This is a genomic window from Ectothiorhodospira shaposhnikovii (genome assembly GCF_047222355.1).
GTDB lineage: Bacteria > Pseudomonadota > Gammaproteobacteria > Ectothiorhodospirales > Ectothiorhodospiraceae > Ectothiorhodospira.
Map to the genome: position 1 here is coordinate 1,781,497 of NZ_CP178333.1, position 57,339 is coordinate 1,838,835.

At 60.7% G+C, this 57,339-nt stretch carries 53 protein-coding genes and 2 pseudogenes (2 of these 55 cut by a window edge); 15 read left to right on the plus strand and 40 right to left on the minus strand.

The genetic code is table 11. From position 1 onward, the window contains the following. On the plus strand, window positions 1-709 hold the 3' portion of the coding sequence (ppk2, locus tag ACLF6L_RS08145; RefSeq protein ID WP_412851380.1) for a polyphosphate kinase 2. The gene continues 521 nt to the left of window position 1, outside the view; 709 of the gene's 1,230 nt are visible here — the last part of the coding sequence; its start codon lies off the left edge, out of view; the stop codon is at window positions 707-709. Between the two features lie 271 nt (window positions 710-980). Further along, window positions 981-3,230: a S8 family serine peptidase gene (locus ACLF6L_RS08150; protein ID WP_412851381.1), complete on the plus strand. Its 2,250-nt coding sequence runs from the start codon at window positions 981-983 to the stop codon at window positions 3,228-3,230. 68 nt (window positions 3,231-3,298) lie between these two features. On the opposite strand, the gene ACLF6L_RS08155 is transcribed toward ACLF6L_RS08150, so the two are convergent. Beyond that, entirely contained in the window at window positions 3,299-4,858 is a 1,560-nt protein-coding gene (locus tag ACLF6L_RS08155) for an ATP-binding protein (RefSeq protein WP_412851382.1), read from the minus strand. A 196-nt stretch (window positions 4,859-5,054) separates the two neighbouring features. On the opposite strand from ACLF6L_RS08155, the gene ACLF6L_RS08160 reads away from it, so the two are divergent. Further along, window positions 5,055-5,282: a hypothetical protein gene (locus tag ACLF6L_RS08160; RefSeq protein ID WP_412851383.1), complete on the plus strand. Its 228-nt coding sequence runs from the start codon at window positions 5,055-5,057 to the stop codon at window positions 5,280-5,282. 266 nt (window positions 5,283-5,548) lie between these two features. Here the strand turns inward: ACLF6L_RS08160 and ACLF6L_RS08165 are convergent, their stop codons facing one another. Beyond that, window positions 5,549-6,496 (minus strand): Rpn family recombination-promoting nuclease/putative transposase, encoded by a 948-nt coding sequence (locus ACLF6L_RS08165; protein WP_412851384.1) that lies wholly within the window; start codon window positions 6,494-6,496, stop codon window positions 5,549-5,551. A 340-nt stretch (window positions 6,497-6,836) separates the two neighbouring features. Between ACLF6L_RS08165 and ACLF6L_RS08170 the strand changes: the two genes are divergently transcribed. Then, window positions 6,837-7,124 carry a DUF4351 domain-containing protein gene (locus ACLF6L_RS08170; protein ID WP_412851385.1) on the plus strand — a complete coding sequence of 96 codons (288 nt, stop codon included), beginning with the start codon at window positions 6,837-6,839 and terminating at the stop codon, window positions 7,122-7,124. A 47-nt stretch (window positions 7,125-7,171) separates the two neighbouring features. On the opposite strand, the gene ACLF6L_RS08175 is transcribed toward ACLF6L_RS08170, so the two are convergent. The 14 genes from ACLF6L_RS08175 to ACLF6L_RS08240 form a co-directional block, all read right to left on the minus strand. Beyond that, window positions 7,172-8,026 (minus strand): Rpn family recombination-promoting nuclease/putative transposase, encoded by an 855-nt coding sequence (locus ACLF6L_RS08175; RefSeq protein WP_412851386.1) that lies wholly within the window; start codon window positions 8,024-8,026, stop codon window positions 7,172-7,174. A 110-nt stretch (window positions 8,027-8,136) separates the two neighbouring features. Beyond that, window positions 8,137-8,991, minus strand: coding sequence for an Rpn family recombination-promoting nuclease/putative transposase (locus tag ACLF6L_RS08180; RefSeq protein WP_412851387.1), 855 nt, complete (start codon window positions 8,989-8,991; stop codon window positions 8,137-8,139). Window positions 8,992-9,101: 110 nt separating this feature from the next. Then, window positions 9,102-9,956, minus strand: coding sequence for an Rpn family recombination-promoting nuclease/putative transposase (locus tag ACLF6L_RS08185; protein WP_412851387.1), 855 nt, complete (start codon window positions 9,954-9,956; stop codon window positions 9,102-9,104). Window positions 9,957-10,067: 111 nt separating this feature from the next. Next, window positions 10,068-10,517 carry a VanZ family protein gene (locus ACLF6L_RS08190; RefSeq protein ID WP_412851388.1) on the minus strand — a complete coding sequence of 150 codons (450 nt, stop codon included), beginning with the start codon at window positions 10,515-10,517 and terminating at the stop codon, window positions 10,068-10,070. A 52-nt stretch (window positions 10,518-10,569) separates the two neighbouring features. Next, a complete protein-coding gene (locus tag ACLF6L_RS08195) occupies window positions 10,570-11,352 on the minus strand; it encodes a YdcF family protein (RefSeq protein WP_412851389.1) in 783 nt (260 codons plus the stop codon). Between the two features lie 14 nt (window positions 11,353-11,366). Further along, window positions 11,367-12,509, minus strand: a complete 1,143-nt coding sequence (locus ACLF6L_RS08200; protein ID WP_412851390.1) for a glycosyltransferase family 4 protein — start codon at window positions 12,507-12,509, stop codon at window positions 11,367-11,369. 101 nt (window positions 12,510-12,610) lie between these two features. Next, the gene (gene fcl, locus ACLF6L_RS08205; RefSeq protein WP_412851391.1) at window positions 12,611-13,579 is read right to left on the minus strand and encodes a GDP-L-fucose synthase; all 969 of its coding nucleotides are present in this window, start codon (window positions 13,577-13,579) and stop codon (window positions 12,611-12,613) included. Between the two features lie 4 nt (window positions 13,580-13,583). Continuing rightward, window positions 13,584-14,735: a GDP-mannose 4,6-dehydratase gene (gene gmd / locus ACLF6L_RS08210; RefSeq protein ID WP_412851392.1), complete on the minus strand. Its 1,152-nt coding sequence runs from the start codon at window positions 14,733-14,735 to the stop codon at window positions 13,584-13,586. A gap of 41 nt (window positions 14,736-14,776) precedes the next feature. Beyond that, window positions 14,777-15,673 carry a glycosyltransferase family 2 protein gene (locus tag ACLF6L_RS08215; protein ID WP_412851393.1) on the minus strand — a complete coding sequence of 299 codons (897 nt, stop codon included), beginning with the start codon at window positions 15,671-15,673 and terminating at the stop codon, window positions 14,777-14,779. Between the two features lie 60 nt (window positions 15,674-15,733). Continuing rightward, window positions 15,734-16,312, minus strand: coding sequence for a class I SAM-dependent methyltransferase (locus ACLF6L_RS08220; RefSeq protein ID WP_412851394.1), 579 nt, complete (start codon window positions 16,310-16,312; stop codon window positions 15,734-15,736). Next, the gene (locus tag ACLF6L_RS08225; RefSeq protein ID WP_412851395.1) at window positions 16,305-16,907 is read right to left on the minus strand and encodes a putative colanic acid biosynthesis acetyltransferase; all 603 of its coding nucleotides are present in this window, start codon (window positions 16,905-16,907) and stop codon (window positions 16,305-16,307) included. Before ACLF6L_RS08225 ends, ACLF6L_RS08220 begins: the two co-directional genes overlap by 8 nt. 48 nt (window positions 16,908-16,955) lie before the next feature. Beyond that, entirely contained in the window at window positions 16,956-17,711 is a 756-nt protein-coding gene (locus tag ACLF6L_RS08230; RefSeq protein ID WP_412851396.1) for a class I SAM-dependent methyltransferase, read from the minus strand. Between the two features lie 28 nt (window positions 17,712-17,739). Then, window positions 17,740-18,909, minus strand: a complete 1,170-nt coding sequence (locus ACLF6L_RS08235) for a glycosyltransferase (protein WP_412851397.1) — start codon at window positions 18,907-18,909, stop codon at window positions 17,740-17,742. Further along, the gene (locus ACLF6L_RS08240) at window positions 18,906-20,093 is read right to left on the minus strand and encodes a glycosyltransferase family 4 protein (RefSeq protein WP_412851398.1); all 1,188 of its coding nucleotides are present in this window, start codon (window positions 20,091-20,093) and stop codon (window positions 18,906-18,908) included. Before ACLF6L_RS08240 ends, ACLF6L_RS08235 begins: the two co-directional genes overlap by 4 nt. A 129-nt stretch (window positions 20,094-20,222) precedes the next feature. Here ACLF6L_RS08240 and tnpC (ACLF6L_RS08245) point away from each other — a divergent pair, with 129 nt between their 5' ends. Next, the gene (gene tnpC, locus ACLF6L_RS08245; protein ID WP_412851399.1) at window positions 20,223-21,593 is read left to right on the plus strand and encodes an IS66 family transposase; all 1,371 of its coding nucleotides are present in this window, start codon (window positions 20,223-20,225) and stop codon (window positions 21,591-21,593) included. Between the two features lie 47 nt (window positions 21,594-21,640). On the opposite strand, the gene ACLF6L_RS08250 is transcribed toward tnpC (ACLF6L_RS08245), so the two are convergent. The 21 genes and pseudogenes from ACLF6L_RS08250 to ACLF6L_RS08350 all read right to left on the minus strand — a co-directional run bounded on the left by ACLF6L_RS08250 (window position 21,641) and on the right by ACLF6L_RS08350 (window position 41,424). Beyond that, window positions 21,641-22,738 carry a glycosyltransferase gene (locus ACLF6L_RS08250; RefSeq protein ID WP_412851400.1) on the minus strand — a complete coding sequence of 366 codons (1,098 nt, stop codon included), beginning with the start codon at window positions 22,736-22,738 and terminating at the stop codon, window positions 21,641-21,643. Window positions 22,739-22,770: 32 nt separating this feature from the next. Beyond that, the gene (locus ACLF6L_RS08255; protein WP_412851401.1) at window positions 22,771-24,063 is read right to left on the minus strand and encodes a hypothetical protein; all 1,293 of its coding nucleotides are present in this window, start codon (window positions 24,061-24,063) and stop codon (window positions 22,771-22,773) included. A 205-nt stretch (window positions 24,064-24,268) separates the two neighbouring features. Next, window positions 24,269-24,976 carry a glycosyltransferase family 4 protein gene (locus tag ACLF6L_RS08260; RefSeq protein WP_412851402.1) on the minus strand — a complete coding sequence of 236 codons (708 nt, stop codon included), beginning with the start codon at window positions 24,974-24,976 and terminating at the stop codon, window positions 24,269-24,271. 530 nt (window positions 24,977-25,506) lie between these two features. Further along, window positions 25,507-27,246, minus strand: a complete 1,740-nt coding sequence (locus ACLF6L_RS08265; protein ID WP_412851403.1) for an asparagine synthase-related protein — start codon at window positions 27,244-27,246, stop codon at window positions 25,507-25,509. A 70-nt stretch (window positions 27,247-27,316) separates the two neighbouring features. Beyond that, a complete protein-coding gene (locus ACLF6L_RS08270) occupies window positions 27,317-28,678 on the minus strand; it encodes an oligosaccharide flippase family protein (RefSeq protein WP_412851404.1) in 1,362 nt (453 codons plus the stop codon). Window positions 28,679-29,116: 438 nt separating this feature from the next. After that, window positions 29,117-29,659, minus strand: coding sequence for a hypothetical protein (locus ACLF6L_RS08275; protein ID WP_412851405.1), 543 nt, complete (start codon window positions 29,657-29,659; stop codon window positions 29,117-29,119). Window positions 29,660-29,662: 3 nt separating this feature from the next. Beyond that, window positions 29,663-30,052 (minus strand): helix-turn-helix domain-containing protein, encoded by a 390-nt coding sequence (locus ACLF6L_RS08280; protein WP_238618187.1) that lies wholly within the window; start codon window positions 30,050-30,052, stop codon window positions 29,663-29,665. Then, a complete protein-coding gene (locus ACLF6L_RS08285; protein WP_238618188.1) occupies window positions 30,049-30,459 on the minus strand; it encodes a hypothetical protein in 411 nt (136 codons plus the stop codon). The genes ACLF6L_RS08280 and ACLF6L_RS08285 overlap by 4 nt, the downstream gene beginning before the upstream one ends. A gap of 474 nt (window positions 30,460-30,933) precedes the next feature. Beyond that, window positions 30,934-31,137 (minus strand): hypothetical protein, encoded by a 204-nt coding sequence (locus ACLF6L_RS08290; RefSeq protein ID WP_412851406.1) that lies wholly within the window; start codon window positions 31,135-31,137, stop codon window positions 30,934-30,936. Continuing rightward, complete coding sequence (gene tnpC / locus ACLF6L_RS08295; protein WP_412851407.1) at window positions 31,121-32,761, minus strand: IS66 family transposase; 1,641 nt, start codon at window positions 32,759-32,761, stop codon at window positions 31,121-31,123. Before tnpC (ACLF6L_RS08295) ends, ACLF6L_RS08290 begins: the two co-directional genes overlap by 17 nt. Window positions 32,762-32,820: 59 nt before the next feature. Continuing rightward, window positions 32,821-33,183: an IS66 family insertion sequence element accessory protein TnpB gene (gene tnpB / locus ACLF6L_RS08300; RefSeq protein WP_090209625.1), complete on the minus strand. Its 363-nt coding sequence runs from the start codon at window positions 33,181-33,183 to the stop codon at window positions 32,821-32,823. Next, on the minus strand, window positions 33,180-33,560 hold the full coding sequence (gene tnpA / locus ACLF6L_RS08305; protein ID WP_412851408.1) for an IS66 family insertion sequence element accessory protein TnpA: 381 nt from the start codon (window positions 33,558-33,560) through the stop codon (window positions 33,180-33,182). The genes tnpB and tnpA overlap by 4 nt, the downstream gene beginning before the upstream one ends. A gap of 90 nt (window positions 33,561-33,650) precedes the next feature. Continuing rightward, a pseudogene (locus ACLF6L_RS08310) lies at window positions 33,651-33,845 on the minus strand (MarR family EPS-associated transcriptional regulator); the annotation flags it as partial. 225 nt (window positions 33,846-34,070) lie between these two features. Further along, window positions 34,071-34,196, minus strand: coding sequence for a hypothetical protein (locus ACLF6L_RS08315; RefSeq protein WP_412851409.1), 126 nt, complete (start codon window positions 34,194-34,196; stop codon window positions 34,071-34,073). A gap of 38 nt (window positions 34,197-34,234) precedes the next feature. After that, the gene (locus ACLF6L_RS08320) at window positions 34,235-34,852 is read right to left on the minus strand and encodes a retron system putative HNH endonuclease (RefSeq protein ID WP_412851410.1); all 618 of its coding nucleotides are present in this window, start codon (window positions 34,850-34,852) and stop codon (window positions 34,235-34,237) included. 119 nt (window positions 34,853-34,971) lie between these two features. Further along, window positions 34,972-36,273 (minus strand): AAA family ATPase, encoded by a 1,302-nt coding sequence (locus ACLF6L_RS08325; RefSeq protein ID WP_412851411.1) that lies wholly within the window; start codon window positions 36,271-36,273, stop codon window positions 34,972-34,974. After that, a complete protein-coding gene (locus tag ACLF6L_RS08330) occupies window positions 36,245-36,610 on the minus strand; it encodes a DUF4160 domain-containing protein (protein ID WP_412851412.1) in 366 nt (121 codons plus the stop codon). The genes ACLF6L_RS08325 and ACLF6L_RS08330 overlap by 29 nt, the downstream gene beginning before the upstream one ends. A 37-nt stretch (window positions 36,611-36,647) precedes the next feature. Continuing rightward, window positions 36,648-37,253 carry a transcription termination/antitermination protein NusG gene (gene nusG, locus ACLF6L_RS08335; RefSeq protein ID WP_412851413.1) on the minus strand — a complete coding sequence of 202 codons (606 nt, stop codon included), beginning with the start codon at window positions 37,251-37,253 and terminating at the stop codon, window positions 36,648-36,650. Beyond that, entirely contained in the window at window positions 37,253-38,860 is a 1,608-nt protein-coding gene (locus ACLF6L_RS08340) for an MraY family glycosyltransferase (protein ID WP_412851414.1), read from the minus strand. The genes nusG and ACLF6L_RS08340 overlap by 1 nt, the downstream gene beginning before the upstream one ends. A 93-nt stretch (window positions 38,861-38,953) precedes the next feature. After that, window positions 38,954-41,197, minus strand: a complete 2,244-nt coding sequence (locus ACLF6L_RS08345; RefSeq protein WP_412851415.1) for a polysaccharide biosynthesis tyrosine autokinase — start codon at window positions 41,195-41,197, stop codon at window positions 38,954-38,956. Beyond that, entirely contained in the window at window positions 41,197-41,424 is a 228-nt protein-coding gene (locus ACLF6L_RS08350) for a hypothetical protein (RefSeq protein WP_412851416.1), read from the minus strand. Before ACLF6L_RS08350 ends, ACLF6L_RS08345 begins: the two co-directional genes overlap by 1 nt. On the opposite strand from ACLF6L_RS08350, the gene ACLF6L_RS08355 reads away from it, so the two are divergent. Both ACLF6L_RS08355 and ACLF6L_RS08360 read left to right on the plus strand, forming a co-directional pair. Beyond that, complete coding sequence (locus ACLF6L_RS08355) at window positions 41,401-42,540, plus strand: lipocalin family protein (RefSeq protein WP_412851417.1); 1,140 nt, start codon at window positions 41,401-41,403, stop codon at window positions 42,538-42,540. The genes ACLF6L_RS08350 and ACLF6L_RS08355 overlap by 24 nt on opposite strands. A gap of 100 nt (window positions 42,541-42,640) precedes the next feature. Next, complete coding sequence (locus ACLF6L_RS08360) at window positions 42,641-43,078, plus strand: low molecular weight protein-tyrosine-phosphatase (RefSeq protein WP_412851418.1); 438 nt, start codon at window positions 42,641-42,643, stop codon at window positions 43,076-43,078. Between the two features lie 16 nt (window positions 43,079-43,094). Here the strand turns inward: ACLF6L_RS08360 and rfaH are convergent, their stop codons facing one another. Then, entirely contained in the window at window positions 43,095-43,601 is a 507-nt protein-coding gene (rfaH, locus tag ACLF6L_RS08365) for a transcription/translation regulatory transformer protein RfaH (protein WP_412851419.1), read from the minus strand. 246 nt (window positions 43,602-43,847) lie between these two features. Here rfaH and ACLF6L_RS08370 point away from each other — a divergent pair, with 246 nt between their 5' ends. The 4 genes and pseudogenes from ACLF6L_RS08370 (at window position 43,848) to ACLF6L_RS08385 (ending at window position 49,480) form a co-directional block, all read left to right on the plus strand. Next, window positions 43,848-44,981, plus strand: a complete 1,134-nt coding sequence (locus ACLF6L_RS08370) for a polysaccharide biosynthesis/export family protein (RefSeq protein WP_412851420.1) — start codon at window positions 43,848-43,850, stop codon at window positions 44,979-44,981. A gap of 19 nt (window positions 44,982-45,000) precedes the next feature. After that, window positions 45,001-47,292, plus strand: coding sequence for a polysaccharide biosynthesis tyrosine autokinase (locus ACLF6L_RS08375; RefSeq protein WP_412851421.1), 2,292 nt, complete (start codon window positions 45,001-45,003; stop codon window positions 47,290-47,292). An 89-nt stretch (window positions 47,293-47,381) separates the two neighbouring features. Further along, entirely contained in the window at window positions 47,382-48,191 is an 810-nt protein-coding gene (locus tag ACLF6L_RS08380) for a hypothetical protein (RefSeq protein ID WP_412851422.1), read from the plus strand. Window positions 48,192-48,239: 48 nt separating this feature from the next. Then, window positions 48,240-49,480: pseudogene (locus ACLF6L_RS08385) on the plus strand (IS3 family transposase). Between the two features lie 387 nt (window positions 49,481-49,867). On the opposite strand, the gene ACLF6L_RS08390 reads toward ACLF6L_RS08385, so the two are convergent. Further along, a complete protein-coding gene (locus ACLF6L_RS08390; protein WP_412851423.1) occupies window positions 49,868-50,704 on the minus strand; it encodes a reverse transcriptase domain-containing protein in 837 nt (278 codons plus the stop codon). Between the two features lie 1,939 nt (window positions 50,705-52,643). Here ACLF6L_RS08390 and ACLF6L_RS08395 point away from each other — a divergent pair. The 4 genes from ACLF6L_RS08395 (at window position 52,644) to pdxH (ending at window position 56,577) form a co-directional block, all read left to right on the plus strand. Then, the gene (locus ACLF6L_RS08395) at window positions 52,644-53,018 is read left to right on the plus strand and encodes a hypothetical protein (protein WP_412851424.1); all 375 of its coding nucleotides are present in this window, start codon (window positions 52,644-52,646) and stop codon (window positions 53,016-53,018) included. A 110-nt stretch (window positions 53,019-53,128) separates the two neighbouring features. Continuing rightward, window positions 53,129-53,551: a winged helix-turn-helix domain-containing protein gene (locus tag ACLF6L_RS08400; RefSeq protein WP_412851425.1), complete on the plus strand. Its 423-nt coding sequence runs from the start codon at window positions 53,129-53,131 to the stop codon at window positions 53,549-53,551. Between the two features lie 903 nt (window positions 53,552-54,454). Beyond that, on the plus strand, window positions 54,455-55,942 hold the full coding sequence (locus ACLF6L_RS08405) for a phytoene desaturase family protein (protein WP_238617998.1): 1,488 nt from the start codon (window positions 54,455-54,457) through the stop codon (window positions 55,940-55,942). Next, entirely contained in the window at window positions 55,939-56,577 is a 639-nt protein-coding gene (pdxH, locus tag ACLF6L_RS08410; protein ID WP_412851426.1) for a pyridoxamine 5'-phosphate oxidase, read from the plus strand. The genes ACLF6L_RS08405 and pdxH overlap by 4 nt, the downstream gene beginning before the upstream one ends. 3 nt (window positions 56,578-56,580) lie before the next feature. Here pdxH and ACLF6L_RS08415 read toward each other — a convergent pair whose 3' ends face one another. Then, window positions 56,581-57,339 carry the 3' portion of a DUF2201 family putative metallopeptidase gene (locus tag ACLF6L_RS08415; RefSeq protein ID WP_412851427.1) on the minus strand. It continues 591 nt past the right edge of the window, so 759 of the gene's 1,350 nt are visible here — the last part of the coding sequence; the start codon falls outside the window, past its right edge; it ends in the stop codon at window positions 56,581-56,583.

The window sequence follows — 57,339 nt, forward strand, 5'->3', positions numbered from 1 at the left end:
CAGTCGCGTGATCATCCTGTTTGAAGGCCGCGATGCCGCCGGCAAGGGCGGCACCATCAAACGCTTCATGGAGCACCTCAATCCCCGCGGTGCCCGCGTGGTGGCCCTGGAAAAGCCCACTGACATCGAGGCCGGTCAGTGGTACTTCCAGCGCTACATCCAGCACCTGCCCACCCGGGGCGAGATCGTCCTGTTCGACCGTTCCTGGTACAACCGGGCCGGAGTGGAGCGAGTGATGGGCTTTTGCAGCGACGAGGAATACAACGAATTCATCCGCCAGGTACCGGAATTCGAGCGCAATCTGGTGCGCTCGGGCATCCACCTGATCAAGTTCTGGTTCTCGGTCAGCCGGGAAGAACAGCGCCGGCGGTTCAAGGAACGGGAAGTCCATCCCCTGAAGCAATGGAAGCTCAGCCCCGTGGACCGCGCCTCCCTGGACAAGTGGGATGACTACACCCGGGCCAAGGAAGCCATGTTCTTCTACACCGACACGGCGGAATCCCCCTGGATCGTGGTCAAGTCCGACTGCAAGAAGCGGGCGCGGCTCAACGCCATGCGTCATGTCCTGCACCATCTCCCCTATCAAAACAAGGACGTCAAGCGCCTGGGCCTGGTCGACCCCCTCATCGTCGGCCGCGCCAGCATCAGCGACGACATCGAAGACCGAGACACCATCGACATGGTGAAAAGGATCTGGCAAGGCGCCTGACCCGCAATACCCCACCCCTCATCCCCAGCCCTTCTCCCCCTCGGGGGAGAAGGGCGCGTCTGTCGCTGACTTGGTTCTTTCAGCCTAAAACCCGACCATTCCGATCAGCGGAACAATTCCCCTCCCGAATGGAAAACACACCATTTCGGATTTGATTTAACTTGACTCCTGCCTGACGCGCAAAAAACCGATACCCGGTCACGCCGTCAGGCCGGACAGGCACGTCCGTCCCAAGCCACTCGCAACCCGCGACACCGCTCAAGGCACGGTCATGACCCTCGTCCGCCCTCGCCCCATCCATCGGGATGCCGTCCGCATCACACTCATCGCCTTGCTGATACCGCCACTGCTAACGGCCTGCGGTGGTGGCGGCGGCAAAAACGTCCGCCCCGACCCGAACCAGGGCAGCGGCAGCCCCACACCGGTACAGCAGAACGACAGCGCCCCACCCGCCACCCGACTCAACGAAGGAGAAGTCCTCGTCGCCGTCGCCGACACCGGCCTGCGTCACACTCACCAGGAACTCACCGATCGGATCCTCCATCGCTACGATGCCGTACAGAACCACACAGGACACAACGGCTCGGACACCACCACCGCCGACCAGGATCAGTCCCGGGTACTTCCCATCAACCCCCACGGCACCGCTGTCGCCGGCATCATCGCCGGGCATCGCACCGGCAACGCCCCGATGGCCCGACTCATGGACATCCGGATCTCGAACACCGAGGACGGCAACACCACCCGCAACATCATCCTCCACGGCCTGGAACATGCCGCCACCCGGCAGGCAGGCGTCTTCAACCTCAGTTACAACGCCAACCTCACCCATGTGCCCAACCGGGAAAATGCCATCCGCCAGGCCGCGGACAACGACGTGATCCTGGTGGAAAGCGCCGGCAACAGCAGTACTTCGGTCCAACCCCTGCAGGCCGGCTCCGCGATCTACCACCAGTACCTCATCGTCGGCGCCCTCAATGCCGCCCGCAACGATCGCGCCGACTTCAGCAATCACCCCGGAGACCATGCCGCAACCCAGGCACGCTACCTGCTGGCCCCCGGCGAACGCATCCGTACCGCCCACAGCAGCACCGACCAGGCCTATACCCAGTTCACCGGCACCTCGGCCGCCGCCCCGGCCGTGTCCGCGGCCGCCGCCACCCTGCGCGCCCACTGGCCGCATCTGGATGCCGCCACCCTCACCCAGCACCTGCTGGACACGGCCGACCGGCACTTCAGCCCCCTCTACGGTGACCCCCGCTGCGGCACCAGCGGCACCGTGGACTGCGGTTTCTATCACTATGGACAGGGTCGCCTGGACCTGGACACCGCCCTGGCCCCCAAGGGAGAGCTACAGCTTGCCATGGGCACCCGGGTGGACGCCGCCGAAGGCCGCTCAACTCCTGGCCAGACCCACCTGCAACTGCCGGCCGCCTTCGGCGACGCCCGCCTGCCGCCCCGGGCACTGTCGCAAGTGGCCGGGTTCGACGCCCTGGGTCGCGACTACCTGATGGATCTCTCTCCCGGTCTGCGCACACCCGTCGACCCCTATCGCACACTGCACCGACGCCTCCAGCAGAGCATTGGCTCTGCAGAGCGTACCCTGGTCCGACACCACACCCACGACGGTAGCCTGCATGCCCGAGCCGACTACGATGCCGACGGTCTGCCGGTCAACATGCAACTGACCTGGAACGGACCTCACGGCGGAATCACCGGCTACCAGTTCACCGCCGGCAACCCGACCCCCGGCCACCCGGCCGAACACATGCCCCTGCTGGCCTACAGCGGCGGTACCTACTGGCTTGTTGAAGACGAGACCCTCACCGGCCTGAGCGGCCATTACCGCCTGAGCGAGCGCATCACCCTGAGTGCCGACTACGGCTGGTCCGGCGACGCAACCCAGCTCAACCCTCACGGCGCCCTGCAGCGTCTGGACACCCGTCTGGCCCTGCAACTGCACAACCGCCTCACCTGGCATCTGGGCAGCGCCCGGGTCACCGAACAGGATCGTCTCATGGGCAGCACCGGCAGCGGCGCCCTGCACACCCGTGGCACCCACGTCACCCACTTCCTCTACAGCCGCATCGAAGCCGATTTCACCCCACAACTGAGTCTGTTCGCCGAATTCGAGCAGGGCCGGGGGGACCGCAGCCACCCACATGGCCTGATACACCGTCTGGAAGGCATGACCCTGCGCCAGGCGGCGGTGGGTCTGACACTGCGTCGGGAAGATACCCAATGGGTGCTGATGTACCACGAACCGCTACGGGTACATCAGGCCCGAGCCCACCTGCGCATCCCCGGTGGGCGCACCATGGACGGTCGGATCCTGTTTGACGACCTCACTGCGGATCTCACCCCCGACGGCCGTCAGCGCAACCTGGAACTGGGCCTACGCCATCCTCTTAGCGCCCACAGCACCCTCCAGGCCCACCTCGTCCACATCCGCGAACCCGGCCACCGCACCGACGCCCCCTCCGACACCCTGGGAGCAATCAGCTACCAGCGCAGATATTGAAACTGCGCCACGAGTGCCCACTCCCACAGTGCTTCCGGGTGATGGGGTTGCTGCATCGTGCCGTTCCCTCATCCCCGGCCCACCTCAAACGCCACGATCTGTCGCTTTTCCCGGGAAAACTCCACGCCGATCAGGTGAATGGGTTTGCCGGAGGCGCGGTACTTGTCGGCATAGCCCTTGGCCTTGATCTGCTCCAGGGCCTTGCCCTCGGGGAGTTGCTCCACTACCTTGAATTCGAACAGGTAGATGTGGCCGCCGAAGTCGACGGTCATGTCCACCTTGCCGTGGTGGCTGGCGTCTTCCACCGTGACCTGGACCCCAAGCGCGGCGAAGTGGCTGTAGAAGACGCTGGCGTAGTGGCCTTCGTACCGGGCAATCGGGTTGTTGCGGTACCAATCGTGAGGCAGGCCGGCATAAAGGGCCTTGAGGTGAGTCTCCAGGCCCGCCAGGTCGTGCTGCTGCAAGTGCTTGAACAGGGTGCGGCGTTCACGTGGGCCGTTCTCGACGCCCAATGATGGGAGTAGCGCATGGTTCAGGCTGGTTTCCACCTCGTGGTTGGGAAAGCCCAGGGTGTACTGGCGGTAACCCAGCATGGGCTCCTTGATCTGCTTGATCGTCAGGTAGCCGGCCTGAAAGAGCAGCGCGTCGGTACTGATGTCGTCAACGTCAAACTGGCTGAGCAGCTCGTACTCCGTTTCCCACTGGTCCAGCGATGGCGTGAAGACCCCGCGCTGCTTGAGCAGATTGACCAGGAAGGTCGGCGTGGCGCTCTCGAACCAGTAGGGGCCGAACTCGCGTTTCTGGAGCAGTAGCAGCACATCGAAGGGGTTGTAGACCGATGCGACCTCGGGGCCGCCCCAGCGGTAGCCGTTGTACCACTGGCGGATGGCCTCGCGGTCCAGGCCGGGCAGTTCCGGGGAGAATACCGTGTCGATGTCCTCATCGGTATAGCCGCAAATCGTGCTGTAGGGCGCGTCCAGAGTGATGTCGTTGAGGTTGTTCAGCCCCGAGAACAGGCTGACCTTGCTGAACTTGGAGACCCCGGTGATCAGCACCAGATGCAGATGGGGATCGGCGTCCTTGAGCACGCTGTAGAGGTTCTTGAGGCCCTCGCGCAGCTCCCGGGCACGCTCCGGTTCCAGGATGTTGTCCAGGATGGGCTTGTCGTATTCATCGATCAGCACCACTGCCCGTCGACCATGGTGCTGGTGGGTCTGGTGGATAAGCTCGCGAAAGCGGCCGGCAATGGAGGTGTTGCGCAGGGAAACGCCCAACGCCTCGGCCTGGGCATTGAGCAGTTCATGGATGTGGATGTCCAGAGCCTCGCGGCTGGTCAGCACGCCATCGCCAAAACTCAGGCGAATCGCCGGGTGGGTCTGCTGCCAGTCCCAGCGGTCGTGGATGTAGAGTCCGTCGAACAGCGCCTGGTGACCTTCAAACAGGCAGCGCAGGGTGTCCAGCAGCAGGCTTTTACCGAAGCGGCGGGGGCGGGAGAGGAAGTAGTAGCCGCCGATCTTCGCCATGGACTCGATCAGGGGGGTCTTGTCGACGTAGTAGTAGTGGCCCTTGCGCAGTTTTTCAAAGGACTGGATGCCGATGGGGAGTGTGAGGCGCTGATGGTTGGCCATGCCTGGCCCTCCGGGAATAAGTTTTATGCCGGTGGCAGTTTATCATCGCCCAAGAGAGCCAGAGCCCCTCTCCCGCTGGGGGGGGGAAGAAGGGAGTCAACGTGGGCTGTCCCGGCCTGACCGCCGACTTCACGCACTGCCTCCATCCCTCTCTGATCGGCTACCCTATGGGCCCACCCACCCCGATACCCAGAGCATGGGCAACACCCTCCCCGGACCCCACGACACCCTGTTCATGGCCCTGCTCGAAGATCCCGAACGGGCCGGTGCCCTGCTGCGCGAGAGCCTTCCCAAGGCCCTCACCGACAAGATGGCCGGTGATCCCCGGCAGATATTGATTTACATCGTCCGGGTCCACACAATGAATTCAAGCAAGGGGTGGCCCTCAAGGGCGTTCAGCAAGGCGAGGCTCAGACCTTACTGAGGCTCATTGAGCGCAAATTTGGCCCCCAGGCCAGGATGCACTGCCAACAGCGTGTCCAGCAGGCTGATGAGACTCAATTACTCCAGTGGATCGACAACATCCTCACCGCTGAAAGCCTCGAAGACATCTTCCAGAACGATTCCTCCCTGCAGTAACCTGTGCTGCTGCTTAAGCCCTTCTCCCCGGCGGGGAGAGGGGAGCAGGCTTGGAGAAAAGGGGTCCGTCCCCTTTTTGGTCGCGGGCGGGGTCCAGCCCACGCCCGATGATCAGTGGGATTGATCCGACTGCAGCGCCTTCACTTCGGCCAGGGACAGGCCCGTCGATTGGGCAACCTGCTCGTCGGTGAGCACGCCCAGCTTGAGCAGGTTGATGGCCGTTTCACGAGCATTCTCCTGCCGACCCTCCTGCCGGCCCTCCAGCCTCCCCTTCTGCCTTTCCTTCTCAGCCCAAGTCTCAAGATTCTCAGCAAGCATCGCCTTGTCCTCCACCAAACTGTTGATCCGGTCCAGCTCTATATCTGCCTCCAGGCGCTTGAGGTGACGCTTCAGCCAACGGGTGATCACCTTGTCCAGACGCGCCTTCTCGGGATGGGCCTGGATGCTCGCCACCAGACGGTCCACCGCCATCTGCAGAGCCTGCAGATCCTTCGACGCATTCTCCACGCCAAAGACACCGCTTAAGGGCGTATCGCGCTGAGCCAACTCCTCGTCGCTAAACCGGGATTCATCCACCAGATAATAGCGCAGGTGCGGCTGATAGACCCGCAGGAATCCCGGCGGTTCCGGCCTGACCATCTGGTAGATGTCTTCCCGGGCAGTCCACCGTTTTGAGCCGTTGTAGAGCACCACCGGAAAGATCGGCGGCATACCCTTTCTTGCCGTGGTCACCTTGGTCTTGATCAGATGATCGTAGAAACAGGCCACATAATGCAGCATCCGGATCGGCAGGCGGTGGTCCACCGTGGACTGAAACTCCAACAACAAATACACGAACACCTGCTGCCTGATGCCATCCCAGGTCACCTCCACCGACCAGACCTTGTCCTCGAATTTTTCGTTGAACAGCGGCGTGATGTAGTTCCCGCTGTGGTCCTTGAGGGTGGAAAAATCCATCATCGCCGACACCTCCGGCGGTGCAAAACCCTCAATGAGCTGCTGAACAAGCTCAGGATAGCTGAACAGCTCCTTGTAACCGCTATCGTGGTGGTTGGCCATTACCGATCCTGGATGAGGAGAAGGGAGCCAGTAGTGTGCCATATTGCAGCGCAGTGGCCAGTCCCCTTGGAAACCGGCCTACCGGCGATGCGCTGCCTCCATCTTTCTATGATCGGCTACCCTATAGACCTACCCACCCCGACACCCAGGCCATGGGCAACACCCTCCCCAACCCCCACGACACCCTGTTCAAGGCCCTGCTCGAAGATCCCGAACGGGCCGGTGCCCTGCTGCGCGAGAGCCTTCCCAAGATCCTCACCGACAAGATGGCCGGTGATCCCCGGCAGATATTGATTTACATCGTCCGGGTCCACACAATGAATTCAAGCAAGGGGTGGCCATGGCCAAACCCCATCTCGTGGAGGCACTCACCATGTCGCTGGCTCAGGAATGGATGGATCGCGGCGAAGCCAAGGGGCTCCAGAAAGGCATTCAGCAAGGCCTTCAACAGGGCGAGGCTCAGATCCTGCTGCGTCAGATCGAGCGCAAATTTGGCCCCCAGGCCAGGATGCACTGCCAACAGCGCGTCCAGCAGGCTGATGAGGCTCAATTACTCCAGTGGATCGACAACATCCTCACCGCTGAACACCTCGAAGACATCTTCCAGGACGATTCCTCCCTGCAGTAACCTGCTCCACGGACCTGGCCCACAAAAAGGGGACAGACCCCTTTTGCTCAGTGCAGCGCCTTCACTTCTGCCAGGGACAGGCCCGTCGATTGGGCGATCTGCTCGTCGGTGAGCACGCCCAGCTTGAGCAGGTTGATGGCCGTCAAGCGCTGCCCCTTCTGCAGGCCAATCTCTTCACCCTCCTGCCGACCCTCCCGCCGAGCTTCATTCAGCAGCGACACCTCATCACGCAGCGCACGCTCCCGCACAAATGCCAGCCGCTGCGCTTCCTCGTCGGCACTCAGTTCCCGGATGCGGCTCATGGCCCGCTTGACCGGCTCGTGGGCAACCTTGGCCATGATCAATTCCTCCCGCCAATGCTTGAAAAAGGTGATCCAGTCATGCAACGGACCTTCCGGTACGCCAAGACGATCCGCCTTGTTCAGTTCGATCAGGTTCATCTGCAGGATGTTCCCCAGCGACACCTCCGGCTGGCGCTCATCCCGCATCTCGAACCGCCATACCGCCTGCTGGCGCTCAGCCTCGCCGGCCGTGAACAGGTCGAAGTCCAGCAGATGAATCCCCACCGAGGCACGCAACTCCTGATAGTCCTCCCCCGCGTTCAACTGGGTGCCCAGGGTGCGGGCCAGGTAGAACAGCCCCCGCTTGTGCCACGCACCATAGCGGCGAACCTGTATCTCCACATTGTAGCAGTGGCCCTGACCATCGCGAGCCAGCACATCCAGGATGATGTACTTGCCGGTGAGCTCACTGGGGTCGATGCTGGGATTGAGCACCTGAACGCTGGCAATGTTCGGAAGATCCGGGCGCAGATCATTGATCAGATCCACTAGCAGGTCCGGGGCCTCGGCGAACAGCCGCTTGAACACATAATCGTTGGTGGGGTCGAGGAGATCATTCATGGGGGTTGGGATGTTGGGTTTGGCCGGTAGTGTGCCATATCCCACCTCGTCACGATCCGGGGGTTGGTTATCCCTGGCTGCTGCACAAAAAGGGGTCTGTCCCCTTTTGCTCAGTGCAGCGCCTTTACTTCTGCCAGGGACAGGCCCGTCGATTGGGCGATCTGCTCGTCGGTGAGCACGCCCAGCTTGAGCAGGTTGATGGCCGTTTCACGGGCATTTTCATGTCGGCCGTCCTGCCGACCCTTCTGCTCACCCTCCCGCCGGGCTTCATTCAGCAGCGACACCTCATCACGCAGCGCACGCTCCCGCACAAATGCCAGCCGCTGCGCTTCCTCGTCGGCACTCAGTTCCCGGATGCGGCTCATGGCCCGCTTGACCGGCTCGTGGGCAACCTTGGCCATGATCAATTCCTCCCGCCAATGCTTGAAAAAGGTGATCCAGTCATGCAACGGACCTTCCGGTACGCCAAGACGATCCGCCTTGTTCAGTTCGATCAGGTTCATCTGCAGGATGTTCCCCAGCGACACCTCTGGCTGGCGCTCATCCCGCATCTCGAACCGCCATACCGCCTGCTGGCGCTCAGCCTCGCCGGCCGTGAACAGGTCAAAGTCCAGCAGATGAATCCCCACCGAGGCACGCAACTCCTGATAGTCCTCCCCCGCGTTCAACTGGGTGCCCAGGGTGCGGGCCAGGTAGAACAGCCCCCGCTTGTGCCACGCACCATAGCGGCGAACCTGTATCTCCACATTGTAGCAGTGCCCCTGACCATCGCGAGCCAGCACATCCAGGATGATGTACTTGCCGGTGAGTTCACTGGGCTCGATGCTGGGATTGAGCACCTGCACGCTGGCAATGTTCGGAAGATCCGGGCGCAGATCATTGATCAGATCCACTAGCAGGTCCGGGGCCTCGGCGAACAGCCGCTTGAACACATAATCGTTGGTGGGGTCGAGGAGATCATTCATGGGGGTTGGGATGTTGGGTTTGGCCGGTAGTGTGCCATATCCCACCTCGTCACGATCCGGGGGTTGGTTATCCCTGGCTGCTGCACAAAAAGGGGTCTGTCCCCTTTTGCTCAGTGCAGCGCCTTTACTTCTGCCAGGGACAGGCCCGTCGATTGGGCGATCTGCTCGTCGGTGAGCACGCCCAGCTTGAGCAGGTTGATGGCCGTTTCACGGGCATTTTCATGTCGGCCGTCCTGCCGACCCTTCTGCTCACCCTCCCGCCGGGCTTCATTCAGCAGCGACACCTCATCACGCAGCGCACGCTCCCGCACAAATGCCAGCCGCTGCGCTTCCTCGTCGGCACTCAGTTCCCGGATGCGGCTCATGGCCCGCTTGACCGGCTCGTGGGCAACCTTGGCCATGATCAATTCCTCCCGCCAATGCTTGAAAAAGGTGATCCAGTCATGCAACGGACCTTCCGGTACGCCAAGACGATCCGCCTTGTTCAGTTCGATCAGGTTCATCTGCAGGATGTTCCCCAGCGACACCTCTGGCTGGCGCTCATCCCGCATCTCGAACCGCCATACCGCCTGCTGGCGCTCAGCCTCGCCGGCCGTGAACAGGTCAAAGTCCAGCAGATGAATCCCCACCGAGGCACGCAACTCCTGATAGTCCTCCCCCGCGTTCAACTGGGTGCCCAGGGTGCGGGCCAGGTAGAACAGCCCCCGCTTGTGCCACGCACCATAGCGGCGAACCTGTATCTCCACATTGTAGCAGTGCCCCTGACCATCGCGAGCCAGCACATCCAGGATGATGTACTTGCCGGTGAGTTCACTGGGCTCGATGCTGGGATTGAGCACCTGCACGCTGGCAATGTTCGGAAGATCCGGGCGCAGATCATTGATCAGATCCACTAGCAGGTCCGGGGCCTCGGCGAACAGCCGCTTGAACACATAATCGTTGGTGGGGTCGAGGAGATCATTCATGGGGGTTGGGATGTTGGGTTTGGCCGGTAGTGTGCCATATCCCACCTCGTCACGATCCGGGGGTTGGTTATCCCTGGCTGCTGGAACCAGAAAAGGGGTCTGTCCCCATTTTTACGACCTGCGCGGCGTGAACCACAACAGCACGAACCCGATCCCCACCCCCAGCAGATTGATGCCCACATCCGTCAACGACGCATAACGCCCGTCCACCAGCAACTGCAAACCCTCAGTCCCGAACGACAGCGTCACCAACAGACCCAACAACACCCCCACCCCCAGATCCGCCCGCCACCAGCACAGCCAGGCCGACACCAGCGCGAACAGGATCAGGTGGGCCCATGCACTGGTCTGCTGGGTGACCAGATCCGGCTCCTGGGACCAGGGCCACCAACTGGACACCACCCCTGCCCACTCACGGATCACCTCCGGCGGCAGGGTCATTCCCGCCAACAGCAACGCCATCGCCGTCAGAAAACCCAAACGCCAGAACCACGGCATCGGCCGGGCCAGATACCAGGTAGCCAGCAGCACACTCGTACAGATCACCCACACCAAAAGCATCACCTGATTATCCACCACCAACCTTCAGACAAGGGGACCAAAAAAGGGGTCTCTACCCTTTCCACTCCGCCCAGCCGCGCCACCGATACACCCACAAGCCCAAATACTCCTTCAATGCCCGGGTGCTGTCCGCCAGGGCCTGGGCGTCCGGGAGCCAGCGCAGGGGATCTGCGGGCACGGGCTCCACCTCGAAATCCGTGGGTGCCGGCCAAGCCTCCACGCCGGCGGCGCGGAACGTGGCCAGGGCGCGCTCCATGTGCAAGGCCGATGTGACCAGCAACACCCGCTCCAGGCCCCTGTCCTCCAGCAACTGCGCCGTGTACACCGCATTCCCGCGCGTGGTGGCACTGTCGGTTTCCAGCAACACCGCCGACGCCGGCACGCCCAGGTCCACCAGAAACTCCCGCATGGCGTGGGCCTCCACCCGCTCACGCTCCCGCCATGGCACCGAACCACCGGACACGATCACCCACGGCGCCCGATCCGCATGATACAACCGGGCACCATGCCACACCCGGTCCGCCGCCGGGCCCAGGTTGGGATAAGGCCACTGGGGCGGACCCACGTTGATGCCCCCGCCCAGCACCACCACCGCGTCCGCCTCCGGCAACGCGTGTGCCGGCACATACTCGAACCGCGACTCCAGCGACGCCCGCAGCGCGTCTGATGCCACCGGCATGGACCACAACCACACCCAGGCCAACCCCAGACACAACACCCCTGCCCCGGTGCGTCGCCAGCGGATCAGCCACAGCAGCAGCGCCAGCAGGGCCAACAAAAACAAAAGGCCCAGCGGATAAGCCAGCTGGGCCAGGAGTTTGTCCAAGTACAACATTGTCTTACCTCCACTCACAACACCCCCACCCACGCCTCCACCGCCAACCGCCGGTCAAACCGCGACTCCAACACAGCCCGCGCATTGCGCCCCCAGGCGGCGCACAAATCAGCATCATCCGCCAACCGCGCGATCCACGCCGCCAACCCAGCACCATCCCCGGTGGCCACCGCCTCACCGCACCCGGCCTCACGCAGCACACGCGGGATCTCCCCCTCCACATCCCCCACAAACAACGTGGGCCGACCCGCCGCTGCAATGCCATAAAACTTGCTCGGCACGATCAACCCCTCCAATGCCGGGTTCAGCGACACCAGATGCACATCCGCCACCCCCAGGCTCTCACTCAAACGCTCCCGCGGCTGATACGGCTCAAATCGCACATTTTCCAACCCCCGCGCTCGGGCCGCCTCCTCCACCGCCTCGCGCTGCGCGCCACCGCCGATGAACAGAAACACCACCGACTCACGCCCACCCAGCCGCTCGGCCGCATCCAGAAACGTATCAAACTCATGGGCACGGCCCAGATTGCCCGAATAGCCCACCACAAACCGGTCCGCCAACCCCCACGCCTCACGCAACGGATTCTCCCCCCGGGCCAGCGGCACAATGGCCTCACCATCCGCCCAGTTGGGAATCACCGCCACCCGGGACGCCTCCACCCCCGCCGCCCGCACCCGGGCCGCCATGTGCTCACCCAGCACCACATTGGTGTCCGCCGCCCGCAAACCGGCATTGCGCCAGGCCGTGAGCAGCCGCAACACCGGCCCCCGCGCCACCCGCACCCCCAAGGCCGACGCCACCTCCGGGAACAGATCCTGCAGCCAGTTCACCAACCGCGCCCCACGCAAACGGGCCACCGGCGCCGCCATCACCGACACCATCGGCGGATCCGTCTTCGCCACCACCACCGCATCCCGCCCCGCCCGGCGCCATAGCCGCCACGCCGCCGTCACATAAAAACTCACATAATCCACCGCCCGACCCGGCAAACTGCGCCGACCAAACCGGCTCGACCACACCCGAAACACCGACACCCCGGCCACCTGCTCAAAAGGCGCCAGCGCCGCGTCGGGATCGTCATAGCGCAGACGACTGGTGATCACCTCCACCGCCATCCCCCTGGCCGCCAGATCCTGCGCCAGATCAGAAAGCATCTGACTGGTCGCGGAATGGTCCGGCCAAAAAAACCGATTCACAAAAATCACCCGACGTCCCGTCATGCCCCCTCCCCTGCCATCACCACCCACACCCTCGCTCAGTCACGCACCTGGGCCAGGTGCTCCACATACCAGCCATAGGCATGCCGCAACCCCTCCTCCAGCCCGATCCGCGCCGTCCACCCCAGCGCCGCCAGCCGCGACACATCCAGCAACTTGCGCGGCGCGCCATCCGGCTTGCTGCTGTCGAACACCAGCCGCCCCGCAAACCCCGTCACCCGGGCCACCGTCTCGGCCAGCTCGCGAATGCTGCAATCCACCCCGGTGCCCACATTGATATGCGACAACATCGGCTGAGTGTGGGCCGCATAGGTTTCCCCCGGCAGACCCATCACATGCACACAGGCCGCCGCCATGTCATCCACATGCAGGAACTCCCGCCGGGGCGTACCGCTGCCCCAGATCACCACCTCATCATCCCCACTCTGCACCGCCTGGTGAAAACGCCGCAGCAGCGCCGGGATCACATGACTGTTCTCCGGATGAAAGTTATCGCCGGGGCCATACAGATTGGTGGGCATCACACTTCGGTAATCGCGGCCATACTGGCGGTTGTAACTCTCGCACAGCTTGATCCCGGCGATCTTCGCCACCGCATAAGGCTCATTGGTGGGCTCCAGCGCCCCGGTGAGCAGCGCCTCTTCCCGCATCGGCTGCTCCGCCAGGCGGGGATAAATGCACGACGATCCCAGAAACAGCAGCTTCTGCACCCCATGCCGGTGGGCGGCCTGGATCAGGTTCGCCTCGATCATCAGATTCTGATAGATGAACTCCGCCGGATAGGTGTTGTTGGCATGAATGCCCCCCACCCTGGCCGCCGCCACATACACCTCATCCACCGCATGACGGGCAAAAAAGGCCTGCACCGCCGCCTGATCCAGCAGATCCAGCTCGTCCCGGGAAGCAGTGAGAATATTCCCATGCCCCAGGGCCTGGAGCCGGCGCACAAGGGCCGACCCCACCATCCCCCGATGACCGGCCACGAAAATGGTTGCATCACGCGCCATCGCATCAGTTCTCCACCGCCACCGGCACATCGTGCCCATTGGCTTTCAGGAAGGCATGACGCCGGGCCGCCTTCAGATCCTCGGCCACCATCTCGGCGCACATCTCCTGCACCGTGATCTCCGGCACCCAGCCCAGCTTCTCCCGCGCCCGGGAAGGATCACCCAGCAAGGTCTCCACCTCGGTGGGACGAAAATACCGGGGATCCACCCGCACCAGTACATCCCCCACCCGGACCGCCGGCGCATCCTCCCCCTGCACCGAATCCACCACCGCGTGCTCATCCACCCCACGGCCCTCAAAGCGCAGACCAATGCCCAGCTCCTGCGCCGACCAGCGAATGAAATCCCGCACCGAATACTGCACCCCGGTGGCAATCACGAAATCCTCCGGGGCCTCCTGCTGCAGCATCATCCACTGCATGCGCACGTAGTCCCGGGCATGGCCCCAGTCCCGCAGGGCATCCAGATTGCCCATATACAGGCACGGCTCCAGCCCCTGGGCAATATTGGCCAGCCCGCGGGTGATCTTGCGCGTGACAAAGGTCTCGCCGCGACGGGGGGACTCATGGTTGAACAGGATGCCGTTGCAGGCATACATGCCGTAGGCCTCGCGATAGTTCACCACAATCCAGTAGGCATACAACTTGGCCACCGCATAGGGGCTGCGCGGATAGAACGGCGTGGTCTCCTTCTGTGGCACCTCCTGCACCAGGCCGTACAGCTCCGAGGTGGAAGCCTGATAAAACCGGGTTTTCTTCTCCAGCCCCAGAAACCGGATGGCCTCCAGCAGCCGCAACGTGCCCAGGGCATCCACATCCGCCGTGTACTCCGGAGACTCAAAGCTCACCGCCACATGGCTCTGGGCCGCCAGGTTATACACCTCATCCGGCTGCACCTCCTGGAGAATGCGGGTGAGATTCGATGAATCGGTCATATCCCCATAGTGCAGCACGAAGTTCTGCCGCTCCACATGGGGATCCTGATAGATATGGTCCACCCGCTGGGTATTGAACAAGGACGCACGCCGCTTGATACCGTGAACCTCATAGCCCTTCTCCAGCAGAAACTCCGCCAGATAGGAACCATCCTGACCGGTCACGCCGGTGATCAATGCCCTTTTTGCCACAACACGCTCCTGAATAAAAAGGGGCGCCATTCATGCTCCAAAGAACATGAATGGCGCCCCGGTTCGATGCATCACACCTTCACACCCAGCACTTCGACAATCGCGGTACGAACATCCACACCATGATCACCCATATACCGCTTCACCTCAGCCACCTTCGCATCCACCAGATACCGATACCAGAACCCCTGCAGCACATGAAAACTCGCCCCGGCCCGGCCATCCAGAAAACCCAGCCTCAACACATAGCGATACACAAAATAAGCCAACGCCCTCGCCCCACCCGGCAATCGGGCATACACCGACTCCTTCAACCACCGCTTCATGCCCGCCTGGGACCGACTGCCCAACGATGCCACTGAATCATGGGGCATAAAACCATACTCCAGGTTCAGCAGATCCACCGCCTCCCGGCAGGCATAACGATTATGCTTGTCCGTCCACCAAGTCAGCGAATTGAGATTGTCGTCAATCAACTCACCCTTGAAATCGACCGTCGGCCCTGCCACCTTGATATGCTCATCCATCCAACGGTTTTCGCACTCCCCCCGTCCGTAGCGAAACAACCGCAACACCCGGATGGGAAACACCCCGCCATATTGAATCATACGACCCTGAAAGGTCATGCGCCGACCGCATACCACACCATCGATATCGTCACCCAGTGAAGGCAGATGCTCACGAATTTCTGCCGCAAGCTCAGGGGTGAGGTATTCATCCGCGTCGATACGCAACACCCAGTCCGTATCGGGCTCCAATTGCGTCAATGCCCAATTGAACTGATTGGCATAGTTCACCCAGGACTTTTGTATCACCCGCGCACCCTGTGCCTCCGCCATGGCCAATGTTTCATCCGTGGAAAAGCAGTCGGCTACCATCACCTCATCTACTACACCACGCAGACTATCCAGACAGCGTGGGAGATGACGGGATTCATTGAGGGTAAGTATGATGGCGACGAGTTTCATAGATGGTTCAGGGCTTCTTCGCTATTGCAATCATTGATTTGGCCAGTGCCGGAACACGCCCTACCCGCTCAAATTGAATATCCTCAAAACCGGCTTCCATGAGAAGATGTCGAAGCGTTGGAATCGACCAGAATTTAATGTGCCCATGATCCCAGAGCGCAGTGAAATGCGCGTCCATCTTTCCGCTGAGTGCCAGCGCGAGGTTCTTCCAGTACCCATGATAGGGAGTGGATAGAATGGCCGTGCCCCCCCCGCCAGCAGATCGAACACGGTGCGCGCATAATCACGTGGCGCGTAGACATGCTCAACCACCTCCAGGCTCAGCACCACCGGGAACTGGCCGTACTGGCCCACGAGGTCGTCATACGCCGAACCCGTCGCAAGCTTCAGCTCCGGATAGGCCGCCTGCGCCTGCGCAATGCCCTCAGTGGACGGATCGACCCCGGTGACATCCCAGCCCAATTGAGTCAGCGCATTCGCCACACTGCCGTTACCGCAACCCAGTTCAAAGAGGCGGCGTTCGGTGGGCGGCATGTCAAGCGAACCCAGCAACCGCCGCACGGCCGGAAGCAGGATATCGTGGGACGTGTTTAGGCCCGAGTCCGTATAGCGGTAACCGCTAATCTCTGTATCATTCATCGACCGCGCTCTCTCTGCCCATTGCTTTGCCCCCCGCATTGGCGCCCTGCATGACTCTCGCCTTGATGACCCTGGCTGGATTTCCGCCCACGACTTGCCAAGGCCCCACATCCTTCACAACCACCGCCGCAGCACCTACGATGGCGCCCTCGCCCACTTTCCGACCAGGCCCGACGAAGGCATCCGCGCATACCCACGCCTGCGGTCCAATTTCGATTGGCAGGCGCAACAGTGGTAGCGTCGGATCGCGGTGATCGTGGGTTCCGGCGCAGAGATGAGCACGATGCGAGATGGTAGCGCGATCACCGATTGTCACCGGGCCAAGGTTGTACACGAGCGCCCATTCGCCAATGCTGGCCTCTTCGCCCAAAGTCAGGTTCCAGGGGAGGTAGATACGTGCACTGGGGTAGACATGAGCACCCGCCCCAATCTGCGCTCCGAACAGCCTCAGCAGCATGCGCCGCCAGCCGAAGAGCGGGCGCGGACTGAAATGGAACAGCGGCATGGCCAAGGCCCAAAGGATCCGCCCCACATACTCGCGCCGCGAATAGGGCCGCGCCGATCGGCAGGCATCAATATCAAGCACCTCACGCACTGGGAATAATCCCACGCGGAGCAAACCAATGGAGCAGGGTCAGATCGCTCATTCTGCGGACGCCATCGGCTTTCGGGCAAACACGAACAAGCACGTTCGCAATGGGGACGGCGTAAGCGAATGCACCACCCTGCCAAACGCATATGCCAGGGATGAGAAGCCCAGATAGGACGGCTCGGCTTCGTAACCGTAGGCGATGCCTTCGAGCCCCGCCTTGCGCAGCGCTCGCCGCAGCGCCCACACGGTGTTCACCCGGTAGCGCGTCGGAAAGACATCGAAGGCTTCCCGATCTTCCTGAACGCGCCTCAGCACCTGTACATGACGCCGGTTCGGAATGAGGCTCGCGAACAGGCCAACATAGCCAATCCGGTTGCTGGTACGCGCGCAGAAAACGCCGCCAGGCTTCAACACCCGAAACACCTCCGAAAAATATTCGGTTGGCTGGTCGATATGTTCCAAGACGAAGTCCGACACAATGAGGTCGACGCTGGAATCGGCAAGTGGCCACTCGCCAGAATCTAGAAGGTGGAACTCATCAAGCCCTGGATTGGATGCCGCATCGGGATCGACATCGAACCCGATGACACGCGCACACCGCCCGCGAAGGCTCCTAAGCTCTCGGCGCCAAGGTACCGCGTCATCTTGTAGCCCAGATCCGCGACCACAACCGACATCCAGCACCACACTTTCTGGTGTCATCAACGCCTGAACACGACTGTAGAAGGCCACTGTGCCATCGACATCACTGAAACCACCGAAGCGTGCCTCGGGGTAATGGCGGTGTAGCAATTGATCGCCTTTCATGATCTTCCCTTCAGGTTTCTGGTAGAGCTCAATCCAGAACTACACATGACGGCTGATCCCCTCGACCCAGAACCCACCGATACATATCGCACATTTCCGAAGCCACGACCGACCATGTAAACCGCTCCTCGACCAATTGCCGACCCCGCTCGCCCATCTGCTTCCGCGCCTCATCGCTCAGCCCGAACAACATCGTTAACCCGCCACGGATGGACTCACTATCCGGATCCACCGGCACAGCCGCACCGGCAACGAAGCCCTCGGGGAGGTTGCACTGCGGTGTCATGATCACAGGAAGACGGTAGGCCCAGGCTTCCAGCACGGCCATGGGCAACCCCTCGCTGAATGAAGAAAGCACAAACGCATCGGCCCGCCTCAGGCTGGCATCCTTCTGCTCGCCGAACTGTGGCCCGACGAACCGCACCGTATTGATAATACCCAGCGATGCCACCAACCCCTCCAGCTCGGCGCGGTGATCGTTCTGGTCCCATCCGGCAATCACCAATATCCATGGTGCAGCGCCAAGCCGGTTCTGCAGCGCCCAAGCTTTCAGGAGGTTGGGCAAACCCTTTTTGGGATGCAGACGCCCCAGGAAAAGCAGCACCCTTGCGCCATCCGGCAAATCCGCTGCCCACTCAGGGCAAGCTGGCTCACTGGGCAGTTCGGGAAGATCCACCCCGTTGGGGATCACTGCAATCGGATTCTTGAGTCCGTAATTGCGAAATGCCACCGCTTCTGCATCGCAGAGTGCGTGCAGGCAGGCGGCATCCCGGAGATGCCGGTTTTCATACAGCGCACCGGCCAACTGCTTCTTCCACCTGGAATTCCGGACCGCCCATGGGTCCAGCATGCCATGGGGCGAAACAACCCAGGGTTTACGGGCAGACCTACCCCAGCCCCGCGCGGCCACGGACGGGTACATCCAGAGGCCATGGGTGTGAACGAGATCCAGTTGCCCGTTTAACAGGTGTTTCGAGAGACCCGGCATATACCCAAAGGCGGCGGGACCAGACCTTTCCAGCAGATGGAGCGGTATCTGCCCCCAGTGCGTTCGGTCCTCCTCGGAGTGAAGGTCACGCCCCGCGAACACCTCCATGTGGCAACCTGCCTGGCACAGCCGATGGGCAAGCGAACTCATGGCCCAGAACAGACCCCCGGCCTGCCGCGAGGCAGAAGCCGTCAATAGACCGATTCTCATCGATGCGCCAGTGCCCGTAACATGGCACGATCCAACCAGTTCGCCTTTCTTCCACCACCCTTGAGCGCTGCCTGAACCGCCGCCTCAAGACCCGATGCAAAGGTTTCCGGTGACCAGCGATCGATGATTTCGAGACTGGCCCGCCCCATGCCCGCCCGGTCCCAATCAGGCCCGGCCATTCTTGCCATCAGGCTGGCCAAAGACTCTACGTCATAGGGGTCGAAAGTAAACCCGTTCACTCCGTTCTCCACGAGATCCGGCGCACAACCACACCTCTCTGAGACCAGTACCGGCAATCCTGAAGCCATGGCCTCATTGACCACCAATCCCCATTGCTCAGTGGTGCTGGGATGAATGAAACAGGCGGCGTTTTGATACCATGCGGGTAGCTCGCCATAACCGGCGAACCCCGGCAATACCAGCGATTCACCCAGCCCTAATTTGTCTCGCTCCGCCTCAATCTCCGCGCGCAGCTTGCCATCACCCAAGAGCACCAACGGCCAGGCTTGATCTCCTGCCATTGAGCGGTATTTGGCGAACGCCTGAAGCAAACGAACGTGGTTCTTCTTTGGCTCGAAGCGTGCAGCTGCTACAAAATAGGGGCTCTCCGGTGCCAACACAGGATGACTCGATCCCGATAGTTGATTTGATGCGGGGCTGAAATGCGCGTTATCGACCACATCGTAACCAACAAACACCACCTCTGGTGACATACCCAGTTCTACAAGGTATTCGCGGCCCGTCGTACCTGCGGTGAAAGCTGAATCTGCCAGACTCACGAGCCTGCCCTTGAACCATTCCAAGATTTTTCTACGTCTCAGATCGAATCGATTACTATCGCTGAAAAGTACCACACGACAGTTGTTTTCAAGTGCCCATTGAAGGCTCGCAATGCTACCTCCCATGGACCAACCATTGATGCAAATCACGTCAGGGGAAAGACGATCCAGTTTTTTTTTGATGGCGTGACAACGTTTCAATCCCGACGCCTGCTGCCATGTTTTTCCCGGGAAAAGTGTTACTCTCTCAACTCCACACGACTCGGTAGCCGATAGGGCATCAAAACTGGCGTCCTGATTCGCGATCTCAACCATGATCGGTTGCATGGAAGAATGCTGTACAAATACCCGCCATCGCGCCAGATGATAGTGTGACGCATTGATCAGTATCCAGGCGACCTTCATGAACTGCCCCTTCCTAAAAGATATCGTAACTGTTCAGGCTCCCTGCCCGCAGTCTGCCCATTTTTCCCACGATAGGCTATCTTGTCCTGTATGAAGCTCCAGCGTCCTACACAAGCGGAACTCGACGGCATGACCCATGCGCAGAAGGATGCGCTGATCATGCAGTTGTTCGATGCCTTGGAGATGCTGAGTGCCCGGTTGGCGGCCCTGGAGGCGAAGGTCGAGAGGAACAGCCGCAACTCCAGCAAGCCGCCATCCTCGGATGGCCTGCGCAAAGGTCCGGCGCAGCCGCGGCAAAAGGGCCAAAGAGCCAGTGGCGGCCAAAAAGGCCACAAAGGCGCTACCCGGCAGATGGTGGATAACCCCGATGCGGTGGAGGAGCTGCTGCCCCGGGGTCGCTGCGCGTGTGGTTGCGAACTGGGAGTCTTGCCGGCCACGATGAAGGAACGTCGCCAGCAGATTGAAATTCCCGAACCCCGGTCCATTTGTACCGAATTCCGCCGGATGCAGGTGGTGTGCGGCTGTGGCCGCCGTCATCTGGGTGAGTTTCCGGCGGGGGTAACGCCCAACGTGAGCTATGGTCCGCGCCTGAAGGCCTATGCGATTGGCCTGAACCAGGGGCATTTTGTCGCCTTGCAGCGTACCCGTCAGATTCTGGGAGACCAGTATGGCGTGGCGCCGTCTGCAGGGACGTTGCAGAACTGGATTCTGGGGATGGCCGATGGACTGGAGGCGACCTATCAGGCGGCCGGTGAGCAGATTCGTCGGGCCGCCGTGGCCCATTTCGATGAGAGTGGGTTGCGGGTGCAGGGTCGGCTGCACTGGCTCCACGTCGCGGCTACGACCGATGCGGTGTACTACACGGCCCACACCAAGCGGGGGCATGAGGCCATGAATGAGGCCGGTATCCTTCCCCATTTCAAAGGGGTGGCGGTGCATGATCACTGGGCTCCCTACTGGCGCTACAAGGACTGCGCGCATGTTCTGTGCAATGCCCATCATCTTCGAGAATTGAACTACAGCGATGAACTCACCGGCCATCTTTGGCCGCGACGGCTCCGAGAGTCGCTGATCCAGGCCAACGACGCCGTGACACAGGCCAAGGCAAAAGGCCTGACCCGCTTGCCAAGCGACCAGGTCGAGGCCTTTCTCAAGGCCTACGACGAGCAGGTGGCCGAGGGATTGGCGGCCAAGCCGGTCAAAGTGCCTGATGATGGCAGCCAGCGCCGTATCAAGCAGCATCCCGCCACCAACCTGCTCGTGAGGCTGCGTGACTTTCGCGAGTCCATCTGGCGCTTCCTGACTGATTGGCGAATCCCCTTCACCAACAACCTCGCCGAGCGGATGGTGCGCCCCATCAAGGTGAAGCTGAAAGTCATCGGCGGCTTCCGGGCCATGGGGGGCACTCGGGCTTTCTGCATCATTCGCTCGGTATGGGAAACCAGCAAGCTACGCGGACAGAACCCCTTTGAAGTCCTCCGGCTGGCTGCGACAGCCTGAACAGCTACAAGATATCCAGAAAAACCCAACTCGTGCCCTTACAGCCTTTATGACTCCAAGAGCATTTCCATCGTGGCAGCATGTCTCTCCAAATCACCGTACTCCGCCACTCTAGCTCTCCCACGCTTTGCTAATGCGTCGTGATAATCGGGATTAGAAAGTAAGTTGACTACCGACTGCGCCAAACCATGAATATCGTGTTCCCGAAAAATAATCGCCTCGTCATGAGAGCGAAACAACTCGGGTAACCCACCATGAATAACCGATGCCACGACCGGTACACCACAAGCCGCCGCTTCGGCGGGCGTCCTTCCAAGCGCATCAAAATCCGTATTGAAAAGCATAACATCCAAGGAACTATAAAAATTATTCAGATCCGCCTGCCAACCCGTAAAAATGACCCGCTGATCGATACCCAGATCCCGGGCTAAACCCAATAAGCCATCTTTTTCTGGCCCGTCCCCCGCAATCAGGAAAACAGTGTCAGGCTGATGAATCAATATCTCCGAAGCCACATAGAGAAAAACATCGAAACGTTTTCTTGGAATCAGCCAACCGGCGTTTCCCACTACTTTTGTGCCTGGAAAAATTCCAAGACTAGCGCGCGCCCGAGCCTTTTCATCAGCACGGGGCACCCTCCCAACCTCAAACGGATTCGGCACCACGTATGAGACTTTCTCGAGATTTGGGGAGATGCTAAGCGCTTCATCACGAATGAGAGCTGACGCGAAGGTGATATGGCTAAAGATCTTGGTCGCAAAGCCATAGAATAATTTCCAGCGCCGGTAGTCTCCTGGCCTTTCAAAATGGTGATAATGAATCGCCAGAACCCGCCGTATCGGCATCAAACGTGCCAAAACGAGCATCGCTGTGATATTGTGCCCCGTCATCAGTACCGCGTCAGGAGGGGGAGTGGAAAACGCTCGCCTCATTGCAGGCATCGACTGCCATCCAAACCGACCTCTATATTCCAAACCCAGGCTTGGGATACCTTCCTCTTCGAGTCGAGGAGAGAGCCCACCCAAGGGATTCAAGGAGACCAGCCGAATGGAGTGACCCCTTATTTTTAGCCCTCTCAAAAGCAATAAGTTCGACTGCTCCATACCTCCAAGATTTGTACATTGTATGATATTAAGAATATCCATTACTTGATTCCGTGATTGGCGCTATTCCAGCCCTACACACAATGTCGTTGCCAACGATACTGCTGCAAAGGTCGCCTGCGTGCATACCACAACACCGGAAGCAGAAACGCAGCCATTTGTATAAACACCATAAAGAAGGCATGAGTGGAATGCGTAATGGCGTGGAGCGCGCCTGTCATCGAAAGTATCACCACCAACTGCCCCACCAACTGGCTCTGCATGGCCGCTCGGTACCATCGACTAAGGATCAGCCCGATGAGCAGGAATTTAACCGCGCCAAAATACCAGAAAGAGAGAAAGGCGTCTGATAGGCCGGTATGCGTGCTACCACTGTGTGGACGATGGCCAAAAAACTCACCTGCCTGATCTGTAAAATCGAACATCATGGCCCGCTTCAAGTCATGCCCTATCCACTGACCTGGCACATAGCGATTAACGAAGCCATTCCAGTGTGAAAGTCCATAATCAAAACTCAGCGTGCGGTCAGCGGCCGCAATATTCATTACGGCATTGGTTAATTCCGAATTGAGAGCTTCACCACTGCTGATCTGCTGGAGATTACCCCAGAAGTCAATCTCCATGATCTCGCTGATACCGGCACCACTCCAGCTAAATCGGTTATCCCCCATCATCGTACTGCGGTAATCACCAATACTGTTGATGACCAATGCCCCAATAACAACTCCACTAACCATCACCCACCTTGGTGGCAAGATGCGTCGGTTGAACCACAGCGCCAAAAGCACCATCACGCCCAACTCAACCATCGCGGCGCGGCGCCCTCTGACGACAATCCGCTCCAGATAGAAAACGAGACCGAATAACACTAATGCCAGTGCATGCCAATTGGGCTTTCGAACATACAGAATGAGCGCCAAGGCCATACCGAACGTCAATAAATTCGAAAAAAACACATAGATGGTGATGATCCCAGTCCATGCCCCTCCATGCTGCTCAATCACCTCCACCGCGAGCTGGCTCACCTGATAGTAGAAAAAAGCGCCCAGCAAAGTCATTGCCGCCGCGCCAGCCAGTAGGCGTTTGTGATCAAAGTCCCAGGCAAAGAGCCGCGCCGGCCGTCGATTCATCTCATAACCCAGCCAAGCCGCACCCAGGCAAAGGATGGCCATGAAAATAGTTTTATCAAGCCCCCCATGAGGGAGGCCTGGGTGCGCCGTTAACCCCATCAACTGCGGTAACATCCAGCCGAGAAAAACAGCGGCGGCCAGGAACGGGAACTGGATCATGCGCTCCCGCTTCCGCATCCCCCAGCCCACGATGGCCATGGCCTGCAAGGCCAGAACCCAAAGCAGGATGCTCGTCATGACTGCCCCACACAATTGATCGGCAGGCAATGCCATCCGCGATGGTAAACCGCCGTATCGTTGGGTCCCACTGCCTCGCGTAGGTTTTTGCTGGCCTGCATATAAACAGTCGTAGAACTGCCCACATCACCGGCTTGGCGGTTCTGGTAGTGAAACAGGACCGAGTTTCCTATCCCATCCACCGTTTTTCTGAAACGGCTACTCATCAACACCCAAGATCCTCAACTACCTTCACAATATCTCTCTTATAACATTCAAGGCCGGCCCTCTCGCGACCACTCCGTAACTGCTCCTGATGGGCGGCCAATAGTGCGGGATCATCCGCGTAGCGCTGCAAAGCCTCAGCCAACTTCTCGGGCGAACGAATCGGCACAATGAATCCGTCCAAACCGTCACGCACGATCGAACCCGCGTTGGGGGTAGTGATCACGGGTAACCCAGTTGCCAATGCCTCGTAGGTCACCGCAGCAGAGCCTTCAGTGATCGAAGGGAAACACAGTACATCTGCCCACCGATAATGATCTAATATTGATGAACGAGGCACATGACCAACGAAGTTGGCAACGCCCCTGAATTCTTCAATGCGATGCGCTTTAATGGCGCTCCCCCCGACAAGACGCGCCTGGACCTTTTGGGGCCCCAGGACGGAAAGTGCGTGCAACAGGCTGGGGATACCTTTCATGACCGAAACACGACCAACAAACAGCACTCGGAGGGGATCATTCTGATTTTCCCGCTCTCGTCGCTTAACCCAGGAAAATCTATTCAAATCAACACCGTAAGGTACAACAATGATTTTTGAGCGATCCACCCCCTTACCGACCAGACCATCAGCGACGAACTGCGACCCAACCACAATGCGATCGACCAACTCCCATTCTCTCGCCTCTAATTGCTCACGCTGCATATCCATTGGCACTTCCTGTTCCGACACTCCCCAACCGGGCCAACTCGCGTGCTCCTCGGATGCTAATTCCCGCTCAATTGACCTTGGATTACTCGTTTGATCCAGAACTGAGCGCAACCCCATACTTCTAGCTACCTCGACCAACCCAAGTGACGCGCTATTGAACCCCCAGACTAGCTCAGACTCACCAAGACCATAATCGAGTATTTTCCTGTTAAAATTCTGGCCCACCTCTAGGAATAGCTTCTGCTTCTCCGCCGTCGAACGTGACCGACTCAAAGACCATGCATACCACATGCCCAGCTTTTCAAAGCTTGTGACCTTATTTAGGGGTAGCGAGTCGCTCTTTCTCCCCAACCAACGAGTGACGGCGCCAGGTCTTATCCTGGCAGGAATCGACCGTAGGCCCGCCTCCAACCACGGCTTGTTGCCAATGTAACTATCGGTAAAAAACCGATCGAGCAAACCTGCCTCGTGCAGCAGGCGCGGAACTGCGTAGTGCCTACGGGCACCGAGCATGGCGACGGCAACTTTAGTCAAACCTTGGGCTCCTCAATAACCGGCTTCCAAACATCACACCACGCCCGAAAAATGATGGCCTTATACAACAGATTGCTCCGATACACCCTGCCATCGCGGTGTGCGCGCCAGAAGGCTGCAACGGTGTCTCGGTCAAACAAGTGATCCCAGGCATCGCTACCTCCATCGGCGATCCATGAGATGCCGGAATCAGCCTGTTCCATAAGAAGTTCACGGTTCAACGGGCGTAGTCCACGCTTTGGTGCGTTCAGCACTTCGGTGGGCAGGACATCTGCGAAGGCGTCCCGAAGCGCCTGTTTGCGCTGTCCGCGTTCCTCCATCGGGATACGTTTCACCGTGTCGAAGAAACGGGGACTAGTCAGCGGACCGAACCCCGCCACGCCCTTCGCATCCAGTAGGCGCCAGGTCTTGGCATAGACTCCTTCCGACGACCACCAGAATAGAAGGCTACGCGCATACAAAGATTCACCGGGCAGATCAGATTTAAGAGCGAGTTCATTCAGCCGCTCTCCGATGCGGGTTTTCGAGAAATACCGCTGCATGTCCTTCGAGATTGCTGCCTCCATCTCCCACTGCGTGATTGGCCCACCGCGAAGCTGCCTTTCCTTTTCATTTCGTGCCGCCTTCAACTCCAGGGCGTAGGACAATGCGCGCGCTGTAAACGACCGCGTAGCCAACCGACGATACATATCGCGGCGCAGCCCTGGAGGAAGCGCATTCACTGAACGGAATGCCGGATCGGCAATCCACCGCCAAGGCGAGATCGGGGCGGGGTTTCCAAGAAAAGCCTCGCCGCCGCCATCACCTGTGAGCACCGCTCGCCCCTCCGGCACATGCTGTAGAATCTGTTGCATCGCATGAACCGAGCCATGAGCATAAGGCTGCGCCCAAGTTCGGACGAGCTCATAGGCGTCTTCGACCAGGTCAACCGAGTCCGCCTGAGCGACAACGAGCGGGATTCCTAAATGCCGCGCCGTCAATGCCGCCAGTCCCGACTCGTCTGCGTCCCCTATGCCCTTGAAGGTTATCGCATGATCGGGTTGCCGACCCAGAACGTGACAGGCTGCCAAAACGACGGAGGAATCAACGCCTCCACTCAATAAGTTGACAAACCCATGGGTCGCGCGCTCTGTGATCTGCTGAGTGTCTTGCAAGACCACTTCCCGAATCGCAGCGGGTGCTTCTTTCCCGGATAGCGGTAGCGCCTCTCTTGCTGCAAGCCCAGGCATCCAGAATTGCTCATAGACCGGCTCACCTTCAGTTGTCATGGGCAATGCGACGCGATGCCCATTTGGTACCGATCGAATGTCTTTCCAGATTGTTTTTGGGGCGATACAGAAATCGAGATACCAGTACTCATTGAGTGCTTCGATATCGACGACTCGGGAGACGGCTTCGTGAGCGAGCATCGCTGGCACGCTATCGCTGATGATGTAGCCATTCGGCGTTCTTGCAAAGAATGCGGCCATCAGGCCGGCAGGATCGCGTGATATATGGATCTGCTGGGTTTTTTGATCGAGCGCGATTTCAACCCATGGGCCTGATAAGTGTTTTTCAGAGGGCGATGAGTGCGCGCCTAGACAGAGTAAAACACTCTTCGAGTCATGCCCGCATTGGTGCTCTACCCGGGCATGATAGGAGTGAAATACGCCCTCAAAACGGTAATCTCCTGACGCCCATTGACGTTCGACCAGCGCCTGATAGCCAGCAGTGACCGCAAGGTCGCTGGCGGACATGGCAGGCAAGCCTTGTCGTTTTCCATAATTAATTAAGAGCAAATACATCGACTCGAATTGATCCTTCCGCTCAAGCTGCGTTTTGCGGTGACGTTGACACTACCTGAAGCGCCTTAAACCGGTAGATGAAATACTCAGCCATCACACGGCTGGCGTAGCCCAACAACAATGTCAACGCAAGTCCCACGCCCAGATAGGCAGGTATCAACCAAAATATACCAACCGCCACCGCAGCCACCAGGGCTAGGTTGGAAAGTAACAAGGTCCAAGCGTAGCCATGAGCGATGGCAGTTTTTTGAAAAACCACATGCGCGATATCAAACATCGGGATCAAGGCAACCAACACCAGTATCGGCCAAAAGATCACAAATTCGGAACCATAGAGCGCCATCAACCATGGTGCAGCCAGTATTATGGGTGCGGATATTCCCAATGTTATTCCGGTTACCAGCAATAGTGTTCGTTGCTGCAATCGCTGACTATGCGCTTGATCTCCCCCCAAGAGTGAAGAAAGTACTGGGAGATAAGCCGCGAGTAATTGCGTTGGTAAGAAAACGATCACTGTGCGCCACTGGTTGGCGGCTTGATACGCACCCATTTCGTCAAAACCACCCGGCTGCCGAACAAGCATGAGCTGTGCAGCCCACATAGCTACCATGACTATGGCACCTGCTATCGCCGTGGGCAGAGCAAAATCACGTATGCCCCGCCACTCTGCAAGAGGATTCTGAGCATATAGTGGGATATTCCGCCGCCGCAGTAGAACAATGGCCCAAATGGCGAATGCACCTGCGTTTAATAAACTTGTAATGGCAAGCCCTACAATAGCGCCCATCACTCCGAAAAAATGGGCCAGGACAATGGTTAGGATAACACCCGACAAGGTTGTAAAGGCATGTATGACTGCCGAATCCCGAAATCGCTCCAAGCCGTTAATGATAGCTACGTAGACGGAAGATATCGCATTGAGCAGGACGATAATCCCGACGAATACCATGGCTCCGGATAGATGGGGTGCGGTTAAAAGGTGCTCGGCCACAGGGCGTGATGCAAGCCACAAGACAAGGCATATGATGAGCCCCATCGTAAACGCGGCGAGTTGGAGCAAGCCCAGTAGTCGACTCAGGCGTTCGGGTTCGTCTTTGTGCCACTGGGCAACATGCTTAGTGGTAGTAATTCCGAGACCAAAGGAGGCGAAGACGCCGACCATGGCGATGGTGCTAAGAAGAATGCCCCATTCTCCGAATCCGCTGATCCCAAGCAGACGCGCAAGCACAATGGCCTGGACAAGCGTTGCGGACTTCATTACCAGGGCGTTCACCAATGACCAGAACGACCCTCGGGCAAGTCGGCGACTGATATCCGATGCAGCCAGGCGCTGATAAAGGCTTCGCGGTAGAAAGGTTTGAGCTAGGGTATTGAGTGAGGCCATTCTTTCAGCTCGAGTTCACCATTCACAAGCTGGCATTTCGGAGCTTTTTTGTGGGTGACTTCCAGGCACGCTACCGCCATCCCCGTGCACCCTAAAGTGCAAGGAGTCACCAGTTCCATGGGCGTTTGCAGGCCCTGTGGTGCGGGTCGGCGGCTGTCATGCAGCCCGTTTTGTATGGCCCGGCCCCGTTGTCGGGGGCGGGCCAGCATTAACCTGAAAGAATCCAGGTTCACCGTTCTCCCCTTGGGGGAGGGCCGGGGGGGATGAGGGGGAAGGTAATTTCCAGGCGCATAGCTCCATCACGGGGTTGATCACGCACTCGTCCAGGCGCTGTCTTGCCGGAACCATTCTCCCCAATACAAAGTGGCAGCCGTGGACCGAGAGGCACTGCGCAGTGCCCCCACACGCGGTAATTTTCGAGGATGACCTGGCGGAGTTTCACTTGGTGGGCTGACAGGATTCTGATGCTTCGTTGGAGTCGCGAGCCTTGAGCATATACATGGGAATGGGGATGGGGGGGATACCCATACGGGCACACGTGCCCTGTACGTATTCCCGCCAGTAAGGCCAGATGTGATAGCCCACGTTGTAGCGAGAAAATTCTTCAAGCGCGGGCCGCAGCGTTTCGTCTTCGATGCCGTCGCGGATGTCGTATTCGGCGCAGAAATCCGCCGTGATCTCCAGGTACACGTCCTCTTCATCCACTGGGGCAGTTTCCGTCACACTGGCATTGTCCACGAGACGGACACCGGCCTGGAAGTGGCACATGGCTATGCGGCGCGGGATCGCTTTCGTCTGCTCCTCAAAGCCCAGGATATCGATCCTGGCGCCCGGCTTGCCACGGAACTGGGGTGTGAGATCCAGTTCATCATCAAGATACGGCGGAAGAACGCCCTCCTTGCAGCGGATGTGGCCGCCGCGCAGGTGAACCGCGCGGATACTCAAGGCCTTGGTGGCGATCTCGATGAGTGAGCGATCCATGCTTCAGGCTGCGGTCTTCCAGCAATCCATGGGATGGAGCACGTTGCCGGTTTCCGTGTAGCGGATCCTGGGGTGCCCACAGGTGAATTTTTCAACGGGCCTGAATTCCCAGCCGTCCGCCTCGGCGCCATTCAGGGAGAAATCAGGGCTTTTGCCCAGGGCGAAGCAGATATCCGCCAGGGTGCGCAGGGTCATGTTGCGGGATCCACTCAGGATCTGGGAGATGTAGCCTCTGGTGGTGCCCATGCGGGCTGCCAGGTCGGCCTTGTTGACTCCAGCCTCTTCCATTTCCTGCCAGAGTGCCTCCGTGACTTGGGTAATGAGCCGTTCCTGGGCTACTAGCCGGGCGTTTTCCGGGCTTTCGGCAGCCCAACGGTCCAGAAAATCGGTCATGTCTGTGACTCCTCAATCTTTCGCCAGTTCTCGATCACGCGATGCGTGTCCTTTTGAGCGAGCTTTTGTCCCTTCTTGAAAGCGAAGTGACTGACGTAAAACACCCCACCATGGCGATTTGAGTACCATCCATAGGCCCGGATCTTGTCCACCTTGATGGCATAGAAGTTCTTCCCATTGGGTAAGTCGCCTTCGGTATTCCAGTAATCCGGCGACCTTAGCCTGCCTGTGTCGGCCAATTGCCTGCGGCGGTTATAAAAGCGCGCGAGCCAGCTGGCATGCTTGCCGGCCTGGATTGACGAGAGGGCCTCCTGCAGACTCGGCGGCATCCAGGCCTCAGCACCGCTCCCCGGCGGCGGTTGTTCGCAGTAGCGAATGGTCAGCTTGGCACCTTGGTACTCTTCCATGGAGTTTACCAATAAGTAAACAAATGTCCAGGCTTGCGTGCAGGAGTCCGGTCAGAGGCTAGAAGGGGTAACAAGCCCGTGCTTGGGAGATAGTGCCCGCCGCCTTCCCGGGCAAAAGGCACGCTCCCACAAGGACCAGCCCCCGGACAGGACACCTCGAGCGCCCGTGCCGATGTCCGGGAAAGCAGAAAGGGACTCATTCCGCTACCAAATCTGCCCTTCCGTCCTTCAGACCCTTGATCTCGCCTCGCAGGGCGAATGCTTCGATTTGTTCCGATTGTCCTGCGGTCAGCTCAGGAAGCTCTTTGCCCACGGGCTCGTTGGCACTCTGGATGGCCATGAGGCACGCGACGATCGCCCACTCCGTAGGGCACATGCCTCCATTTGCTCCTGACTCTGTATGAAGCCTGGCTGCCACGGCGCTGCTGTCGCAGCGATTCGCTGGCAAGGCCAGCTCCACGAGGGTGAGACTTTTCAGCGCCCTGACTTGCGCGGTTGAACGGGTTCGCGTGGCGCGGTTTTCACGTCTTCCCCCAGCTCTTTCTTCAACACCTCAATCTCCCGCTGAATCGCCTCGCATTCCTTTTGCTTGCGCGCCAGGAAGGCGCGGGTGATGTGCAGCTTTTCCGTATCCGTCCGGTAGCCCCCGTATAGCCAGCCGTCAGTCGGGGCTGGCATGCTCCCCGCAACTCTGGGCCAGCGGTGCCCAGTGATAGGGCAGCAGTTCGTGGAGGCGATTGGCGGGATGATCCTGGATGCGCTCAAGCACATCGATCAGATAGTGACGGGGGTTCACCCCGTTCTGCTTGCAGGTCTCCAGGAGGGTGAGCAGGATGGCCAGGGCGTGACCGCCATTCTCCGAGCCGGTGAAGTTCCAGTTCTTGCGACTCACGCATACGCCGCGCAGGGCACGTTCGCCGCGGTTGTTGTCGGGCTCCAGGCGGCCATCCTCGGTGAAGCGCAGCAGGGCCTGCCAGTGGTTGAGGGTGTAGCGGATCGCCCCGGCGAACTCCCCCCGGGGAGGCAGGCTGGGCAGGATGCGGTCCAGCAGCCGACGCAGGCGCTTAAGGATCGGCACCGTGCGCCGCTGGCGTTCCTGCCGGATCAGCTCGGGATCATTGATCCCTTGCCTTCGCAGGCGCGATTCCACCTGGTAGATCGCGGTGATCAGCTTCATGATGAGATGCACGCGGCCGCGCTGCTTGTGTTTGCGGGCGATCTTTTCGAACGGGCGCCGGGCATGGGACCAGCAGGCACACCAGACCAGCGCCGCCTGGATCCGTTCGGCATTGAGGTAGCCCGCATAGGCATCGGCTTGCAGATATCCCTGGTAGTCACGCAGGTGTGCCAGTGGACCTTCCTGGGATCGGTTGGTGGTGTAGTCGTAGAACACCGGGATGATGCCGTCTTCCCGCCCGCGGCCCAGGTAGAGCCACAGGCGGCAGGTTCGGGTTTGTCGTCGACCCTTCTCCAGTTGCGGCACCGTGGTGTCGTCACTGTGCAACACCGGACTGGCCAGGGCATCCTGGCGGATGAGGTCGGCCAGCGGGGCCAGGACCGAGGCGGACAGCAGCACGTAATCGCACAGCCGCTGGCGGGGAACGTCATAACCATCCCGGGCCAGCTGCTGACTGATGCGGTTGAGCGGCAGGTGATCCGCGAACTTGCTGATCACGGTATGGGCCAGCAGGCTGGCACCCACCTGAGCGCCGGGGATCGGCGGCGAGGGGCGTGGTGGGGAGACGATGGTGCGCTCCCCCTGATCACCCCGGATTGCATACTTGGGCACTTCATGGCGCTTGACGTACAGATGCCCGGGGGCGTACTCGAGGGTCTCGGTCACATCGACGCCGATCTCTTCCAGCGGGCCACCGTTCTGTGCCTCCAGCTGGGCCCGGGTTTCATCGTCGTAGTCGTAGCGCATCGTCTCCCGGGGCAGTTCCGGTGGCAGGGCACGGCGGCCCCGGGGCGGTTGGGTCTTGCGCCGTTTCGTGGGCGCCTGGGCGGCGGCCTCTTCTTCGTCCTGCTCGGGGATGGGTGCCTCCAGCGGATGGAATAGATCCTCCTGGAGGTAACGGCCGCGTTCAGAGCTTTGCCCGAAGCGTTTGCGCTGTGCTTCAAGGACCTGGTCCTTGAGGCGCTGCAGTTGTTCGCTCAGTTCATTGACCGTGGACTGCAGCTGAACGAGCTGCTGGGACTGCTGCGCGATGACCTCATCGCGCTCTGCCACGGCGGCGCGAAGTTGAGACTCGCGCAGGTTGGGAGGGGGCGTCGGCAGGCCTTGTGCAGCGGTGTTCGACATGCCCGCATTTTACCATTCATGGCGCGCTAAGTGGCTGACTTATAGATAATAATTATCTATTAACCGGTGGCGGTGGCAAGGCATCGTGGGGGCATTTCCAGGCGCCGCCAGTCGATGCCCTCGAACAAAGCCTGCAACTGGCTGCGGGAGAGCCGAACCTCCTCTGCATCACCCTCGGCGTGATGGGGCCACTTGAAGCGCCCCTTCTCCAGGCGCTTGTAGATCATCACGAAGCCCTGACCATCCCAGTACAGGGCCTTGAGCTTGTCTCCGGCCCGGTTGCGGAAGACGAACAGCTCGCCGCTGAGTGGATCCCGCTCCAGCACCTCAACAATCTCGATACACAAGCCATCGAAGGCCTTGCGGAAATCCACCGGCGCCACTGCCAGATGGATGGCCATCCCCGTGGGCCAGCCGATCATGCCTCCAGCACCTGCATGGCCCGTTTCAAGGTCTGCGCGCAGAACCCCGGATACAGTTCCAACCGTCGGCCATTGCCCAATGCCACGACCACCGGTCCAACCCCGGGCTGCAGCGACAGGGCCACGGGATCGGGCTTGTCCTCCACCGTGCGGACCGCCAAAAACCGCTGCGGCACGGCTGTCGGCTTCGAAGGCGCGCGCCCTGGCTCAGCCTCGCCCAGCACCCACTCCGGGTACCGCGCCGCCCATTGCGATAACTGGCGGGGCGTGACCCCATGCTGACGGGCGAAGGCCGCCTTGCTCTGGCCTGAGGCCGCCCACTGCTGGACCAGATCCTTCCAGAAAGCGCGCTTGCGCTGTTGGATACCTCTGCTCATCCGCCACATCCCCTTATTGCTTGAGATCGTACCGGTGACGATGGAGGATCAGTGGGGACTATGGAATACGGGGGCTACCGGACGGATACGCTTTTCCTTGAGGCCCTTGGGGGTGAGCAGGTAGGCGTAGGCGCGTTTGTTCTGGCTGTTGCGGAAGTTTTCGGCCTTCACCAGGCCCTTGTCGATGAGGGCGCGCAGGCTGTAGTGGGTGGCGCCCAGGCTCACGCCCAGCGCTTGTGCCAGTTCCCGCTGGGTGAGCTGGGGGTTGTCGGCCAGCAGGCGCAGGAGCCGCAGGCGAATGGTGTCGCTGTGGGTGTCCAAGGTGTGGAGCTTGGCGGGCTGGTATTTGAAGGCTTGGGAAGCTGCAGGCATGCTGCCGCCATCTTCGTGCATGTTGGGGGATGCATGAAGGAAGCGGGTCCGGTCCCTGGGGATTCAGGGGGGTCGCTCGACCGCGGGGGCGGTTTTGGTTGTTCAGGGTTTGAACGGTACTGGTTTTTTTGGGGGGTTTCAAGGGGGAATTTGGGGGTGGGCCTTGAGGGCTTCATCATGGCCGGTATTTCTGAATGGCGTGGCCGGGGTGCCGGTGGCCCCGTAGCCGATGAACAGGATGTCGTGGCGCTTGTCCCCGAGCATTCGTTTATGGGGCTATTGGGTGCTCTAAGTGGGGACTGTCATAACAATTCTGGTTGGTCATGTCGGAGAACATCTTCGGCAATAGGGCCGAAAAATTGTCGGGTCATGCTGAAAAAGGATTTGAGTTTTCCAGAAACAGGGGAAAGATCCACTTTCGCCAGGCTGTGCAGATCCATTTCGTTATCCAGGTGTTCGTTAAACAATTCGCTCAGCTCATCCCACCACTGTTTGCGTTCGCTCTGCAAAAATTGGCTGTTGAGATTCAGAACATCGATGGTGTACTGGGCCCGCTCGCTGTCCCACTCATTCAGATTTTCTTTGGGCACAATGCGTCCATCTGAAAGGTAAGAGAAGAATCTGGAACAATCGGGCTGATGGGGTGAGACAAATCTTTGTATATCCACAGTACCTTGTTTACCCGGTGCGTGCCCCCCGAAAAGATCAGTTGTCACACCGACTACCTGCTGGCGGCCTTTTAGAACCCCGATACGCTGTGCATCTATGGCACTGGCCGCGAGATTACTGTAATCAAAAGTCCGTTCCGGGTTCTGGCTTTTGTTCTCAACATGCTCGATGTGAAAGCCGATACCATAGGCGTTCGCGTCTAATTCGCTATAACAGCACAGATGGTATTGCTCATCCAGCAGATATTTCATCACTTCCGGTTTGTGATTGAAGCGACTCCACCGTCTTGTGGCGTGTGTAGCGGTTTTTGGGGGCGTTTGGTTTGCCTGATTCAGATGATAACCACCATTTCCCTGTTTTTTTATTTCCCTCATCTCTGAAGTGCCTTCTGCCTTTCAATACTGCGCTGCAGGCGCTGCAGTTGGGCGTGTTTTTCACCCAGAACCTCTTCCAGGTGAGATCTCAAGGCTTTTGCTTCACCACTTTCATAAAGCCCTTGATCCACTAATTCGGTCAGGCGCTGAAGGTCTTTTTTCTCGGCAACCGGTGGCTGTGGATCCACCAACATCACACCCTGTAGCACGGAATTGCTTGGTTCACCATAGGTTCTGGCCAGCGGTCGCTCTGCTGTCGCGCCACCCTCGGCATCACTTTGGATAACACGGACATTTTCCCGCCGAATGGTACTCAATACCTGGGGGCTATGTGTGGTTACAACAAACTGGATATGGGGAAACGCCTCGCGCAGGGTTTGAATGACTGTTTGTTGCCACTCCGGATGCAGGTGCATGTCCACTTCGTCAATCAAGGCGATACCTTGTGTCTCCTGCTGTGCCCTTGCGCCCATTTGGGGGTTGAGTTTTGCGCAACGCCACGCCATGTCGGCGACCAGAGAGACCATGGCACGTACACCGTCGCTGAGTTGCGTAACGGGTAACACGCCCATATCCGGGTGGGTCATGGCCAACTCTTCATGTTGAACACTATAGTGAAAGCCACTCCAACCCTCGTTTTTCAGCACTTTATCCACCGTGTTCCGGATGCCTTCAATCTGGTCCGGCAGTGTGTAGTTTTCGTAGGCATCCATGCTTTTCTGTTGCAATACGGCCAGTGTGGCTTTTGTCATCCACTGTTGAACCTGGGTAAAACTGGATGCGGAGCTAAAACAGTCTTCGTAACCCATGGTGCGGCTGGTACTGAGCACTGCTTTACGGCTGATGTTTTTGTGAGCATTCCACAGACGACCGGAGCTGTAGTACGCCAATAGTGGTAAGTCGACCGGCTCCAGTCCGCGCACACGGTCCATGAGCGCTTTACCCATGTTTGTCAGCTCGGCGGCACCTTTAACCGTCGTTCGCCCTTTAGCTCCCAGCTCACGGACTACGGGGGCATTCAAGCAGTCCAGGGTTGCTTCAATACGAACCGGGAAAACTTGCTCATTATCCGAGCGGCCTTGAAGACGCTGGTATCTGGCATCACGGTATTCGATGGACTTGGATTTACCCAAATCAAAAGCACCAACAAACGTGCCCAGTGCCACCGTGGCTGCATCCAGCACGCTGGTTTTTCCCTGGCCATTCCTGGCAGCCAAAACAGTCAGTTCTGGATGAAAAGTAACCTCCAGGCTTTTAAAGCGCCGGAAATTAGTCAGTGTCAGCGTGTCGAGCTTCATTTGCCTGGCTCCTCAGAGAGCGGTCTTCGATGGAGTCCGGGCTTTTCGGCAAAATAACTGCTCCCCGTGGGAGCGGGCCTGCCATCAAGCCGTCCAGGCGAAGCCCCGCCCATGCCAAGGCCATTTTCGTCTGCCACTTCGGAAGATTGCCTTCGATAATCTCGCATGTGCGAATGTCTACCGTCGCTTTTTGCTGCCCATGGTAGACGTGAAGGCAGGGACTGCCAACTGACCTGCCATCGGGAACCGGAGAACTCGCCTCCTGCCGGCGACGCGCTGCAATAGTAGCGCCCTGGCGATGCTTTATGCCCGCAGCCTTCGCGGGCGAGGCCCGCACCCAGCCTTGGTGTCACACGGCTGGCTCCCAGGGGTGGCTATGGAGCGCGCGTGATGGCGTCGATGGGGACAGTGACGGGGCTGTGCTGGCCCAGGAGGGTCATCATCACGGTGACGCGGTCCTTGGCGCAGGTGGAGATGATGCCGGTGTGGCCGGCCAGGGGGCCGTCGGTGAGGCGGACGGTGTCGCCGGGCCTGAAAAGGCTGGCGGCGGTGTCCGGGTCCAGGTGCTGCAGGGTCTGTTCCAGGGTGTGGAGTTCCTGGAGCAGACGGGGGGCGATGGTGGCCGGGGTGTGGCCGAAGCAGATCACTCGGCTGACGCCGCAGGTGCTGCGGACGGGGGCGATGCCCTGCTGGGGGTGGGCGGGGCTGAAGAAGGCGTAGCGCGGGAAGTAGACCTCGCGGACGCGGGTCCAGCGGCGTTGGCGACGTTTCCAGCAGGCGTGCAATGGCAGGTAGGTGTGGTAGCCCTGCTCCGCCAGGTGGCTGACGGCGATGTGTTCCTGGCGCGGCTTGGTCTGGACCACATACCAGGGGGTGCCGGTGTTGAAGTCCCGAACAAAGGTGCCGATGCCGGGGTCACGCACGGAGGCGCGGGTGTCGAAGCTCCGTTGGGTCGGGCGGGTTTGCGTGGCGGTCGGCATCAGGTGTCTCCCTCCGTCTTGATGCGTTCCTGTGCGGCCAGCCCTTGGGGGCGGGTTTTGGGAAGTGCCTGGGGATCAGGGTGGGAGAGCCAGTCCATGTCCCGTACCTGGCCGTCCACGATCAGGCCGCGCTGGACGAAGGCGTGGGCTTCGAAAACCAGGGTGCAGGCATGGTGGATCCGCCGGTCGCGGCAGCGCTGGTTGGCGTTGCGGGCCAGGTTTTCCTGGCGGGGGTCGTTGTCGCGCTTGCGGGCCACCAGGGCGCGGACGGTCAGGTCCTGGTGGATGCTCAGGTTGTTTTTCAGGCGCCGGGTGTAGCGGGTGACGGCGTCGGAGTTGGCTTCTTCGTCCTCCAGGGGGATCTCCACCAGGGCGTAGCGGATGCCCGCCTGGGGGGTGCCGGGATTGTGTTCATAGATCCGCAGGCAGAAGGTTTCGCTGGGGTCCAGTTCCTCGGCCAGGGCGCGCATGAGGGCCTTGGGGTCGCGGGCGGCCTTGTCGCCGATGTAGATCCCGGTGGTGGTCGCCGGCACCAGTGTCATCCGGGTATGCAGGCGGCGCAGCGTGGGGACGACCCGCCAGGGGCGGACGGTGAGGTAGAAATACCCCGCGAACAAGGCCAGGAAGCCTGCCAGCATGAGCCATTCCGGGACACCCGCATGGAGCAGCACCAGGCCGGCGGTGGCAAGCACCAGATGCAGCAGGGTGATGAACGCCACTGCGTGATCCACCCGGAATCCGGCCCGCTGCAGCAGGTGATGCAGGTGGCTGCGGTCGGGGGTGAAGGGGGAACGGCCCAGCCACAGGCGGCGCAGGATCACGCTCAGGGTATCCAGCAGGGGGATGACGAACAGAGACAGGGCCGCCACCGGCTGGATCACACTTCCCTCCCCCTGGGACAGACCCACCAGGATCCAGGCAAACAGCAGGCCCAGCAGCATGCTGCCGTTGTCGCCCATGAATACCCGGGCGCAGGGCTGACCGTGATGGCGCAGGTTGAAGTACAAAAATCCCGCCAGTCCGCCCAGCAGGCACAGCACCAGCATGTAGTAAGGAGAGCCGCCGGCCAGGGCGATGAGCACAGCAATCAGGGCCATGGTGACGAAGGACAGGGTGCCCGCCAGTCCGTCGATGCCGTCCATCATGTTGAGGGCGTTGATGCCGCCCACGGTGGCGAAGAGGGTGAACGGGATGGCCAGCATGGCCAGGTGCAGGGGGTGGCCGAGCAGGAGCGGCCCTAGGTCGACCAGGATCACGCCGGCGCCCAGGGTCATGACCAGGGCGGCGCCGGTCTGGACCAGCAGGCGAAGACGAAACCCCAGCCGGATGAGGTCGTCGGTGAGGCCGGTGATGAAGATGGCAAACGCCGCCGTGGCCATGAGGAGCCACTGGAAACGCAGTTCCGGGTGGGTCTGGTCCAGGATGACCACCCCCAGGGCAAAGGCACTGAGGATGCCGAAGCCCCCAACGAAGGGGGTGCTGCGTTTATGGGCCTTGTGTTCCCCGGGATGGTCCACCAGACCATAGGCCTCTGAAAAGGCCATGGCCAGTCGGATGGCGGCCACGGAGAAGAGCGCGGCGGCCCCAATGATCAGCAAATCCAGCACGTTCTGTCTCCTTGGAGCATGTCCGTTCTCCGGCACTCCGACGGCGGGGTCGAAGGTGACTGCATAAATCCCTGACAGGGGCGCTTAATCAGGTCATGACCGATAGCCGTAGCGATACACGTAGCCGCGATACCCGTAGCGGTAGCGCTGGCGGTTGACGTCCAGGTCGTTGAAGATCACCCCCTTGACGTTCACCCCGGCCTGGGACAGGCGCTTGACCGACTGTTCGATTTCCTGGATCGGATGCCGCCCTGCCCTGGCCACCAGCAAGGTGGCACCACCCAGGTTGCGGGCGATGATGGCGGCGTCGGACACGGCCAGGATGGGCGGGGCATCGACGATGACGATGTCGAACATGCCCGAAAGGGTGTCCAGCAGGCTGGTGAACCGCTCGTGCATGAGCAGTTCCGAGGGGTTGGGCGGGATCTGGCCGGTGGTGACCACCTTGAGTCCGTCCTGGGGCGTGGCGCGGATGATGCGCGGCAGTTCGATGGTGCCGGCGATGTATTCGGTGACGCCCCCTTCCCGGGAGATGGAAAACTCCCGATGCATGTGGCCCTTGCGCAGGTCGGCATCCACCAGCACCACGGTCTTGCCGGACTGGGCCAGGACCACGCCCAGGTTCTTGGAAATGAAGCTCTTGCCCACGCCCTGGGAGGGGCCGGTGATGAGCAGCGAGCCACGGGAGGAGTCCAGCAGGGCGAAGTGGATGGTGGTGCGCAGGCTGCGCAGGCTTTCCACGGCGTCGTCGGTGGGGCGGGTGATGGCCAGCAGTTCACCGGAGATGCGGCCGCGACGGGATTGCCGGGAGATGGCCTCTTCCGCCTTGCTGTGGGGAATGGTGGCGTACACGGGCAGGCCCAGGTGTTTTTCGATGGTTTCCGGGTCTTCCACCACCACCCGTAGGGCGCGGATCAGGAAGACCAGGCCCAGACCGGCCATCAGGCCCAGGAGCACGCTGATGAGCAGGATCCGCTGCTGGCTGGGGGCCACCGGGCCACGGGAGACCACGGCGGAATCGATGATGCGGGCATCGCCCACGGTACCGGCCCGGGCCACGCGCAGTTGCTGGGCGCTGTGGAGCAGGCTGGTGTAGAGGGCGGTGGAGACTTCCACGTCCCGGCGCAGGCGCAGGGCGGTCTGCTGGGTGTCCGGCAGTTCGGAGACCTGGCCTTCGAGCTGATTGCGCCGGGTGCTCAGACGGCGGATCTGGGCATCCAGGGCCACCATGCGGGGGTGTTCCGCGGTATAGCGCTGGCGCAGTTCTTCCCGCTGTTGCTGGAGGCGGATGATGTCGTTGTCCACCTCGACGATCGATCCCAGCACACTGCGGGTTTCCATGGTGAGATCCACGGAGCCGCGGGTCTGGCGGTAGTTGTTGTAGGCGGCCTCGGCGGCGTCGAGCTGGCTCTTGAGCAGGGGCAGCTGGGATTCCAGGAAGACCAGGGTGTTTTCCGCTTCGGCGGAACGGTGTTCCACGTTCTGGCGCACGTAGGCGTTCATGATCTCGTCCAGCACCGTGGTCAGGCTGGCGCGGTCGGGGCCACGCAGGGCCAGTTCCAGCACGCCGGACCCCCTGCCCCGTTCCCGGACCTCGAACTGGCCGCGCAGGGCGTCGATGGCGGCGCCCCGGCTGCGACGGCCGACAATGAATTCCGTGCCGGGGCGGGCATGGAGTTCGGAGATGAAGATCTGGATGTCGCTGCCCGTGGCGGGTTCCCCCACCCGGCCGGTGACCAGGATGCGGCTGTCCCGGTCCCGCAGGGTGTACATGCCGTTCTGGCCGGTGAGCAGGGTCATGCCCTGGCCGATGCGGCTCGGGGGCACTTCCAGGCTTTCGATGCGGATGCGCTCGCCGCCCCAGGCGTAGCGTTCCATTCCGAACCGGGCTCCGGCCAGTTCGCTGCCGCCGTGGCGTCGGGCGAAGGCATCGCCGAACACGGGGGGGTAGGCCGGCCGAGCGAAGATTTCCAGCCCCAGGCGGTCCACCACCCGGCCCAGGATCATGCGCGAGCGCAGGATTTCCAGTTCGGCGCTGACGGTGACGTTGTCGGACATGATGGCCTGCACATCCTGCAGGGCGGAGAGGCTCTTGCCCTTTTCCTCCACCTGCAGCAGGGCATCGGACCGGTAGATGGGGGTGGCGGTGAAGGCGGCGAAGATGCCGCCGCACAGGGCCAGGGCGGTGACGGCCGCGATGAGCCACTTGTACTGCAGGACCGTGCCGATCAGTTCGCCGATGTGGATGGTGTCGCCGTCGTCTTCCACCGGCGCGGCGGGCGGATGGCCCACGCGGGGTGGTTCGTTGACGGGGGTATGCGGCGGGGGACGGTTCATCACTGACGCCCCCCGAACAGGGGATAGCGCACGCCGCTGACGGTGTTCAGCAGGCTCCAGGTGGGCTGGATGTTGGCGATCACCCGGTTGAAGCGAACGATGTCGGCCACGTCCACATAGACGATGTCACGGGGCTGCAGGTGGAAGCGTTCCGCCAGCAGCAGGGCATCGGGGGATTTGGCGTTGAGATGGTAGAGCCGGGGTTGCCCGCCCTCCTCGTCACGCATGTCGCCCTCTGGCGCCGATTCCTCGGTCCCTTCATTGCCCTGACCCTGATCGCCACGGTCATCCTGCTGTACTGGGTACTTCTGGTTCCAGGCCCGGATGGTCAGGCACGGCATCACCACGAAGCCCCCATGCCGCCGGCACGGGAACGCACTTCAGCCCTGCCGCCGCTCGTGCTCCCCCAAGATGAGGCCCCCCATGTCAGCGCCACCGAATGGTGGTACTACAGCGGCCACCTGTTCGGCGAACAGGGCGAGCATTACAGCTTCCATGTCACCGTCTTCCTGCGCGACGGCATCGTGCGACATACCGTCTTCCATGGCTCATTCACCGATCATGACAACGATCGCCGCCATACCGCTCAGCACCGTACCGCCGGTATCCCATCCCCGGTCAACGCCGAAGGTTTCGATTTCCGTTATGCGGACTGGCGGGTATCGGGGTTTGGTGACGACCATGTGGTCATCATGAACGAGGACGCATTCCAACTGACCCTGGCCCTGACGGACCCCTGGCCGCCAGTCCTGCACAAAGCTCACGGCTCGGCCACCCCGGGCCTGCTGGACTTCGGGGACGCGGGCATCAGCTATTACTACTCACGACCGCGCATGCAGGCCCGGGGGCAGGTCCGGGTAGGCCGGGACGCCCCGGTCCCGGTGACCGGAGAGGTCTGGTTCGACCACCAGTGGGGGGATTTCGAAGCCACCAGGCTGGGCTGGAACTGGTTTGCCCTGCATCTGGAGGACGGCACGGAGCTGATGATTTACGAACTCTACGATCAGCACGGCAGCCCGCTGACGACCCTGGGTACCCGTTCCCGCCAGGGACTTTCGGAAACGATTTCATCCGGAGACATCCGGGTTCGCAGCCTTGGGGAATGGACCAGCCCGCAGTCGGGTCTGCGTTATCCCGCGGCCTGGGAGATCGAACTGCCGGAGGGTCGATTGCAGATCGAACCCTTGCGTCAGAACAGTGAGTTCGACGGTCGGGAGAGCATCTTCATGCTCTACTGGGAAGGCGGGGTGCGAGTCAGCGGTGCCCTGGAAGGCATGGGTTTTGTGGAAATGAGCGGCTACGACGGCATCGTCCCTGCCCCCGGTATCACCCATGACCATTGAGCCGCCAGTGCCATCCTTGTGTGCCGGCCTCTGCCGCACACGTTTTCGTTCGACGTGTTAAAACACTGTCTCACACCCTGAATCAGACCTTGCTGGCCCCATGTTCAAACACTTGCTGACCCTCTGTACCGGTAATATCTGTCGAAGCCCGTTTGCCGAAGCCTGTCTTAGGCAACAGCTGGAGACGGCGGGGCGGGATGTCCGTGTCGAGTCGGCGGGGATCGGGGCGCTGGTGGGTCATCCGGCGGATGAGATCACCCGGCGGTTGGCGGCGGATCAGGGGTTATCTCTGGAGGAGCACAGGGCGGTGCAAGTGACCGAGGATCATGTCCGCCGGGCGGATCTGATTCTGGTGATGGAGCCGGTGCATCGTCAGTATCTGCTGGAGCTGTCCCCTTCCGCCCGCGGCAAGGTCTTTTTGCTGGGGCATTGGTCGGAGCGGGTGATCGAGGATCCTTATCGGCGGTCGGAGTCGGTGTATCAGCGGGTCCACGAGGAAATCCGGCAGGGCGTCGGGGAGTGGCTTTCCAGGGTGTAAGGCCGGGCTGGGCGGGTCAGGCAATCCTTCGGATGTCTTCCAGGTTGATACGGGCGCGGGTCTGTTTGCCTAGCCAGTCCAGGAGGATGAAGACGCGGGTTTCTCCGGAAAGGGTTTCGAAGATGCCTTCCAGACCTTCCAGCGGGCCTTGGGTGATGACCACCCGCTGGCCGGGTTGGGGGAGATCCGCCGGCAGGTGATGACAGCCGGTGGCCGGGTCTTCCCTGCCCCGCAAAAGACTGATGATCCCGGCATCGATGTACGGGTATTGCTCGCCGAAACGGACCAGGCTGGTGACACCCACGGTGGAACGGATGGGTGCAATGCTCTGGTCCTCGTGGCTTGGGGCGGCGAACAGGTAACGGGGAAACAGGGCCTCTTCCAGCTCACGAATCCGCCCCGCGCGACGAACGCGACGCTTGAGTCGCGGCAGGTAGATCCGGTAATCCTGCGCCCGCAGTCTCGATGCGGCCAGGGCTTCCTGCCTGGGTTTGCAGTAGACCAGATACCAGGCTGTTTCCATTTCGGATCTCTCCTTTGCGATCCGCTCCACTCCCGGTCATGTTAAGTCCCGCTATCCGCCGTTTTGAAATCAATCCAATCCACAACGGATGGATTCGCCCGCCCCTCCCCGCTCACCCCCGCACACCACCGGGGACATTGCCTCCGTAATGGATCTTTTAGCCGGGCTCGGGTTGTTCTTTATTTTTTTCAGATACTTAGAATCACACCCTTGCACCCGTCAGAGACATTCAAGGAAGGTGGCAAGGTGGCTTCGTACCCACGCCTGAAGTACCCCATTCGCTTCATACCCGGCGTCGCGCTGTTGGCCCTGTCCCTGATGACGGGATGCACGACACCGGGCATGAGCATGCCGACCCCGGCCCAGTTGGAAAGGGCCGCGGACCCGGAGGGGATCTACGAAACGCCGACCGGCCTGAAAGTGGAGGTGCAGGCGATCACGCCGACCAGCGCGTCCCGGAGAGATCCGTCCTCCCTCAGCCGGTCTCACGCCATTCCCCTGGCGGCGCCGGAAGAGATCCGGGCGGATTACCGGATCGCCCCCCGGGATGTGCTTGAGATCACCGTGTGGGGCAATGAAGAATTTTCACTCATCGATCGGGATGCCCTGCCCCGGCATGTGGTGGCTCAGGACGGCACCATCTTTTTCCCCTATCTGGGCCGGGTGCAGGTGGCCGACCTGTCGGCCCAGGGTGCCCAGCAACTGATCACCACGCTGCTCTCGCGGGTGTTTGAAGATCCTCAGGTGGACGTTCGGGTGCTGGAATACCGGGGACGCCAGGTGCGGGTGGTCGGTGCTGTCGAGTTGCCCGGCCCGGTCGCGATCCAGGATCGGCCGCTGACGCTGATCGATGCGATTTATCGGGCCGGTGGGCCTTCGGACAGGGCGGATCTGCGCGAGGTGAGCGTGACCCGCAACGGCCTTGTGTTCCGGGTGGATGTGCTGGAAATGTTCGAACGCGCCGATCTGGCCGGAGGCCTGCTGCTGCGGGAGACGGATCTGGTGTATGTGCCGGACAACAGTGGGTCCCGGGTGTATGTGCTGGGGGAAGTGCGCCGCGGCAGCAGCCTGCCCCTGCCCCGGGCCGGCCTGACCCTGACCCAGGCGCTGGCCGAGTCCTCGGGCCTGGATCCGGTGACGTCGCGGGCACGGAGCGTCTACGTGCTGCGGGGCACGGCGGAGCAACCCCGGGTGTTCTATCTGGACCTGCGCCGTGCCGACGGTCTGCTGCTGGGTGACCGCTTCCACCTGGCCGCACGGGATGTGGTCTACGTGGACACCGCCCCGATTACCCGCTGGAACCGCTTTATCAATCAGCTGCTGCCGTCGCTGATCATTCTTCGCGAGGCCAATCAGGGTCCGCTGATCAGTACCCATTAAGGCTTGAACAGGCATACCCATGTCAGTACCCACAAGACAGTCTTACCCGGCGGATGAGCCGCATCAGGGCACGGCCGGGCAATCTCCCCATGTTCAGGGAATGGATGACGGTGATGTCATCGATCTGAGCCAATTGCTGGATATCGCCCTGCGCGGCAAATGGCAGATCCTGGGCGGGCTGCTGGCCGGTGCCCTGCTGGGCGGTTTTGTCTCCTGGCAGTCCCTGCCCAGCTACGAGAGCAGCGCGCTGTTGCAGGTGGAGCTGAAGCACCCGGGACTGGCCCTGCCCCTGGGGCCGGACTTCATGCCGGATTTGCCGGGAATTGCCACGGAGCTTGAGATCATCAAGTCGCGCATGGTGCTGGCGCCGGTGGTCCGGGAACTGCAACTGGATATCGTGGCGTCGCCGGTATCGCTGCCGTTGCTGGGCCGCCCCCTGTCCGGGGACTCTCCCCTGCTGGCGCTGCCGCTGCTGGGTGATCGGCTGCGGCATTATGCGGGCCTGGAAGCACGCATTGCGGTGAGCCGGCTGGATTTCGAGGGTCCATGGGCGGCCAGGTCCGTGATCCTGGAGGTCCGGGAGGATCAGCACTTCGGCCTCTGGACGGCGGAAGGCGACAGCCTTCTGGCGGAAGGCCGGACGGGCGATCTGCTGGAGGTGAGCATGGATAACCTGACCGTCACGTTGCGGGTCATGGATCTGGAGGCGCCGGTGGGCGCTCGTTTCCTGCTGTCCCGCCGTAGTGAGCTGAATGCCGTGACGAGTCTGCGCGGTCAGCTTGCCGTGCGCGAGATGGGACGCCAGACCGGACTGATGACCCTGTCGGTGCAGGCGGCTTCCCCCGAGGAGGCGGCGCGCCGGGCCAATGCCATTGCCCAGAGTTATCAACGTCAGCATGTGGAGCGCCGTTCGGAACAGGCCCGCGCCACGCTGGCGTTTCTGGATGAACAGATTCCGGGGCTGCGACGTGAGGTGGAACGTGCGGAACAGGCCCTGATTGATTTCATGCAATCCGAAGGGACGACGGACCTGGATCGGGATGCGTCCTGGGTGCTGAACCGTCTGGTGGAACTGGACACCCAGCTTGGGGAACTGCGCGCCACCCGTGAGGAGCTGTTGCTGCGTCTGACGGTGGAACATCCCAGGATTCAGGGGCTTGACCGGCAGATTGCCCGTCTGCGCCAGGAACTGAGGGCCGCGGAACGGGAGGTGAGTCGTCTGCCGGTAGCCCAGCAGACCCTGCTGAGTCTGCAGCGGGAGGCCAAGGCGGCCACCGAGATCTACGTCAATCTCCTCAATACGGCCCAGGAACTGCAGATCGCCCAGGCGGGGATCGTGGGTTCGGTGCGGGTCATCGATTCCGCGGTGCCGATGGCAATCCCGGTGGGGAGGGGGTCGGGGTCCATCATCACGATTGCCGCCCTGCTCGGCCTGATGCTGGGCGCGGCCGCGGCCTTCTTGCTGCATGCGGCCGGGCGACGGGTACATGATCCGGATCGCCTGGAGCAGGACAGCGGTCTGCCGGTGTTTGGTGTGGTACCGGACAGTCGTTTGCAGCGGCGATTGTCCCAGCGTGCCCGGCAGGGGGATCCGATCCCGCCCCTGTGCCTGCAGGACAACGAGGATCCCGCGGTGGAGGCTATCCGCAGCCTGAATACCGGCCTGCTGATGGCCGCGGGTCCCGGCACCGCCCAGGTGCTGTTGCTGACGGGCCCCAGTCCGGGAGTGGGCAAGTCGTTCCTGAGCATCAACCTGGGGGCGATCATGGCCCAGAGCGGCGCACGGGTACTGGTGATTGATGCCGACATCCGCAAGCAGTCGCTCAAGCCTTATCTGCCGGCCGACGATCACGGTCTGGGCCTGACGGATTATCTGGCGGGGGGCTACGCGCTGGATCAGGTGGTGCAGCCGCTGGATGTCCCGGGGCTGGAAATGATGAGTGCCGGCCACTGTGTCCGTGGAAGTTATCCCCTGCTGATGCATGCACAGTTCCAGCGTCTGCTGGATGAAGCCGTGCAGCGATACGACCGGATCATTCTGGATACGCCGCCGGCGCTGATGTTTTCGGATGCGGCCACGCTCTCTCGTGGCGGCATGAATACGCTGGTGGTGCTCAAGAGCAGCGATCACAAGATGGCGGAGGTGACGGAAACGGTGAAGCGGATGCGGCGGGCCGGTGCCAACGTGCTGGGTTTTGTCCTGAACCAGTATGTGCCGGCCGGTATCAGTCAGGGTTACTACGGCGCCTACGGCTATGGTTACCGACGCTATTACCGATCAGGCTACGGCCGACGTTCGACCTCGCCCTGATCCATCCGTTTTCGATCAATTCCCGCTTCAAACCCCTGAGTTGGGGCCGGATCATGGGCTTGTTGATTCACAGGCCAAGGAAATTAAATATGCAACGCTATCTCTGTTCCAATGGCTTTGGACGGCTGATCGGAACCTTGCTGCTGCTGAGTCTGAGCCTCTCCCCCGCCGTGGCGTCCACGGCATCCTCGCCTGAGGATCAGGCGCTGTCGGAGGCGGATTTTCTGGCATTCCTGCGCACCCTGGTGCGCGATCCGCTCCCGCAGCCTCAGGCCACCAATTTCGGGGTGACCACGGGGTTTGGCCTGCCCCATGGTGCCGGTTTTGTCGCCGGGGTGGTGACGGACAAGCGTGAACGCAGTCGCTCGGATACCGATGCCTCGGCGGCCCTGGGGCTGGGTTTGGGTGATGCGCGCAATGCGGTCGGTCTGGAGGTGACTCTGGGCATCATCAGCACCACGCCTTCGCAGTTTGCCGAAGACGGGAATCTCAACGTCAAGCTGCACCGGATCTTGCCGGGCCTGACCGACCAGGGCATCAGTTCCGTGGCGGTGGGTGCCAACAATGTGGTGCGCTGGGGAGATGCGAGGGAGGTGGATGTCAACCGTTACGTCGCGGGCACCACGGTGCTGAATGTGAATACGCAGGATCCGGCTCGACCGATTCCGGTGATGCTGACCGCCGGTTACGGCACGGCCGTGAGCAATCTGGGACGGGATGAGGACGGTTTTTTCGGGCTGGGCATCGGGCTCACCCATTACCTGGCCGCCAGCGCCTCCTGGGCGGGTGACGAGTGGATCGCCGGCATCAATCTCCGTCCCTTCCGTGCACTCAATGCCCAGGTCACCCTGGCCATGGGGGATGTGACGGACCGGAATATAGTGGACCCCGATATCTAGACAGCAGTTTAAGCTCTGAGTGGGGGGCTGAATCGGGATACTAACAAGATGACTGAAAAACGGAAGAGAAACACGTACAACGCTGAATTCAAGGCGAAAGTTGGTCTTGAGGCGATTCAGGGGGTCAAGACCGTCAACGAGATCGGTCAAGCCTACGGGGTCCATCCCGCCCAAGTGACCCAGTGGAAGAAGGCGATCCTCGAGCAGGCTGGCACGCTCTTCGAAGGCAAGCGGGGCCCCAAGCCAGTGTCGGAAAAGGATGCCCCGGACCGTCTCTACGGTGAGATTGGGCGCCTGAAGATGGAACTCGATTGGCTCAAAAAAAAGTCCGGGATCAACCTGCCGTGAACCGTCAAGACTGGATTGACGCGGGTGGCGAGATCTCCATCGTTCGCCAGTGTGCGCTGGCCGGGGTTTCCCGGGCGACCGTGTATGCGCGCTGGCGTTTGTCACCGGATGAGGCCGGCGACCTGCTGCTGTGTGGACTCATCGACGAGATCTACACACGACGGCCGTTCTACGGGAGTCGGCGCATGGTGGTCGAGCTGCGGACCCAGGGCCATAAGGTCAACCGTAAGTGTGTCCAGCGCCTGATGCGTCGGATGGGGTTGGCGGCGATCGCGCCGGGTCCGCATACCAGTCGTCCGCACCCGCAGCACAAGGTTTATCCGTATCGGCTGCGTGGCGTTGTGGTCAACCGGCCCAACCAGGTTTGGAGTACCGACATCACCTACATCCGTCTGGCTCAGGGCTTCGCCTACTTGGTCGCGATCCTGGACTGGTACAGCCGCAAGGTCTTGAGTTGGCGGCTCAGCAACACCATGGATACGACCTTCTGCGTTGACTGCCTCGAAGAGGCCCTGCAGCTGTACGGGCCACCGGAGATCTTCAACAGTGACCAGGGCTCGCAGTTCACGGCTGACTCGTTCACTGGCGTGCTCAAGCGAGAGGGAGTCACTATCAGCATGGATGGCCGCGGAAGGGCCTTTGACAACATCTTCGTCGAGCGACTCTGGCGGACGGTGAAATATGAAGACGTCTACCTCAAGGGCTACGCCAATCTCAAGGAAGTCACGCTGGGACTGATGGACTACTTCGCGTTCTACAACGGCGAACGCCCCCACGCGGCTCTGGCGAACGAGACACCGGATACGGTCTATCGGAACCGGCAGGGCGGAGGCGCACTGATCGTGGATAAGTACGGCCCGTCGGCTGTGACGCCACCCAGTGAAACCGCAGTACCAGGGCAGCGCTGTTCCGCTGCGAGCGAACCCCAAGCTATTGCTTAAACTCGTACTCTTTCTGTCTTGACGATGGGGTCCACTTTAGGCCGCATTCGTATTTGCCACATCGTCGGCGAACGCGCTATCCCGTAAAACCACCGTGCTTTCGCCTTCCGGCGCCAGATCCTTGTGCCACTCCGTGATTCCCAAGGCCAGCGGCTCCGCTTCATTCCGGTCGATTTTTCGGCCAGGCAAACCAGCAGCACGCCGAGACCAACGCTGTGTACCGCCTTGCCAGCCATCTGCTTCTCATCACTCGGTACGCAGAGGGCCGGGTGGCCGCAGGTGATTACTCACCCGCGGACCGGGTCGCCGGGAGCGGTCACCCGCTCCCGGCTCCCACAGATCCGGACTTGCCCAATTAAGGCATCCGGCTCCTCAGTCCAACATTCGCTACGTGACATAGATACTGTGTACCACCCGCACGGGCGGGAGAGGGTAGCGCTTGAGCAGACGGTTGAAGGTCGACCAGTCAAGGCGCGTCGCGTGGGAGCGACGATTGAGCCACTTATACCAGCTTCGGTAGATCGCGAAGCGGAATCGCGACAGTGCTCGCGCATTGCCGGTGATTCCATAATAGGCGTCATGGCCCCTGAGCTTGCGACTCAGTGCCCGCTTTTGCTCCGCCAGTGGCAGGTGGCGATTGAAGCGACACCACTGCCCGGTCTGCCGCATGGCACGGCGGAACCGATCTCTGGCCGTCTTGCGTTGCACGACCCAGCGCCCCTTCCTGGAGCGTCCCCAGTAGTGAGTGAAGCCGAGCAGGTCGAAGCTGCGATCCCGTTGGGTGCCGCAGCCCTGACCGGTACTTGAGGGGCGACGGAAGTCCAGTAGTCGGGTTTTCTCCGGGTGAAGCGTGAGCCCGTAGCGTTGGAACCGCATGAGAAGCACCTCCATCACCCGTCGCGCGTCGTCTTCCCGCTCGAAGGCCAGCACTGCGTCATCGGCAAAGCGGACCATGAAGGTCCGCCCCCGCAGACGTGGTTTGACCTCCCGCTCGAACCAACGGTCGAGCAATTCGTGCAGGTAGATATTCGACAGCAACGGACTGATGACCCCACCTTGCGGGCTGCCCCGCTCGGGTCGACTGAGAACCCCGATCACCCAGCCTCCACCGATGTCCATCAGCCCCTGCCAGAGCGCTTCGAGCGCCTGGTGGGCACTGCGGCCCGGTCGGAAGCCGTACGAGCAGTCCAGAAAGTCCTGCTCGTACACCGGTTCCAGCACCATAAGCACCGCCCGTTGGAATATCTTGTCCTCCAGGGTGGGGATGCCGATGGCCGGGTCTGGTCCTTCGTTCCCGCCTTGGGAATATGCACGCGCCGCACCGGTGGCGTACGGTAGCGACCGCTCTTGAACCGTTCGAGCAGATCGTTCAGGTTCTCATGGAGTCTCTGCTCGTACGCCTCGGCGGTCACGCCGTCCACACCCACCGCGCCGTCCTTGCGCGTGCGACGATACGCTTCTTCCAGCCACCCCAGATCCATGTGGTGTGCCAGTGTCAGCAGTGCCCTCTCCGGTGCCTTTCTCGCCAATTCCGCGATCGCCTGTTGTCGCGTTGAGATGGTCTCGCGATCCAATGCTCGCGTCATCTGTCCCTCCAGACGTGTATTTAGACCGATCGGCCGCTTTCCTCGGATGGGTCCTCTCGGGTGAGTTCCCCACCGTCATCAGTACTATCAGCCGACTCCGATTGCTGACCCGCCATCCCACCGCGCTTCGTTGCCTTCGCTTGGTGGTACTTTGCGGTGTGCCGTCTTCGCGCCTACCCAACCGGCACCTATCGGGTGGGCGATACTGGGCCACTTGTAACGCGGCGCCCGCGCCGCCTGTCTCGCAAAGAGCGAATCAGCCCTCCCAGGTTCCTGGGTGACCCTTGCGTACATGCCCTGCTCTCAGACCCCGGCGGGGAGTGCAGACCCGACCCTCTCGGTCTGCACTCTGTTGCCTTCCGCACACCAGAGTACGTCGGCCCCACGATTCGGGAATTTCGAGGTTCAATCACACGGCCTGCACGCCCCCTGTTTACGCTTCGCAGACCAGGTCGCCCATGGCCCACGCAAAACTCGGTTCCGGTGGCGGGTCGGCCTTACCGGTTCGGGACTTTCACCCGACGGGTCACAGTGAAAGGTTTCAGCACGCCTCTTCCTTAGACGTGTCCTCCTCCTTTCCCAGGCTTTGCCTGGCGCAACTGGAGTATCCCCACGAAATCATGCAGGGATCCCGGCGGCAAACACGGATCGTATGGCCGATCTGATGCTGTGTAAGGTGTCGTCGAGGATGTTGGCGGATTCTCGCCGCAATACCCTCAAGCCCAGGAAAAAATGGGATAGCACCCGTCGCTTCGCGGTGTTGGGCTGGTAATGACGGTGGCGTCCCTCATGCTCTGCCGCCAGACCCACCAACTAGGCCGCAAAACTGGCCAGGGCGGCAATCAGCAACAGCACGTCAAATCGTTGCGCGGAGCGGAAGCGGGAGCGATTCACGCCAAGCCCATAATGCTCATTCTTGAGTGAAAGCAAAAACTCTCACTGATGATGATGATGAAAAAATCGAGTTGTCTCATATTGTAGATGAGCTGGCGCACTGGTTTGATCATGATAGGTAGATGGCCGGGTGGCCGCGGGTGAGTAATCACCCGCGGCCACCCGGCCATCCGACCCGACACTCCGAGACGGTAGAGCCGATCACATGGGGAAGGGGGTGACAGTCATGCGTATTCGTCAAAGGCAACCTCTTCGGGACAATGTAGGTCTCGATTATAAGAGGCAAACCTTCCTGGCGAAAATATCCACGGGGTACATTGTACCCTCTGCGCGTGTGAGTATGGCTGAGGAGCCCGGTGCTGGAAAACCGCACGCCGGGATTTGTGTAGAGGGCGTCGGGTAACCGGTGTTCCTACTGCGACGAGAGGGACCGAATAAATGATAGAAGAGATGATAAAAATCATAGGCGGGATTGTGTCTGTTTATCTTCTCATGAAGACAACAATAGAAATCCAGTCGCTCAAAATAAATCATAAACAGTAAGATTATGACTTTACGAAGCGTATACTTGAAGATTTTAAGTCTTATAAGAGCGAGCTAGGAAACCTTCCAAGCGACGAGAAGCATGACGGCTATTTCTTGTAGAGAAAGGGATTCGATCCCTAACAGGGAGGAATATAGGATTGAATGAATTCGAGTATCTGCCATCTCGTAATAATCCGTCCATTTCAATAATAAGGCGGAACAGTGCTTCGTCATTTGTTTTCTGGCGTGATGATTTCCAAATCTATTGTTGGAGCGGCATTTATCAAAAAGCGTGGGTAAGGCGGTTTGGACCGAGAATTCTCGAGTTTTGCTATTTTGCAACTGCTTTACCCGGGATTCTGGCTTTCTTGGTCTTGGGGGGCGGCATGTTCAAAAATTTACAGCTCATTTTCGTCTGTGGTTCCCTTCTGACGCTTGGTATTTTGAGTGTCGTTAAGAGTGAAAACTTAAAATCAGCCATAAAGTTTATGGATGAGTATTCGCCACCACTTATTAACCCGGCAATCAAATAGATTTACATTGCGCTATGATTTGATGCATAAAAAAAGATGATGCCAGAACCCTGCGCCCTGCGGCGCAGGAAGAGAAGCGCAAGACGGCGGTTCGGCTTTCCGAGAGCGGTTTGAGTCAGCGCGAGATTGCAGAACAGCTAGGCGTTGATTATCAGACGGTAGGCCGCTGGTTGGCAAAGTATCGCGAAGGAGGTGTGGAGTCGTTGCTTCGCCAACAACGAGGTCGCCGTCTGGGTTCTGGTAGACAGCTGGCACCGGATGAAGAAGCCGATCTGCAAGAACTACTAAGGCAGCACACGCCTGATCAACTGGAAATGCCCTATGCCTTGTGGTCGCGAGAAGCGGTACAGGAGTTGATCAGGCAGGAGATCGGGTTGCGAATGCCGACTCGTTCGGTGGGTGAATACCTCAAGCGGTGGGGATTCACAGTGCAAACGCCAAAGAAACAAGCCTATGAGCAGCGCTCGGCAGATGTGCAACAGTGGTTGGTGGTCATCCGCGCCACCGGCAGTTTCAATATCCAGATCCCATAGGGTGTGGTCCAGGGCATTTCACACCGTCATTGCCGTCTGCTACAACGGGCGGACGGCTATGGCTATACCTCAGTCCGGCTCCCATGGTGACCACAACCCCGGTAGGGTTCGATGGTTATTCCGGCACTTTCGAGCCGGCCCTCTCCCAGTTCGACTCCCATAGGGACACGGACCGCAAGTGAGACAGATCTCCCCGAATAAGAACATGAACTTTCAGTGCACAACCGCCGCATTTACCCTATCCCCTGCACCTGATGGGCTTCGTCACCTTGTGCTGACTTGCCCGGGGACTGAGCCTTATATGCGATTTCTGTCCGTCGGCTCGCACCTTTGCGCTCGGGCTTCCTTCAGACATTCCCTCACGGGTTTGCCCTTGCCGTCGGCTAGTAGTTACAGTCGTCCACAAAGTGGACATCACAGATACTCCTACAGGGGACTTTCACCCCATCAGTTCATGCCCATGTCGGGCGTACATCGAAGAGCAATACTGGCGAGTTTCGATCAAGCGCGAAGAGGAGGTGCGGCGCATGCTTGACGAACTTGGGGGCGTTACATAGGTGATCGCCGCTCTGCTCTGTGGGAGCGGCGTGAGGCTGGTGGAATACCCACACCCCCTCGTGTCGGATGTGGAATCTGACCAGAGATTGTGTGTGGTGCGATGCAGCGGCCCTACCCCATTCGGGCCGCACGGGTTCCCTGTACTCCATGACCTTTCCAATGCATGGTCCTGAGGTCTAGATTAGCCGATTATGTGACGCACGTCCTGTTTCAGCTCCAACTTGCCGTCCGGTTCGGCAGGGATACCGGCCGTTTCCCGATTTTGCGTTTTTTGGGCGCCCCACTCCCCCGTTTTCTTGTATCGTGTGGCCTTTCTTCGCATCGACCAGAGATTCGGATAACCCCATGACGAACAAGAAGAAGATCACCATTATCGGTGCCGGCTTTTCCGGCATGGCGGCGGCGGCCACCCTGGCCCGGGAAGGGATGGACGTGACCGTGATCGAACGCCACGACATCCCCGGCGGACGGGGACGACAGTTCTCGGCGCAAGGGTTCACCTTCGACATGGGACCCAGCTGGTACTGGATGCCCGATGTGATCGATGACTTCTTCGCCCGCTTCGACCGTCGGGTGTCGGACTATTTCGAGCTCAAACGGCTGGACCCGTCCTATCGGATCTATTTCGGCAAGGATGATTATGTGGAGATCCCCGCCAGCATGGAAGAAGCAGAAGCCCTGTTCGAGGGCATCGAACCCGGCGCCGGGGCGCAGCTGCGGGCCTTCATGCAGGAGGCCGAGGTGAAGTACACCGTGGGCATCGGCGAGTTCGCCAACAAGCCCTGTCTGTCCATCATGGAGTTCGCCCAGCTGCGGCTGCTCAAGTATCTGTTTTCCATGCACCTGCTGCGCTCCTTCCGCAGCCACATCAGCCGCTACTTCAAGAGTCCCCGCATCCAGCGCATGCTGGAGTTCCCCATCCTGTTCCTGGGGGGGACGGGCCGCACCACCCCGGCCCTGTACAGCATGATGAACTATGGTGATATCAAGCTGGGCACCTGGTATCCCATGGGGGGCATGCACCAGCTGGCCCGGGCCATGCACCGGCTGGCGGAGGAACAGGGGGTGACGTTCCACTTCAGTACCGAGGCCACCCGCATCGACACCCGGGACGGCAAGGCGGTGGCGGTGGAGACGAACCAGGGGCGGTTCGAGGCGGATTTCATCATCGCCTCCGGCGACTATCACCACATGGAACAGGTCCTGCTGCCCCGGGAGGCCCGCACCTACGACCAGGCCTACTGGGACAAGCGGGTGATGTCTCCCTCCTCCCTGATCTTCTACATGGGGGTGAACAGGAAGCTGGAGGGGCTGTTGCACCACACCCTGCTGTTCGACGCGGATTTCGAGGCCCATGCGGCACAGATCTATGAAGATCCCCAGTGGCCCACGGAACCCTCCCTGTACATCAATGTCACTTCCCAGACCGACCCTTCCGTGGCACCGGAAGGCCAGGAAAACCTCATGGTCCTGATCCCGGTGGCCCCGGGGCTGGAGGATACCCAGGCCGTGCGCGATCGTTACTACACCCTCATCATGGACCGCATCGAGGCCATCACCGGCCAGTCCATCCGCGAGCATGTGGTGTATTGCCGCAGTTATGCCCAGAATGACTTCACCGAGGATTATCATGCCTTCAAGGGCAATGCCTACGGCCTGGCCAACACCCTGATGCAGACTGCCTTCCTCAAGCCCCGCATGCAAAGCCGCAAGCTGGATAACCTGTACTTCGCCGGCCAGCTCACCGTGCCGGGACCCGGGGTGCCCCCCACCATCCTGTCCGGGACCATCGCCGCCGGCGAGATCCTGGGCCGTTGCCGGAGCCAGTCATGACCCAGATCGACCACCGACAGACCCGCCGTGACTATAGCCGGGGCAGCCTGCGCCGGGCGGACCTGGCCGCCGATCCCTTCGTGCAACTGGGCCGCTGGCTGGCGGAGGCAGAGGACCAGCCCGATGCCACCGCCATGGCCCTGGCCACGGTGAATGACCACGGTCAGCCCTCCCAGCGCATGGTCCTGCTCAAGCATCTGGATACCCGAGGGCTATGCTGGTATTCCGATACCCGCAGTCAGAAGGGACGGGAGCTGGCCCACAATCCCCGGGCCTGTCTGCTGTTTTTCTGGGCGCCGCTGGAGCGGCAAATTCGGGTGGAGGGGATCGTGGAGCGTCTGACCGAGGCGGAGACGGAGGCGTATTTCCGCAGCCGTCCGCCGGGCAGCCGACTGGCGGCGGCGGCCTCGCACCAGAGCGCCCCCATCGCCGGTCGGGATGCCCTGGAGGCCCGTCTCAAGGCGGTACAGGAACGTCATCCGGACGGGGACGTGCCCAGGCCGGAGAGCTGGATCGGGTTCAGACTGGTGCCGGAGGCCTTCGAGTTCTGGCAGGGCCGGGATAACCGGCTCCATGACCGGTTCCGCTACCACCGGGATGAGGCGGGCTGGGGGCTGACCCGGCTGATGCCGTAACCCTCAGTCGGTCAGCACCAGCCGGGTGCCGAAGGGGGGTTCGGCGTCCTGAAAGGCCGCCGAGACCACCCACAGCACGGGCCAGCCGGGCCGAAACCCGGCCGGCCCCTGCAAATCCGTGAGCACCACGCCCATGTCGGGCCGGTAGCGATCCGCGGCCTGCAGCAGAGGCGTGAAGTCCGTGCCCCCGCCGCCTTCGAAGACGATGTCTCGCAGGTTGGATACCCCCGGCTCCAGCTCTTCCACCGCCCGCACCCGGGTATCGCCGATGATCACCACCAGGCGGGATTCCGTGCGCCGGGTGATGGCCTCGATCTCTGTGGCGAAACGGCCCAGCAGGGCCTCGTCGATGGAGCCGGACACGTCCACCACCAGCACCAGACGGGGCACCGAGGCGGCGGTGACCATACCCGGTTCCCAGGGCATGCGTCGCCCTCCCGGTGCCCGCCCCCGATTGGCCAGGTAGGACCGGGAGGGCCGGGACCAGGACACTTCCGGTCGGCGGGCCAGTCCCCGGCTGACCCGGGTACGCAGCACCTGTTCCCAGGGCACCTTCACCCGGGGCAGATCGGCGATGAGGCCCCGCAGCATGGAAAAGTCCCCGTCCCCGGCGTGGGCACGGGTGATGCGCTGCGCCCATTCCCGGCTCTGCTCCGCCACGGTTTCCGGTTTGAGGGCATCCTCGTCGGAGGGCAGCAGATCCCTCAGAATATCCGCCCCCAGTTGACGGGTCCGGGCCGCCCGGGGGCCGTCTTCCATGGC

Bases quoted from the DNA above. Each gene is read 5' to 3' on its own strand.
- ACLF6L_RS08160 (WP_412851383.1), top strand. From the start codon at position 5,055: ATGGGCAACACCCTCCCCGGACCCCACGACACCCTGTTCATGGCCCTG.
- tnpC (WP_412851407.1), bottom strand. From the start codon at position 32,761: ATGTCGAACACCGCTGCACAAGGCCTGCCGACGCCCCCTCCCAACCTG.
- tnpB (WP_090209625.1), bottom strand. From the start codon at position 33,183: ATGATCGGCTGGCCCACGGGGATGGCCATCCATCTGGCAGTGGCGCCG.
- ACLF6L_RS08315 (WP_412851409.1), bottom strand. From the start codon at position 34,196: ATGCTCGGGGACAAGCGCCACGACATCCTGTTCATCGGCTACGGGGCC.
- ACLF6L_RS08230 (WP_412851396.1), bottom strand. From the start codon at position 17,711: ATGAAAGGCGATCAATTGCTACACCGCCATTACCCCGAGGCACGCTTC.
- ACLF6L_RS08165 (WP_412851384.1), bottom strand. From the start codon at position 6,496: ATGGCCAACCACCACGATAGCGGTTACAAGGAGCTGTTCAGCTATCCT.
- ACLF6L_RS08360 (WP_412851418.1), top strand. From the start codon at position 42,641: ATGTTCAAACACTTGCTGACCCTCTGTACCGGTAATATCTGTCGAAGC.
- ACLF6L_RS08290 (WP_412851406.1), bottom strand. From the start codon at position 31,137: ATGCCAGCCCCGACTGACGGCTGGCTATACGGGGGCTACCGGACGGAT.
- ACLF6L_RS08155 (WP_412851382.1), bottom strand. From the start codon at position 4,858: ATGGCCAACCATCAGCGCCTCACACTCCCCATCGGCATCCAGTCCTTT.
- ACLF6L_RS08270 (WP_412851404.1), bottom strand. From the start codon at position 28,678: ATGGCCTCACTCAATACCCTAGCTCAAACCTTTCTACCGCGAAGCCTT.
- ACLF6L_RS08320 (WP_412851410.1), bottom strand. From the start codon at position 34,852: ATGAAATATCTGCTGGATGAGCAATACCATCTGTGCTGTTATAGCGAA.
- ACLF6L_RS08185 (WP_412851387.1), bottom strand. From the start codon at position 9,956: ATGAATGATCTCCTCGACCCCACCAACGATTATGTGTTCAAGCGGCTG.
- rfaH (WP_412851419.1), bottom strand. From the start codon at position 43,601: ATGGAAACAGCCTGGTATCTGGTCTACTGCAAACCCAGGCAGGAAGCC.
- ACLF6L_RS08220 (WP_412851394.1), bottom strand. From the start codon at position 16,312: ATGAATGATACAGAGATTAGCGGTTACCGCTATACGGACTCGGGCCTA.
- ACLF6L_RS08280 (WP_238618187.1), bottom strand. From the start codon at position 30,052: ATGACCGATTTTCTGGACCGTTGGGCTGCCGAAAGCCCGGAAAACGCC.
- tnpA (WP_412851408.1), bottom strand. From the start codon at position 33,560: ATGAGCAGAGGTATCCAACAGCGCAAGCGCGCTTTCTGGAAGGATCTG.
- ACLF6L_RS08200 (WP_412851390.1), bottom strand. From the start codon at position 12,509: ATGCTTTCTGATCTGGCGCAGGATCTGGCGGCCAGGGGGATGGCGGTG.
- ACLF6L_RS08250 (WP_412851400.1), bottom strand. From the start codon at position 22,738: ATGGATATTCTTAATATCATACAATGTACAAATCTTGGAGGTATGGAG.
- ACLF6L_RS08215 (WP_412851393.1), bottom strand. From the start codon at position 15,673: ATGAAACTCGTCGCCATCATACTTACCCTCAATGAATCCCGTCATCTC.
- ACLF6L_RS08175 (WP_412851386.1), bottom strand. From the start codon at position 8,026: ATGAATGATCTCCTCGACCCCACCAACGATTATGTGTTCAAGCGGCTG.
- ACLF6L_RS08260 (WP_412851402.1), bottom strand. From the start codon at position 24,976: ATGGATATGCAGCGTGAGCAATTAGAGGCGAGAGAATGGGAGTTGGTC.
- ACLF6L_RS08325 (WP_412851411.1), bottom strand. From the start codon at position 36,273: ATGAAGCTCGACACGCTGACACTGACTAATTTCCGGCGCTTTAAAAGC.
- ACLF6L_RS08345 (WP_412851415.1), bottom strand. From the start codon at position 41,197: ATGAACCGTCCCCCGCCGCATACCCCCGTCAACGAACCACCCCGCGTG.
- ACLF6L_RS08350 (WP_412851416.1), bottom strand. From the start codon at position 41,424: ATGCGTGACGAGGAGGGCGGGCAACCCCGGCTCTACCATCTCAACGCC.
- tnpC (WP_412851399.1), top strand. From the start codon at position 20,223: ATGACCCATGCGCAGAAGGATGCGCTGATCATGCAGTTGTTCGATGCC.
- ACLF6L_RS08285 (WP_238618188.1), bottom strand. From the start codon at position 30,459: ATGGAAGAGTACCAAGGTGCCAAGCTGACCATTCGCTACTGCGAACAA.
- ACLF6L_RS08235 (WP_412851397.1), bottom strand. From the start codon at position 18,909: ATGAGAATCGGTCTATTGACGGCTTCTGCCTCGCGGCAGGCCGGGGGT.
- ACLF6L_RS08375 (WP_412851421.1), top strand. From the start codon at position 45,001: ATGTCAGTACCCACAAGACAGTCTTACCCGGCGGATGAGCCGCATCAG.
- ACLF6L_RS08150 (WP_412851381.1), top strand. From the start codon at position 981: ATGACCCTCGTCCGCCCTCGCCCCATCCATCGGGATGCCGTCCGCATC.
- ACLF6L_RS08380 (WP_412851422.1), top strand. From the start codon at position 47,382: ATGCAACGCTATCTCTGTTCCAATGGCTTTGGACGGCTGATCGGAACC.
- ACLF6L_RS08195 (WP_412851389.1), bottom strand. From the start codon at position 11,352: ATGTTGTACTTGGACAAACTCCTGGCCCAGCTGGCTTATCCGCTGGGC.
- fcl (WP_412851391.1), bottom strand. From the start codon at position 13,579: ATGGCGCGTGATGCAACCATTTTCGTGGCCGGTCATCGGGGGATGGTG.
- ACLF6L_RS08255 (WP_412851401.1), bottom strand. From the start codon at position 24,063: ATGACGAGCATCCTGCTTTGGGTTCTGGCCTTGCAGGCCATGGCCATC.
- ACLF6L_RS08170 (WP_412851385.1), top strand. From the start codon at position 6,837: ATGGCCAAACCCCATCTCGTGGAGGCACTCACCATGTCGCTGGCTCAG.
- ACLF6L_RS08390 (WP_412851423.1), bottom strand. From the start codon at position 50,704: ATGGTGCTGGAACCGGTGTACGAGCAGGACTTTCTGGACTGCTCGTAC.
- ACLF6L_RS08180 (WP_412851387.1), bottom strand. From the start codon at position 8,991: ATGAATGATCTCCTCGACCCCACCAACGATTATGTGTTCAAGCGGCTG.
- ACLF6L_RS08190 (WP_412851388.1), bottom strand. From the start codon at position 10,517: ATGCTTTTGGTGTGGGTGATCTGTACGAGTGTGCTGCTGGCTACCTGG.
- nusG (WP_412851413.1), bottom strand. From the start codon at position 37,253: ATGCCGACCGCCACGCAAACCCGCCCGACCCAACGGAGCTTCGACACC.
- gmd (WP_412851392.1), bottom strand. From the start codon at position 14,735: ATGGCGCCCCTTTTTATTCAGGAGCGTGTTGTGGCAAAAAGGGCATTG.
- ACLF6L_RS08240 (WP_412851398.1), bottom strand. From the start codon at position 20,093: ATGAAGGTCGCCTGGATACTGATCAATGCGTCACACTATCATCTGGCG.
- ACLF6L_RS08405 (WP_238617998.1), top strand. From the start codon at position 54,455: ATGACGAACAAGAAGAAGATCACCATTATCGGTGCCGGCTTTTCCGGC.
- ACLF6L_RS08275 (WP_412851405.1), bottom strand. From the start codon at position 29,659: ATGGATCGCTCACTCATCGAGATCGCCACCAAGGCCTTGAGTATCCGC.
- pdxH (WP_412851426.1), top strand. From the start codon at position 55,939: ATGACCCAGATCGACCACCGACAGACCCGCCGTGACTATAGCCGGGGC.
- ACLF6L_RS08265 (WP_412851403.1), bottom strand. From the start codon at position 27,246: ATGTCCGCCAGCGACCTTGCGGTCACTGCTGGCTATCAGGCGCTGGTC.